At 69.4% G+C, this 57,671-nt stretch carries 51 protein-coding genes and 1 pseudogene (2 of these 52 running past the window's edge); 19 read left to right on the top strand and 33 right to left on the bottom strand.

What is annotated here, in order from left to right; translation table 11 throughout:
- The 5 genes from FKR81_RS20620 to FKR81_RS20600 form a co-directional block, all read right to left on the bottom strand.
- Window positions 1-515: the beginning of a branched-chain amino acid ABC transporter ATP-binding protein/permease gene (locus FKR81_RS20620; RefSeq protein WP_146353733.1), read on the bottom strand. It extends 1,225 nt beyond the left edge of the window; the window shows 515 of its 1,740 coding nt (coding positions 1-515); its start codon is at window positions 513-515; the stop codon falls past the left edge of the window.
- A gap of 2 nt (window positions 516-517) precedes the next feature.
- Window positions 518-1,417 carry a branched-chain amino acid ABC transporter permease gene (locus tag FKR81_RS20615; protein ID WP_146353732.1) on the bottom strand — a complete coding sequence of 300 codons (900 nt, stop codon included), beginning with the start codon at window positions 1,415-1,417 and terminating at the stop codon, window positions 518-520.
- Window positions 1,414-2,601 (bottom strand): branched-chain amino acid ABC transporter substrate-binding protein, encoded by a 1,188-nt coding sequence (locus tag FKR81_RS20610; RefSeq protein ID WP_186763074.1) that lies wholly within the window; start codon window positions 2,599-2,601, stop codon window positions 1,414-1,416. Before FKR81_RS20610 ends, FKR81_RS20615 begins: the two co-directional genes overlap by 4 nt.
- A 153-nt stretch (window positions 2,602-2,754) precedes the next feature.
- A complete protein-coding gene (locus FKR81_RS20605) occupies window positions 2,755-4,308 on the bottom strand; it encodes an amidase (RefSeq protein ID WP_146353730.1) in 1,554 nt (517 codons plus the stop codon).
- A 20-nt stretch (window positions 4,309-4,328) separates the two neighbouring features.
- Window positions 4,329-5,540, bottom strand: a complete 1,212-nt coding sequence (locus FKR81_RS20600; protein WP_146353729.1) for a M14 family zinc carboxypeptidase — start codon at window positions 5,538-5,540, stop codon at window positions 4,329-4,331.
- Window positions 5,541-5,631: 91 nt separating this feature from the next.
- Here FKR81_RS20600 and FKR81_RS20595 point away from each other — a divergent pair, with 91 nt between their 5' ends.
- The gene (locus tag FKR81_RS20595) at window positions 5,632-6,969 is read left to right on the top strand and encodes a ferredoxin reductase family protein (protein ID WP_146353728.1); all 1,338 of its coding nucleotides are present in this window, start codon (window positions 5,632-5,634) and stop codon (window positions 6,967-6,969) included.
- 8 nt (window positions 6,970-6,977) lie between these two features.
- On the opposite strand, the gene FKR81_RS20590 is transcribed toward FKR81_RS20595, so the two are convergent.
- Window positions 6,978-7,559, bottom strand: coding sequence for an ABC transporter permease (locus FKR81_RS20590; RefSeq protein ID WP_146353727.1), 582 nt, complete (start codon window positions 7,557-7,559; stop codon window positions 6,978-6,980).
- Window positions 7,560-7,609: 50 nt separating this feature from the next.
- Window positions 7,610-8,644, bottom strand: coding sequence for a medium chain dehydrogenase/reductase family protein (locus FKR81_RS20585; RefSeq protein ID WP_146353726.1), 1,035 nt, complete (start codon window positions 8,642-8,644; stop codon window positions 7,610-7,612).
- 104 nt (window positions 8,645-8,748) lie between these two features.
- Between FKR81_RS20585 and FKR81_RS20580 the strand changes: the two genes are divergently transcribed.
- On the top strand, window positions 8,749-9,375 hold the full coding sequence (locus FKR81_RS20580; protein WP_222598341.1) for a TetR/AcrR family transcriptional regulator: 627 nt from the start codon (window positions 8,749-8,751) through the stop codon (window positions 9,373-9,375).
- A gap of 86 nt (window positions 9,376-9,461) precedes the next feature.
- Here FKR81_RS20580 and FKR81_RS20575 read toward each other — a convergent pair whose 3' ends face one another.
- Window positions 9,462-9,794: a DUF3592 domain-containing protein gene (locus FKR81_RS20575; protein WP_146353724.1), complete on the bottom strand. Its 333-nt coding sequence runs from the start codon at window positions 9,792-9,794 to the stop codon at window positions 9,462-9,464.
- 94 nt (window positions 9,795-9,888) lie between these two features.
- Between FKR81_RS20575 and FKR81_RS20570 the strand changes: the two genes are divergently transcribed.
- Window positions 9,889-11,196, top strand: coding sequence for a tetratricopeptide repeat protein (locus tag FKR81_RS20570; RefSeq protein ID WP_146353723.1), 1,308 nt, complete (start codon window positions 9,889-9,891; stop codon window positions 11,194-11,196).
- Here the strand turns inward: FKR81_RS20570 and FKR81_RS20565 are convergent.
- A complete protein-coding gene (locus FKR81_RS20565) occupies window positions 11,124-14,726 on the bottom strand; it encodes an nSTAND1 domain-containing NTPase (RefSeq protein WP_146353722.1) in 3,603 nt (1,200 codons plus the stop codon). The two genes, FKR81_RS20570 and FKR81_RS20565, sit on opposite strands and share 73 nt — an antisense overlap.
- 194 nt (window positions 14,727-14,920) lie before the next feature.
- Between FKR81_RS20565 and FKR81_RS20560 the strand changes: the two genes are divergently transcribed.
- Window positions 14,921-15,337 (top strand): hypothetical protein, encoded by a 417-nt coding sequence (locus FKR81_RS20560; RefSeq protein WP_146353721.1) that lies wholly within the window; start codon window positions 14,921-14,923, stop codon window positions 15,335-15,337.
- Window positions 15,338-15,417: 80 nt separating this feature from the next.
- Here the strand turns inward: FKR81_RS20560 and FKR81_RS20555 are convergent, their stop codons facing one another.
- The 6 genes from FKR81_RS20555 to FKR81_RS20530 form a co-directional block, all read right to left on the bottom strand.
- Window positions 15,418-15,903: a peptidase inhibitor family I36 protein gene (locus FKR81_RS20555; RefSeq protein ID WP_222598340.1), complete on the bottom strand. Its 486-nt coding sequence runs from the start codon at window positions 15,901-15,903 to the stop codon at window positions 15,418-15,420.
- A complete protein-coding gene (locus tag FKR81_RS20550; protein ID WP_146353720.1) occupies window positions 15,885-16,352 on the bottom strand; it encodes a peptidoglycan-binding protein in 468 nt (155 codons plus the stop codon). The genes FKR81_RS20555 and FKR81_RS20550 overlap by 19 nt, the downstream gene beginning before the upstream one ends.
- A gap of 52 nt (window positions 16,353-16,404) precedes the next feature.
- On the bottom strand, window positions 16,405-17,697 hold the full coding sequence (locus tag FKR81_RS20545; RefSeq protein WP_146353719.1) for a hypothetical protein: 1,293 nt from the start codon (window positions 17,695-17,697) through the stop codon (window positions 16,405-16,407).
- Window positions 17,698-18,156: 459 nt separating this feature from the next.
- On the bottom strand, window positions 18,157-18,612 hold the full coding sequence (locus FKR81_RS20540; RefSeq protein ID WP_146353718.1) for a winged helix-turn-helix transcriptional regulator: 456 nt from the start codon (window positions 18,610-18,612) through the stop codon (window positions 18,157-18,159).
- Window positions 18,609-19,550 carry an LLM class F420-dependent oxidoreductase gene (locus FKR81_RS20535; protein WP_146353717.1) on the bottom strand — a complete coding sequence of 314 codons (942 nt, stop codon included), beginning with the start codon at window positions 19,548-19,550 and terminating at the stop codon, window positions 18,609-18,611. The genes FKR81_RS20540 and FKR81_RS20535 overlap by 4 nt, the downstream gene beginning before the upstream one ends.
- The gene (locus tag FKR81_RS20530) at window positions 19,547-20,656 is read right to left on the bottom strand and encodes an acyl-CoA dehydrogenase family protein (protein ID WP_146353716.1); all 1,110 of its coding nucleotides are present in this window, start codon (window positions 20,654-20,656) and stop codon (window positions 19,547-19,549) included. The genes FKR81_RS20535 and FKR81_RS20530 overlap by 4 nt, the downstream gene beginning before the upstream one ends.
- A 245-nt stretch (window positions 20,657-20,901) precedes the next feature.
- Between FKR81_RS20530 and FKR81_RS20525 the strand changes: the two genes are divergently transcribed.
- The gene (locus tag FKR81_RS20525) at window positions 20,902-21,798 is read left to right on the top strand and encodes a dienelactone hydrolase family protein (RefSeq protein WP_146353715.1); all 897 of its coding nucleotides are present in this window, start codon (window positions 20,902-20,904) and stop codon (window positions 21,796-21,798) included.
- A gap of 39 nt (window positions 21,799-21,837) precedes the next feature.
- On the opposite strand, the gene FKR81_RS20520 is transcribed toward FKR81_RS20525, so the two are convergent.
- Window positions 21,838-22,029: a hypothetical protein gene (locus FKR81_RS20520; protein WP_146353714.1), complete on the bottom strand. Its 192-nt coding sequence runs from the start codon at window positions 22,027-22,029 to the stop codon at window positions 21,838-21,840.
- A 92-nt stretch (window positions 22,030-22,121) separates the two neighbouring features.
- Here FKR81_RS20520 and FKR81_RS20515 point away from each other — a divergent pair, with 92 nt between their 5' ends.
- Both FKR81_RS20515 and FKR81_RS20510 read left to right on the top strand, forming a co-directional pair.
- A complete protein-coding gene (locus FKR81_RS20515; protein ID WP_186763073.1) occupies window positions 22,122-22,373 on the top strand; it encodes a hypothetical protein in 252 nt (83 codons plus the stop codon).
- Between the two features lie 171 nt (window positions 22,374-22,544).
- Window positions 22,545-23,504, top strand: coding sequence for a lysylphosphatidylglycerol synthase transmembrane domain-containing protein (locus tag FKR81_RS20510; RefSeq protein ID WP_186763072.1), 960 nt, complete (start codon window positions 22,545-22,547; stop codon window positions 23,502-23,504).
- A gap of 19 nt (window positions 23,505-23,523) precedes the next feature.
- Here FKR81_RS20510 and FKR81_RS20505 read toward each other — a convergent pair whose 3' ends face one another.
- The 14 genes and pseudogenes from FKR81_RS20505 to FKR81_RS46240 form a co-directional block, all read right to left on the bottom strand.
- Entirely contained in the window at window positions 23,524-24,651 is a 1,128-nt protein-coding gene (locus FKR81_RS20505) for an acyl-CoA dehydrogenase family protein (protein WP_146353711.1), read from the bottom strand.
- Window positions 24,648-25,652: a methyltransferase gene (locus FKR81_RS20500; RefSeq protein ID WP_146353710.1), complete on the bottom strand. Its 1,005-nt coding sequence runs from the start codon at window positions 25,650-25,652 to the stop codon at window positions 24,648-24,650. The genes FKR81_RS20505 and FKR81_RS20500 overlap by 4 nt, the downstream gene beginning before the upstream one ends.
- 14 nt (window positions 25,653-25,666) lie before the next feature.
- Window positions 25,667-26,668, bottom strand: a complete 1,002-nt coding sequence (locus FKR81_RS20495) for a methyltransferase (RefSeq protein ID WP_146353709.1) — start codon at window positions 26,666-26,668, stop codon at window positions 25,667-25,669.
- A gap of 2 nt (window positions 26,669-26,670) precedes the next feature.
- Window positions 26,671-27,159 (bottom strand): PhzA/PhzB family protein, encoded by a 489-nt coding sequence (locus FKR81_RS20490; RefSeq protein WP_146353708.1) that lies wholly within the window; start codon window positions 27,157-27,159, stop codon window positions 26,671-26,673.
- A complete protein-coding gene (gene phzG / locus FKR81_RS20485) occupies window positions 27,156-27,806 on the bottom strand; it encodes a phenazine biosynthesis FMN-dependent oxidase PhzG (RefSeq protein ID WP_146353707.1) in 651 nt (216 codons plus the stop codon). The genes FKR81_RS20490 and phzG overlap by 4 nt, the downstream gene beginning before the upstream one ends.
- Complete coding sequence (locus FKR81_RS20480) at window positions 27,799-28,650, bottom strand: PhzF family phenazine biosynthesis protein (protein WP_146353706.1); 852 nt, start codon at window positions 28,648-28,650, stop codon at window positions 27,799-27,801. The genes phzG and FKR81_RS20480 overlap by 8 nt, the downstream gene beginning before the upstream one ends.
- 11 nt (window positions 28,651-28,661) lie before the next feature.
- Entirely contained in the window at window positions 28,662-30,539 is a 1,878-nt protein-coding gene (locus tag FKR81_RS20475; protein WP_146353705.1) for an anthranilate synthase family protein, read from the bottom strand.
- Window positions 30,536-31,159 (bottom strand): isochorismatase family protein, encoded by a 624-nt coding sequence (locus FKR81_RS20470; RefSeq protein ID WP_146353704.1) that lies wholly within the window; start codon window positions 31,157-31,159, stop codon window positions 30,536-30,538. The genes FKR81_RS20475 and FKR81_RS20470 overlap by 4 nt, the downstream gene beginning before the upstream one ends.
- A gap of 43 nt (window positions 31,160-31,202) precedes the next feature.
- The gene (locus tag FKR81_RS20465) at window positions 31,203-31,661 is read right to left on the bottom strand and encodes a PhzA/PhzB family protein (protein WP_328593152.1); all 459 of its coding nucleotides are present in this window, start codon (window positions 31,659-31,661) and stop codon (window positions 31,203-31,205) included.
- A 19-nt stretch (window positions 31,662-31,680) separates the two neighbouring features.
- Window positions 31,681-32,817, bottom strand: coding sequence for a DegT/DnrJ/EryC1/StrS family aminotransferase (locus tag FKR81_RS20460; protein ID WP_146353702.1), 1,137 nt, complete (start codon window positions 32,815-32,817; stop codon window positions 31,681-31,683).
- 2 nt (window positions 32,818-32,819) lie between these two features.
- A complete protein-coding gene (locus FKR81_RS20455) occupies window positions 32,820-33,947 on the bottom strand; it encodes a nucleotide disphospho-sugar-binding domain-containing protein (protein ID WP_146353701.1) in 1,128 nt (375 codons plus the stop codon).
- A gap of 16 nt (window positions 33,948-33,963) precedes the next feature.
- The gene (locus tag FKR81_RS20450) at window positions 33,964-35,073 is read right to left on the bottom strand and encodes a DegT/DnrJ/EryC1/StrS family aminotransferase (RefSeq protein WP_146353700.1); all 1,110 of its coding nucleotides are present in this window, start codon (window positions 35,071-35,073) and stop codon (window positions 33,964-33,966) included.
- A 7-nt stretch (window positions 35,074-35,080) separates the two neighbouring features.
- A complete protein-coding gene (locus FKR81_RS20445) occupies window positions 35,081-36,370 on the bottom strand; it encodes an NDP-hexose 2,3-dehydratase family protein (protein ID WP_146353699.1) in 1,290 nt (429 codons plus the stop codon).
- 473 nt (window positions 36,371-36,843) lie between these two features.
- A pseudogene (locus FKR81_RS46240) lies at window positions 36,844-37,011 on the bottom strand (helix-turn-helix domain-containing protein); the annotation flags it as partial.
- On the opposite strand from FKR81_RS46240, the gene FKR81_RS45050 reads away from it, so the two are divergent.
- The 4 genes from FKR81_RS45050 (at window position 36,985) to FKR81_RS20425 (ending at window position 41,981) form a co-directional block, all read left to right on the top strand.
- Window positions 36,985-37,164: a hypothetical protein gene (locus FKR81_RS45050; RefSeq protein WP_235921658.1), complete on the top strand. Its 180-nt coding sequence runs from the start codon at window positions 36,985-36,987 to the stop codon at window positions 37,162-37,164. The pseudogene FKR81_RS46240 and the gene FKR81_RS45050 sit on opposite strands and share 27 nt — an antisense overlap.
- A 33-nt stretch (window positions 37,165-37,197) precedes the next feature.
- Complete coding sequence (locus FKR81_RS20435; protein ID WP_235921657.1) at window positions 37,198-37,608, top strand: helix-turn-helix transcriptional regulator; 411 nt, start codon at window positions 37,198-37,200, stop codon at window positions 37,606-37,608.
- Window positions 37,609-37,753: 145 nt separating this feature from the next.
- A complete protein-coding gene (locus tag FKR81_RS20430) occupies window positions 37,754-38,431 on the top strand; it encodes a family 16 glycoside hydrolase (RefSeq protein ID WP_222598339.1) in 678 nt (225 codons plus the stop codon).
- A 175-nt stretch (window positions 38,432-38,606) separates the two neighbouring features.
- Complete coding sequence (locus FKR81_RS20425) at window positions 38,607-41,981, top strand: diguanylate cyclase (protein ID WP_186763071.1); 3,375 nt, start codon at window positions 38,607-38,609, stop codon at window positions 41,979-41,981.
- 90 nt (window positions 41,982-42,071) lie between these two features.
- Here the strand turns inward: FKR81_RS20425 and FKR81_RS20420 are convergent, their stop codons facing one another.
- Window positions 42,072-44,432 carry an RICIN domain-containing protein gene (locus FKR81_RS20420; protein WP_146353697.1) on the bottom strand — a complete coding sequence of 787 codons (2,361 nt, stop codon included), beginning with the start codon at window positions 44,430-44,432 and terminating at the stop codon, window positions 42,072-42,074.
- Window positions 44,433-44,661: 229 nt separating this feature from the next.
- Here FKR81_RS20420 and FKR81_RS20415 point away from each other — a divergent pair, with 229 nt between their 5' ends.
- From FKR81_RS20415 to FKR81_RS20400, 4 genes are all read left to right on the top strand, one after another.
- Window positions 44,662-46,887, top strand: coding sequence for a GH92 family glycosyl hydrolase (locus FKR81_RS20415; RefSeq protein ID WP_186763070.1), 2,226 nt, complete (start codon window positions 44,662-44,664; stop codon window positions 46,885-46,887).
- Between the two features lie 593 nt (window positions 46,888-47,480).
- Window positions 47,481-48,095, top strand: coding sequence for an LmbU family transcriptional regulator (locus FKR81_RS20410; RefSeq protein WP_268891574.1), 615 nt, complete (start codon window positions 47,481-47,483; stop codon window positions 48,093-48,095).
- Window positions 48,096-48,575: 480 nt separating this feature from the next.
- Window positions 48,576-49,094 carry a hypothetical protein gene (locus FKR81_RS20405; RefSeq protein WP_146353694.1) on the top strand — a complete coding sequence of 173 codons (519 nt, stop codon included), beginning with the start codon at window positions 48,576-48,578 and terminating at the stop codon, window positions 49,092-49,094.
- A complete protein-coding gene (locus tag FKR81_RS20400) occupies window positions 49,091-49,273 on the top strand; it encodes a MerR family transcriptional regulator (RefSeq protein WP_146353693.1) in 183 nt (60 codons plus the stop codon). Before FKR81_RS20405 ends, FKR81_RS20400 begins: the two co-directional genes overlap by 4 nt.
- Before the next feature lie 47 nt (window positions 49,274-49,320).
- Here the strand turns inward: FKR81_RS20400 and FKR81_RS20395 are convergent, their stop codons facing one another.
- Together FKR81_RS20395 and FKR81_RS20390 are read right to left on the bottom strand one after the other, a co-directional pair.
- Window positions 49,321-50,175, bottom strand: a complete 855-nt coding sequence (locus tag FKR81_RS20395) for an ABC transporter permease (protein ID WP_146353692.1) — start codon at window positions 50,173-50,175, stop codon at window positions 49,321-49,323.
- A 30-nt stretch (window positions 50,176-50,205) separates the two neighbouring features.
- Complete coding sequence (locus FKR81_RS20390; RefSeq protein ID WP_222598338.1) at window positions 50,206-51,207, bottom strand: ATP-binding cassette domain-containing protein; 1,002 nt, start codon at window positions 51,205-51,207, stop codon at window positions 50,206-50,208.
- A 107-nt stretch (window positions 51,208-51,314) separates the two neighbouring features.
- Between FKR81_RS20390 and FKR81_RS20385 the strand changes: the two genes are divergently transcribed.
- The 4 genes from FKR81_RS20385 to FKR81_RS20370 form a co-directional block, all read left to right on the top strand.
- On the top strand, window positions 51,315-54,431 hold the full coding sequence (locus FKR81_RS20385) for an ATP-binding protein (RefSeq protein WP_186763069.1): 3,117 nt from the start codon (window positions 51,315-51,317) through the stop codon (window positions 54,429-54,431).
- 166 nt (window positions 54,432-54,597) lie between these two features.
- On the top strand, window positions 54,598-55,845 hold the full coding sequence (locus tag FKR81_RS20380; RefSeq protein WP_146353691.1) for a class I SAM-dependent methyltransferase: 1,248 nt from the start codon (window positions 54,598-54,600) through the stop codon (window positions 55,843-55,845).
- 17 nt (window positions 55,846-55,862) lie between these two features.
- Window positions 55,863-57,044: an acyltransferase family protein gene (locus FKR81_RS20375; protein ID WP_146353690.1), complete on the top strand. Its 1,182-nt coding sequence runs from the start codon at window positions 55,863-55,865 to the stop codon at window positions 57,042-57,044.
- Window positions 57,045-57,077: 33 nt separating this feature from the next.
- On the top strand, window positions 57,078-57,671 hold the beginning of the coding sequence (locus FKR81_RS20370) for an FAD-dependent monooxygenase (protein WP_146353689.1). 858 nt of this gene lie beyond the right edge of the window; 594 of the gene's 1,452 nt are visible here — the first part of the coding sequence; its start codon is at window positions 57,078-57,080; the stop codon falls past the right edge of the window.

The following is a 57,671-nucleotide window of genomic DNA, read 5'->3' as shown; positions in this document are numbered from 1 at the left end:
GCCAGCACCACCACGAAGAAGACGAGCACGAGGTAGAAGAAGTCCTGCGGGGTGACGATCTCGTTGCCGCCGATGCTCACCGGCGGGATCCCGGTCAGCCCGTTGGGACCGCCGGTCACCTCGAGGTTGATCACGGTGATCCGGATGATCTCGCCGAATCCGAGCGTGACGATGGCCAGGTAGTCGCTGCGCAGCCGGAGCGTCGGATAGCCGATCACGACTCCCGCGACGGCGGCGGCCGCGATGGCGGCGGGCAACGTGAGCCAGAAATCCCATTGGAGTTTCAGGATGAGCAGGCCGGAGACGTAGGCGCCGATCGCGTAGAACGCGGCGAAACCCAGGTCGAGCAACCCGGCGTAGCCGACGACGACGTTGATGCCCAGACCGAGGATCGCGTAGATCAGGGTGCTGGCCGCGACCGTCAGTGCGTAGTCGTCGAGGAACAGTCCCGTCGCGGCGGTGATCAGGATCATCAGCAGCCAGCCGCCGTAGCGCGTGGAGAGGTCGCGCAGCATGCTCAAGCCCTTTCCACGACACGCTCGCCGAAGAGCCCGGACGGCCGGAACGCGAGTACCGCGATCAGCACCCCGAAGATGATCACGTCCGTCCACCGGGAGGAGATGTAGCCCGCGGCGAAGGACTGGATCAGTCCGATGAGGACACCCGCGGCCATCGTCCCCGGCAGGTTCCCGATCCCGCCGAGCACCGCGGCGGTGAAGGCGCGCAGGCCGATCAGGAAGCCCATTCCGAAGCTGATCTGGGTGTAGTAGAGGCCGTACATCACGCCCGCGGCACCCGCGAGCACGGATCCGATCAGAAACGTCATCAGGATCAGCCGCTCGACGTTGATGCCCTGCAACCGCGCCGCGTCCCGGTCCATCGCCAGCGCGCGCATGGCCGTTCCGGTGACCGTTCGCGTGACGAACAGCCACAGCACGGCCATCAGCACCACCGAGAACACGACCAGCACGAGCTGCGCGTAGCTGACTCGCACCGAGCCCGCCATGATCTGGCCGCCGTCCAAAGCGTCTGGATAGGACTTGAACCGCGCGCCGGTGAGCAGCTTGACGCCTTCCGAGAGCGCGAGCGACACGCCGATCGCCGCGATGAACAGCGACAGCTGCCGTGCCTTCAGCAACGGCGTGTACACCACCCGCGCGATGCCTGCGCCGACGACACCGGTGGCAAGGCTTCCGACGACGACGGCCGCCAGCACGGCGGGAATCGCCATGCCGCCGGTGACGCCGATCGTCGTCAGCACCGTGAACCCCGCGAAGGCGCCGATCATGAAGATGTCGCCGTGCGCGAAGTTGATCAGCCGGACGACGCCGTAGACCATCGAGTAGCCCAGCGCGATGAGCGACAGGAACGCACCGATGGTCAGCCCGTTGACGAGATACTGGAAGAAATCGCTCATGCCGGCTTGACGTCGACCCACTGGGTGCCGGCGTCGTCGAGTTTCTTGTAGCCGGTGAACTCGCCGTTCTTCACCGTGACCGTGATGTAGAGCAGCCCCTCCCGGTCGCCCTTCTGATCAAAGCTGATCTTGCCCGTCACGCCGGCGAAGTCCTTGATCGCGTGCAGCGCCTTCGTCACTTCCGCGCCGTCGGTGGACTTCGCGTCGCCGATCGCCTTCGCCAGCACCTTGACGGCGTCGTACTCGTACACCGAGAACGGGCCGGGATCGGCGCCGGTCTTCGACTTGTAGCTCGTCACGAAAGAGCTGGCGGTCGGCAGATCCTTGGGGAGCGGTGCGGTCGTGGCGATGTAGCCGTCGGCGGCCGTGCCCGCCGTCTTGAGGACCGTGGCGTCGGTCGTCGCGTCACCGCCCACGAGCGGGAACTTCAGTCCCAGTTGCGCACGCTGCTTGAGCAGCAGGCCCGCCTCCGCGAAGTAGCCGGTGTAGTACGCGACATCCGGTGTGGTGGACGCGATCTTGGTGAGCACCGGGGTGTAGTCGGACTGGCCGGGCTGCAGCGCGTCGAGGTAGACGACCTCAGCGGCACCGGCCTGCTTGATGGAGTTGGCGGCGGCTTCGGCGAGCCCCTTCGCGTAGGTGGTGTTGTCGTGCAGGACCGCGACTCGCTTGGCCTTGAGCTGGTCGGTCATGAACTTCGCCGCGAACAGCCCCTGCTTGTCGTCGCGGCCGCACGTCCGGAAGACCTTGCCGTCGCCCGTGTCGGTGAGCACCGGGTTCGTGGACGCGTCCAGGACGAACGGCACGGAACGGCGACCGTAGATCGGGAGCGCCGGTACGGCGGCGCCGGAGCAGTAGCCGCCCGCGATGGCGACCGCACCGCTGTTGAGCAGCTTCTGGGCGGCCTGCGCACCTTGCTGGGCGCTGCACGCGTCGTCCGCCTCGATGATCTCGATCTTGCGGCCGTTGACGCCACCGGCGGCGTTGACCTCGTCGGCGGCCACCCGCGCGGCGGCGAGGATGTCCTGACCGGCTGACGCGGAGTCGCCGGTCAGCGGGACGGGGACCCCGATCTTGATGGCACCCGATTCGCCGGAACCACCGCTGTCAGACCCGCACGCCGCGAGCGGTGTGATGAGCAGACCGATGCAGATCGCAGCCAGCGCACGGGAAACATGACGCATGAGGGCATCTCCAGTCACTCGTAAAGCGCTGTACCCAGTCCCAGTCGCAAAAGAGTGCTGGATCAGCCAGGCCGGCGGCAAGCGCCGAACGTCTGGAGGAGCCGGTTCCCAATTGTGTGAGGGCCGCTCAGCATCGGCCCTCATGGCGTCTCCTCAGCCGATCGTGGGGATGAAGTCCGGGGCCCGGCGTGCCGGGTTGGCCCGCTCGAACGCGGCGCCGATCGCCAGCACCGTGGCGTCCGACCACCGGCCTGCGAAGAACGACACGCCGATGGGCAGTGGCCCGGCGAACCCGGCGGGCACGGTCACGTTCGGGTACCCGGACACCGCGGCCGGGCCGGACGAGCCGAGCACGAAGGCGTCGCCGTTGACGTAGTCGGTCTTCCACGCCGGGCTGTTGGTGGGCGCCACGATGGCGTCCAGCCGGAACCGCGCCATCGTCTCGTCGATCGACCGGCGGGCCAGCGTGGTCGCGGTTTCCCGCTGCCGCCGGTAGGTCGGGTCGGTCGTGTCCGGCGCCTTGGCGGACTCCTCGAAGATCTCCTGGCCGAACTTGGACAGCTCCACCGGGTCGTTGCGGTTGAACTCGATCAACTCGTCCAGCGTGTCCGGCCCTCCCGGCCGGTTGGCCAGGTAGGCGTGCAGGTCCCGCTTGAACTCCACGATCAGCGCGGGGAACTCGTTGCGGCCGATCTCGTCCTGGAACGGCAGATCCACGTCCACCACGGTGGCGCCGCGCGCCCGCAACACCCGCACCGACGCCTCGACCACCCGGTCAACGCCGGCATCCACTCCGGACATCCGCCACACGCCGATCCGCTTGCCGCGCAACGCATCCGGCCGCAGCAATGCGGCGTAGTCACGCGGCTGGCCCGCCGGGATCGCCCCGGTCGCGGGGTCGGCCCGGTCGCCGCCCTGCAGCACCGACAGGGTGATCGCGGAGTCGACCACGTGGCGCGTCATCGGCCCGGCGGTGTCCTGCTCCGCCGAGATCGGCACCACGCCGGTGCGGCTGACCAGCCCCAATGTCGGCTTGTGCCCGACGATCCCGGTGGCCCCGGACGGGCACACGATCGACCCGTCGGTCTCCGTGCCGATCGCCACCTGCGCCAGCGTCGCCGCGATCGCCGACCCCGATCCTGACGAGGATCCGCACGGATTGCGGTCCAGCACGTGCGGGTTGCTGGTCTGCCCGCCGACCCCGGACCACCCCGACGTCGACCGGAACGACCGGAAGTTGGCCCACTCGGACAGGTTCGCCTTGCCCAGGATCACCGCGCCGCCCCGGTACAACTTCTGGACCAGGTGCGCGTCGGCCGCCGGCCGGGACCGCAACGCCCGCGACCCCGCCGTCGTGTCCATCGCCCTGGTGTCGATGTTGTCCTTCAGCAGCACCGGAATCCCGTCCAGCCGACTCAGCGTCCGCCCGGTCCGCCGCCGCTGATCGCTCGCCGCCGCCTCCGCGGACGCCCGCGGGTTCAGCGTGATCACCGAGTCGATCTTCCGGTCCACCGTCGCGATCCGGCGCAGGTACGCCGCGGTGAGCCGCGCCGCGGTCAGCCTCCCCTGATCCATTCGCTGTTGCAGTTCGGGAATCGTCGCTCGGTCGAGATCGAATCCGAGACGCTCCTGGCTCGGCACCGCACTCGCCGGAACCCCCACCAGAACCGTCGCCACCACCGTCAGCATCACGGTGAACAGCCGCATGACGCCTCACTCCTCCAAGGTCAGGCCACGAGCCTGGGGTCGAAGGCCTCGGCGCCCGCGGTGCCGGGGATCGTGTCGAACTTCTCCGGGTCGATCCGGTCGACCGCGCCGGTGCTCACGTCGTTGATCATTCGGTTCAACCCGGCCACCACCGCGCGAGTGAACCGCTCCCGGTGTTGCTGGCCAAGGGTTTGCGTCTGGCCGCGGACCTCGAACAGGACGGTCCCGGTGCCGTTCAGCGCGAACGAGCACCTGGCCTGGCCGGGCAGGTCGCGGTCCGCGGCGTGCGGGTACCGGGTGCCGATGTAGCCGGCTTCGGTCATGCCGTTGAAGGCGCTGATCGCCAGCTGCCGTGACTCGTCCTTGGTGTACGCGTCGCGGTACTTGGCGTACTTCTGGCCCGGCTCGAAGAACCTGTCCGGCAGCGGCGGGTAGTCCACTGCCACGTCGAGGAACCTGTTGCTGCCTTCCTGACGGACGCAGGCGCCCTGGTGGTGCAGGTCGACGTAGACGTCGGGGACCTTGCCGCGCTCGGCCTTCAGACCGAGGTAGACCGCGCGCAAGGCCTGGGCCTCCGGCGTGATGTACCAGCCGGGCTGGTCGGGTGAGCCGGGCACGTCGGCGGCCTGCGGCACGTAGCCCAGCTCCGGGTGGAAGTCCCGGTTGACGTCGAAGCCCGGCTTGGTGCGGTAGTCGTCGCCCTGCTGCTGGCCGTTGATGTAGTTCCACGCCGGTGGTCGACCGGCCAGCTGCGGGAAGGCCTGCTGCACCTCGGCCCACGACTGGTCGTTGCCACGCCGGTCCAGCTCCGCGCCGTCCGGGTTCAGCTTCGGGACCGCCACGAACGTGATGGTCCGTCGCAACCGCTTGGCGTGCGCGGACTCCGAGGTGCCCAGGTAGTCCAGGATCCTGAGCAGCGCGTCTGTGCCGGTCTTCTCGTTGCCGTGGATCTCGCTGCTGACCAGCACGACCTTCGGCCCTGTGCCCACCGAGGCGCGGAAGATCGTCCGGCCGCGGTTGGACCGGCCGGCCGCCGCGACCTGGACCCGTCCCAAGCTGGCCCTGGCCAGGCGGGCGAGCTCGACCTGCAGCTCCCGGTAGTCGGTGAACTCGTGGATCGGCAGGTCCTGCGGCTCTTCACTGCAGACAACGGCCTGTTCGGCGGCTTGCGCGACCGGACTGACCAGGGCCGCGGCCAGTACCGCTGACATCACACCGATGAGTTTTCGCATCAGCACCCCTCAGATGGTTGGTCAAATCCAACGTAGTCAGCGCCCAAGACGTACGGTTAGCCCGATTGGCCCGCTCGCTGAGAGGTGACCGATGGTGGCGACGCATTCACGCGGTCAGCGAAGCGGCATGGCGCCGGTCGTGCAGGCGCGGTGGGCGTTGTGGGGGTTCGTCGTCGTCAACGCGGCGATCGTCGAGGTCCTGTGGTTCACCGCCGGCACCGGTAAGAACGAGATCCTGACCGTCGCCAAGTTCTTCGGCCTGCACGCCGCGCTGATCATGATGTTCCAGTTGCTGCTGGTGGCCCGGTTGCCGTGGCTGGACCGGCGGATCGGCATGGATCGGCTGACGGTGTGGCACCGGTGGGTGGGTTTCGGTCTGCTGTGGACAGTGCTGACGCACGCCACGATCGTGGTGCTCGGCTACGCGTCGTTGGACAGGGCGCCGGTGGCGAAGACGTTCTTCGCGCTGGCCGGTGTGCCGGCCTCGCTGCTGGGGATGCTCGCGGCCACCATCATCGTGGTGATCGGGGTCGTCTCCCTGCGGTACTCCCGGCGACGGCTGCGGTACGAGACGTGGCACGGCCTGCACCTGCTGCTGTACGTGGCGCTGGGCCTGGCGTTCGTGCACCAGTTGCGCGAGACGACGACGTTCAAGTCCTCCGCCTTCGCGACGGTGTACTGGTGGGCGCTGTGGCTCTTCGCCTTCGGTTCCCTGGTCGTCGGGCGGATCGCGGTGCCGTTGTGGCGCAACTCCCGCCACCGGTTCCGGGTCGAAGCGGTGGTGCCGGAGTCGCCTGACGTGGTGTCGGTGCACGTCACCGGTCGCCACCTCGAGCGGCTGCCCGCCGCGGCCGGGCAGTTCTTCGTCTGGCGGTTCCCCGATCACCACCACTGGTGGCTGGCGAACCCGTTCTCGTTGTCCGCGGCGCCCAACGGGCGGACGTTGCGGCTGACCGCCAAGGCGGTCGGCACGACCAGCGCCGGTCTGCGGCACCTGCCCGTCGGGACCCGCGTGTTCCTGGAAGGCCCGTACGGAGCGTTCACGTCACTGCATCGAACTCGGCCGGGCGTGGTGCTGATCGCCGGCGGCGTGGGTGTGACGCCCGTCCGCGCCCTGCTGGAGGAGCGCACGCCGGGCGACTTCGTCGTGCTCTACCGGGTGCGCCAGGAGAGCGAGGCGGTGCTGCTCGCCGAACTGCGGCAGCTGATCGCGGCCCGCGGCGGACGGCTGCACCTGCTCACCGGCCGGACCGGGGACGGAGCGCGGCCGTTCGAGCCGGAAGCCCTGCGTCACCTGGTCCCCGACATCGCGGAACGCGACGTGTACGTCTGCGGCCCGCCCGCGATGACCTCGGCCGTGCTGAGCGGCCTCCGCCGGCTGAAGGTGCCCAACCGGCAGGTGCACGCGGAGAAGTTCAGCCTGGCCTGACGATCGCCTCACCCGGTGAGCGACGTCAGGCGACGCCGCTCCAGGACCGCGGCCACCAGGTAGGCGCCACCACCCAGCACGGCCAGCACGGCGAAGAAACCCGGCGCGGGGACGAACAGCGACGCCGCCGCGACGAGCGCCAGCCAGGTGCCCAGGTGGTAGTGCAGGGTGTTGCGGCGGACGGCTCCCTCGGCGAGGTAGATGAGGCCGACCACGATGGTCGAGCCCGCCGGCCACAGCACCCCCTGGAGTTCGGGCGCGTCGGACACGGTGCTCAGGCCGGTGATCGCGAGCGCCAGCGCGGCGAAGCCCGTGACCCAGGCGGTGCCGACCAGCTTCTCGGCGCGCCGCCGGGACTCGGTGGCGCCGCGCTGGGCACGCAGGGATGCGGCGACGGCGAGGATCGTGCCGGCGACGAGGCCCGCGGCGAGCAACCCGATCGGGAGCCACGTCGGTAAGGCGACCACCGGGGCGAGTGCGGCGGCGCCGTGACCGAGTACGTAGGCGAACGCGAAGCCGACGTACGCGGCGCGGTTGTCGACCTCGTCGGCCGGAACGGCGATGGCGGGGCGGATGGCGGTGGCGTGCACGGCGAGACCTCCAGGAAGTCAAGTGATGTGGGCGAGGCGGTTGCGCGTCCTCACGGCTCCGGAACGATGACGACCTTGCCCAGGACGGTGCGCGACTCGGCCAGCGCCAGCGCGGCGGCGGCCTCGGACAGCGGGATGCGCGCGGCGATCTGCGGCGTGAGCACGCCGTCGCCGACCAGGCGGAGCACCTGGGTGAGGTCCTCGCTCAACCGGGCGCGGAACGCGGAGGGGCGGAAGCGCTTGCCCGCCCAGAAGTTGTAGAACCCGGCGCGCCTGCCGTTGGGCAGGAGGTTCCACAGCAGCAGCTGTCCGAACAGCTTCAGCACCGGCAGCATCGCGTTGCCTGGCTCGTCCTTCGTCGCGGCGGAGCCGTAGTTGACCAGCGCGCCACCGCGGCGCAGCAGCCGCCACGACTCCTGCAGACCGGCACCGCCCACGTGGTCGAACACGGCGTCGACGCCGTCGGGCGCGAGCTCGCGGATCCGGTCGTACACGTGCGGGTCGCGGTAGTCGACCGGGATCGCGCCGAGCTCTCGCACCGCGTCGTGGTGACGGGCCGAGGCCGTGCCGATCACCTTGATCCCCGCGTGCTTCGCGAGCTGCACCAGCGTCGAGCCCACGCCGCCGTTGGCGCCCAGCACGACGATCGTGCCGCCGGGCTTCACCTCGGCGGTGCGGTGCAGCATCTGCCACGCCGTGACGCCGTTGACCACGACCGTCTCCGCGGCGTCGGACTCGACGCCGTCCGGCACCGGCACCAGGTCGGCCGCGTCGACGATCAGGTGGCTGGCCCACCCGCCGACCTTGGTGACCGCGGCGAACCGGTGGAGGTGCAGAGCGGGGTCCACGCCGGGGCCGGTCGCGATCACCGTGCCGACGACGTCGTAGCCGGGCACGAACGGGAACGGCGGCTGGTCGAAGTACTTGCCAAGGCGCATCTGCTGCTCGGCGAAGGAGACGCCGGTGGCGTCCATGCGCAGGACGACTTGGCCCTCACCGGGCGCGGGCAGGTCGCGGACCTGCACCTGGAGACCGTCGGGGTCGACGATGCCGGGCAGCACGATCTCGGTGACGGTGGTGTTCATCGGGAAGCTCCTCGGTCGTTGTGCTGACACTCGTAAGGTAACGACCGTAAGTCTAAGAACGCAAGCCCTAACACCCATAAACTTTCAGGTGTATGGTTACGGGTGTGACAGAGACCCCGGTACGCAGGCGAAACCGTCGTGGTGAAGGCGGCAAGCTGCGCGACGAGATCATCGCCGCGGCGGTGGCGCTGCTGGACGAGGGCGGCGACGAACGCGCGGTCACGCTGCGCTCGGTCGCGCGCAAGGCGGGGATCGCGGCACCGTCGATCTACCCGCACTTCGCGGACCAGCCGTCGATCATGCTGGCCGTGGTGCGGCAGGAGATGGACCGGCTCGCGGCGGCGTTGCGCGAGGCCGCCGAGAACGCGGGCCCGGACGCCCGGCAGCGGCTGTTCGCGGTGTGCCACGCCTACCTGGACCTAGCCCAGGCGCACCCGCAGCGCTACCGGATCATGTTCGGCGGCCTGTGGACGCCGTCGGCGGACGACACCTCGATCACCGACACCGACCTGGACTCACTGGGCGCGGAGGCGCTCACGCTCCTCGCCGACGTGCTCGGCGGGTGCGTGGCGGCCGGGATCGCGCACGGCAGTGACGACCTCTACGGCGACGCGGTCGCGTTGTGGCTCGGCCTGCACGGCCTGGCTCACCAGCGTGCCGTCGTGCGCAAGATGCCGGGACCGTCCGATGTGGCGGAACGCCTGATCACCGCGCTGGCCCACTTGAAGTAGCCGTCACTCGGGTCGTGGCCTCGGCGCCCACGCGATGAGGTTCGCGAAGATTCCGCCGAGGATCACGAAGCCCAGCATGCCGCCCGTCACCCAGTGCGCCTGGTCGTTGTCGCCAGTGCGGCGCTGACGACCCGGCCGTTCCGCAGGTCGTAGCGGACCGTCACGCGCTCACCGGGGTGCCGGGCCGGTCCGTTCTCCGACAGGGTCGTGACCTGCTTCGTGCCGTCCGGGAGCGGGTACTCGACCTTGACCGAGACGCTCTTCCCCGACTTCAGCCGCTCCTGCACGGTTCCCTCGCTACTGGCCCAGGACTTCTGCTCGGTTGACGACCGGATCACGAACACCAGCCCCGTGATCGCGCCCACCAGCACGATCCCGGCCACGATCCGACCTGTCCCCGACTTCAGCGACTTCGCCACCACGCCTCCTTCGCACACGACATCGCCGCACCCCTCCCGAGTGTGACGCGAACTCGCGGGCAACCTTCCGGGGGCGTGCGAGCATCAGGTCATCGTGAGACTGGGGGAACACGCCGAGTACGTCGAGTTCGTGCGGTCGCGGATGCCGTGGCTGCGCAAGCTCGCGTACTTGCTCTGCCAGGACTGGCACCGAGCTGACGACGTCGTGCAGACGGCGATCACGCAGCTCTTCGTGCACTGGTCCAAGGCGCGTACTGCGGACGACGTCGACGCCTACGCACGCACGGTGCTGACACGCGCGTTCCTCGGGGAACGCCGTTCGGCGTGGGCGCGCAAGGTCTGGCTGGGCGACACGTTCGACCGGCCGGCGCGGGCGGAGGACTCCACGACCGCGGTCGCGGTGCGGCAGGCGTTGCGCGCGGTGCCGCCGAGACAACGGGCCGTGCTCGTGCTGCGCTTCTGCTGCGATCTGTCCATTGAGGACACAGCGGTGGCGTTGGAGTCGGCGCGCCGCGCAGGCGATCGCCCCGGCCAGGCGTTGCTGCTGTCCGGGCTCGGTTGGCTGCGCGCCGAGCAGGACCGGCTCGACGAGGCCATCGACTACTACCGCCAGGCGCTGGAGTGCGACGAGAACCCGGTCACCCGGTTGCTGTTGGCCAGCGTGCTCGGGGAACGGGGCGACCTCGCGGCCGCTTTGTCTACTGTGGACGAAGTGCTGCCCGTGCTGACCGACCCGCGTGCGGTGGCCCGCGCCGAGCACGGTCGCGCCATGACGTTGTTGGAGCTGGGCGACTTCCCCGCTGCCCGCGCGGGCAGCGAGCAGGCACTCGCCGCGTATCAGGAGCTCGGTGACGGCCACGGTGTCGGGCTGGTGCGCCGGTCGATCGGCATCGTCTTCCGCGCGGAGGGTCGCCTCGACGACGCGGCGCGGGAGGGCGAGGAGGCCCTGCGGTGCCTGCGCGCCGCGGGCGACCGGTTGATGACCGTCTACGCCGTGCAGTCGCTCGCGAAGGTCCGGATCAGGCAGGGCCGCGGCGAGGAGGTGCGGCCCGAGCTGCTGACGGCGTTGGACACGTGTCACGACATGCAGGACGGCTTCGGCGAGGCGCTCGTCCGCCGGACACTCGGTGAGCTGGAGCTGGCGTCCGGCCGGTTCACCGAGGCGATCGGCCACCTGCGGCAGGCGCTCGACTGGTGGGAGTCGCTGAACCTGACGCTGTGGCGGGCGAGGACGCTGCGGGATCTGGCCGTCGCGCTCGCCGCTCAAGGCGCGTCAGCAGAAGCCGAGGCCACGCATCAGGAGGCGCACCGCTGCCAACCGAACGACGCTCACCGTGCGGACGAACAGGAGCCGGGTCGCGGCTTCGCGGGGAACCTGTGCGCGAGGTTCTCGCACACGTGATGGCTCGCCGTGTCCGGATCGGTGATCCACCGCGTCACGGTGTGGTCTCCGCCGACGCTGTAGAGGTGCTGATCGGCGGTGCTCCAGGTGATGTCGCTGACCCCGCCGGCCGAACCGGTGAGAGCGGCCCACGTCTGCCGCTGGGACAGGTCCCAGATGCGGATGGTCTGATCGAGGCTCGCTGTGGCGAGGAACCTGTTGCCGGGGTGGAACGCCAGTGAGTTCACGGGACCGGTGTGGCCGGACAGGACGGCCACCCCGGTGGTGCTCCAGAGCGCAGTCGTGCCGTCCGCCCTGCCGACGGCGATCAGGTTCAGTTCGAGGTTGAGCGCAGCCGAGATCAGGCCTGGCTCGTCGTGCACCACGCGGCGTGCTGTCCAGTTGCTGGTGTTCCAGAGCGTGAGCACACCGTCCTGGGTGGCGGTGAGGAGCACGGTGCCGTCGCGGCTGAACGCGACGCTCTGCACCTGGGCCTCGTGAGGCAGTGTGGCGACGGTGGTTCCCCGTTCGGTGTCCCAGATCCGGGTGGTCCGGTCGAGGCCCCCGGTCACCGCGGTCCGACCTTCCGGGTGGAACGCCGCGGTGAGCAGCCGGTCGGTGTGACCGGTCAGCGTGTGGATCAACCGCCCGGACGTGGTGTCCCAGATCCGGGCGGTCTGGTCGCGGTAGGCGACGAGCAGCCGTTGACCGTCCGGGCTGTACTCGATCGCGGCGGCGCCGCGGTCGACAGCGAGCGCGGGAGGAGTGCTGATCGCGACGGTGCGGGCAGCGGCGGTTGCCGGATCCCACACCACGACGGTGTCGTCCTTGCTCGCCGAGGCGACCGCGCGGCCGTCCGGTGCGACGGCGACGGCGTTGACCTCGTCGACGTGACCGGCCATCGGCATGTGCTCGCGGTCCCAGAGCAGCACCGTGCGATCCCTGCTGCCGCTGGCGATGGTGCGACCGTCCGGGCTGAAGGCCACCGCGTAGAGGGCGCTCGTGTGTCCGGTCAGGGTGATGAGACGTTGCCCGCGCCGAACGTCCCAGACCATCGCGGTGCCGTCGTATCCGGCGGACACCAGCGTTGCGTCGTCAGGACTGAAAGCCAGTGCGCGCACGGAGTTGCTGTGATCCCGCATCACTCGCCGGCGTTCGCCCGTCCCGGTGTCCCAGATCGTGACAGCGCGGTCCTCGCCCGCGACCGCGGCTGTGCGACCGTCGTGACTGCAGGCCACCGTGTACACCGCCTGCGCGCTCGCCCGCAGAGTGTGGCTTCGAACGCGGTTCCCGAGGTCCCACACCACCGCGGTGCCGTCGTCGCCGGCCGAGACCACCTGGCTGTTGGAGCAGAACGCGACTTCGCTGAACTCGCCACCGTGACCGGCCAGCTCGCCGAGACCGGCTCCGTCCGCGACTCGCCACAGCATGATCCGGTGATCCTGGCCCACTGCTGCCACGAGAGTGCCGTCCGGGCTGACCGCGACGCTGTCGACCAGTCCGGACATGCCGTGCAGGCGCCGGATCTCGGCGTGCTGCTGGAGGTCCCACACGATCACGGTGCCGTTGAGACTGCCGGAGACCAGCCAACGGCCGTCCGGCCCGTAGGCAAGGGAGCGCACTGCCGCGTCATGACCGGTCAGCACCTGTCGGCGTGCGCGGTCCGCGACGTCCCACAGCACGATGCGCCCGTCCTGGCCCGCGGTCGCCAGCTGACGACCGTCCGGACTGAACACCACGTCCTTGACCATGCCGCTGTGATCGAGTCGTCCCGTGTACGCGATCCGGCTGGCCGCGCTGAGCAACGCGCCCCGCGCTTCCACGGTCGGTGCGGCCTGGTACGCCTCGAGACCGAGCCGCAGCTCCTCCGCCACGTCGGTGCTCGCCAGCACCGACGACTGGATCGCGAACTGCCGGGACACCGCCTGCTGGCGTTCGCCCAAGGCACTGCGCCATTGCCAGGTGGCCACCGCTCCGGCGACGACGGACAACACCAGCAAGCCGGCCAGCGCCGCGGTGAGCACACGACGCTGACGGGCGCGGCGACCGACCGCGGTCCGTTCGGCGAAGGCGGCGCTCACGCTCTCGTCGAGAAACTCGCGTTCGCCGCGGTTCAACCCGGCGAGGTGGCTCTCCTCCTCGGCCCACTCCTGCACGATCGCCAGGCGGGTACCCCGGTAGAGCGCGCCGGCGTCGCGATCCAGCGAATGCCACATCGCGGCCGCCTCGATCAGTTGCCGGTGGGTGCGCAACGCCTCGCGGTCGGCGGTGAGCCACGTCCGCAGCCGCGGCCACGCGCTGATGAGCGCTTCGTGGGCGACTTCCACCGTGTCGTCGTCGAGCACCACCAGACGAGCCGCGGCCAGCGTCTCGAGGACCTTGTCCACCGCTGGGAAGTCCAGTTCGCCGCGATGGACCCGCCGTCGCGTGTCCTGTCCGCCCTCAGCCAGAGCCACCAGTCGTGTCAGCGTCTGGCGGACTGTCTGCTGCTGATCGTGGTCGAGTCCCGTGTACACCGCCTCCGCGGTCTGAGCGATCGCGTGCGCCACGCCGCCGGTGGCCTCGTAGCCCGCGACCGTCAACACGTCGCCGCGACGTTGCCGCCAGGTCTCGAGCAACGCGTGCGACACGAGCGGCAACGCACCGGACTGACCGCCCGCATCAGCCAGGATCTTGGTCACCAGCGCTCGTTCGACGGTGAGCCCGGCCTGATGCGCCGGTTTGGTGATGGCCTCACGCAGTTCGTCGTCGTTCAGCGGCGGTACCGGCACACTCGCCTCGGCGAGCAACGTCGCGAGATCGGGGAGTTCGGTGCAGCGAGCGTAGAAGTCCGCTCGTACCCCGATCACCACCCGGTTGTCCGCGCCGGGTCTCGCGGCGAGTTCGGCGAGCCCGGCGACGAACTCACCGCGCACAATGGGATCGGCGCACAGCGTGAACAGCTCCTCGAACTGGTCGACGATCAGCAGCACGTTCCGGTCCGCTGGAACGGTCTCGAGCGCGCTGTGCAGTGCCACGACCGGATCCGCGCCCGGTGTGACGATCACCGGCGAACGGCCGGTTTCGTCCACCTGGGTCGCCATCGCCGGCACCAGGCCGGCGCGCAGCAGTGACGACTTCCCGCTGCCCGACACACCGAACGCCGCGACGAACGACTGCTCGCGGAGCATCCGCGTCAGCTGCTCGACCAGCCGCCGTCGGCCGAAGAACAGGTCGGCGTCGCCGACGTCGTAGGACGCCAAGCCGCGATACGGCGCTCTCGCCTCCGAGTCGGTCACGCGGGCAGCCATCAGCCGAGCGGTCTGCTGCCATCGCGGTTCCCACACCACGACGTCGCCGCCGCACGCGCGCACGAAGGCCAGCGTCACGGCCAGACTCGGCAGCCTCCGGCCCCCGGCCGCATCCGCCAACGTGCTCATGGAATACCCAGAACGCTCCGCCAGCAGTCGATATCCCGGACCGCCGGCGGCACGCCGCATCTCACGCAACTGCGCCGCGAACAACGCCACCGGGCCGGAATCAGGATCGACCTCACGCTCTGGACGCGGCATCGAACACCCCTCGAACCCGGCAGTTGTTTGAGCCGAGTTCCTCGACCCGAACCCTGTCCCAACGTCCGCACCGCGTCAAGCGACATTGTTCGACGTGTCGTCCCCTGGTGAACAACTGTCACAGGTGGTCCGCTCAACACGAACACGGCGACATTTCGTTGTGCGATAAATCTACTGACAGTTGGGGAGGAATCTTGTCGGAAGCAACTCATGTGATCCGCGTGGCGACCACCAGTCGGCCGCGCGCGATCATCGCTTCGGCAATGCTCGTGGTGGTGGCGAGCGGGTTGCTGGGCACGCCGCGCGCACATGCGGGGGAGCCCGTCGGCACGGCCGGCATCACGCCGCAGCGCGGCTGCATCGTCGGCATCTGCGGCCACGTCGTCAACCTGTTGGACTCCCAATCGGTACTCGTGCAGCTGGACTCGGAGTACCGGTGGGTTCGGCCGAGAAGCGGCAGCGGAGGAGGGGATGTCGACAAGGTGTTCGTTCCCAAGGGATGTTCATTCGCGGTGCTCCGCGACTTCGTTCCAGTGACATGGGGTTACGGCGGGCATCGCATACACACCGGTGAGTTCGTGGTTGTTCACGGAGCGAGCTGTTTGGGCTAGCGCCGTCCCCTGGGGGCCTGCGGCCGGAACGCCTGACGGGACAGTTCCGGCCGCGACCCGTCAACCACGATCACCCCCCGCTATCCGCAGCGGCCGATCTCCCATCGGTGCGACCGGAGCTTGTAAGTGCCCGCCAGATTGCCTCCGTGCTCCGGCCTCGTGCAGCCCGCCCGGTCTTGCTGGTTCGCCTTCTTGTAGTAGACGACGCCTTGGCTCGCGTTGCTGCTCTTGGGCTTCAGGTTCATCACTGATTTCACGTTCCACACCGTGGCCCACGAGCAGGTCGCATCCCCCTGGGTCCAGTCGGGGTCACTGACATCCCACATGCACCGGCTCCCCATCCCGAACGGCTCAGGCCAGAAGCAGACGTGGTGGTATTCGCACTCCCACTGCTCCAGCTGGGCGCCCGTGCGGTCGTCCCAGGCCACCACGTTCCCAGCGGGAGCCGGTGTCGGGCCGGCCTGAGCGACCGGCGTGACCCACGCGAATGCCACTATCACACCCAAGACGAGCGCGAGTTTTCTCAGCATTTCCTCTCCCAGAGCTTTCAGAACCGGCGGGAGCATCGGCCCGTGTGTGCGCCGCCGTTGTTGTGGTCGTATTGCTGGAACTGGAGGTAAAGGCTCGTGCGGGGCCCGTACACGCCGTCCACGGCGAGGCGGGCTTCCGGATGGACGCGATTGATCGTCTTCTGGGCGTTCTCGACGGCAGTCTTGGTCGCACCTCCGAAGTCGCGGTCACGACGAATGTTCTGCTTGTAACAGACGAAGAGGCTCTCCTGGAGCGCCAGCACGGCCAGGCTGTTGTTCCCGACGCCCAGCACGCAGTTGAAGTTCCTCGTTTCCGGGCCGGCGCTCGGCACGTGGTGGTAGAGCCCCGGAATTCCGTCCGGCCACGCGTCTGACGAGGTGAAGCTGGTGCAGCTCGCCGCAGCGCTCGCCGGCGCCACTGGAAACGCGATTCCGGTCGCGAGAAGCAGTGAGGCGAGCAGTGATCGTGTCAGCGTCGATGTCACGTGATCCTCCGTGCAATGGCGAATCCGCATCTCAATGCGGTCGTCTCGAACGTCAGTGAATGGCGATGCCGACCCGGCTGATCCTGCCGGGGGCTCCGGTGTCGCCCCACCTGGTCCACTGGCCGTTGGTCCGGCGGATCGAGTGCCAGAGCGGGCCGGATGTCGTGGCGGCGAGGACTTGGAGCTCACCGGTGGTGGATCCGGACGCGGCGACGTCGACGAGCGTCCCGGTGTTGCCGTCGTTCACGGCGTTGATGTTCCTGAGCGGTTCCCAGCTTCCGTTGGCGTGGCGAACGGTGTGGCGGATGTCGTTCAGGCCGTAGTCGGCCACGAGGTGCATGGTTCCGTCGATGCTCGTCGCCGCCAGTGACCTGGGCGCTCCGGGGTTGGTGTGGGTAGCCGCCTCGACGTCACCCCAGCTGGTCCACCAGCCGTCGGTCCTGCGCAGGGTGTGCAGCAGACGTCCGTCGGCGAGCGAGATCGAGAGCTGGAACTCGCCGTTGGCGAAGCCGGCGGCGGCCACGTCGACCACTCCGCTGACCTGCCCGGCGAACACCTCGAGGTTGTGCAGCGGTGTCCAGGAACCGTTCGGCGAGCGCACGGTGTGGAGTACGTGCTCACCGGCGACCAAGGCGACGACGTGCAGCGACCCCTGGACGTCCGCCGCGGTGACCCGGCTGATGTAGCCGACCTCGCCGGCGAAGTCCTCCACGTTGCCGAACGGAGTCCACGATCCGTCGACTCGCCGGATCGCGTGCCACAGCTCGGTGTCCGCACCGGCGACCAACGCGTGCTGCTCGCCGCGCACCATGGCCGATGCGACGTCAACCGGGGTGAAACCGGCGCCGGTCCGGCGTTTCACGTCGTCGAAGCCCTGCCACGCCCCGGTGCCGAACCTCGTGTTGTGGAACAGCCCACCCGAGGTGGTGGAGGCGAGCACCTGCGCGCCACCGTCGGGGTACCACTCGGCAGGTTTGGGAACGGCCCGGAACCAGCTCGTCTCGCGGCGCGCACCCGGCCAGGAGAACGCGAAGTGCACGTGGTTCGTGTGCGGATCGTTTCCGCCGTACGGGACCCACGTCTTCTCCTGGTCGGGAACGTTGCTCCACAACGTGATCGACTTCCGGTTCCAGATGATGTTCCCGATGCCCAGTCTGCGGGCCATCGCGTGCCGGTTCCCGTCACCGTCGGCCGCCAGCAGCCAGTTGAGCACCTGCTCGACCTTCGTGGCGTCGCCGGGCTTCGCGGCGTCCATCTCCCAGTCCCATGCGCGCCCCTCGCCGTGTTCGTGGCCGGTGCACGCGTGGATGCCGAGGTTGCCCCCGCCCATCCGACTCATGATCATGGCACGGAACTCCACGGCACCCGGTTGCTCGACGAACGGTCGGCATTGGGGCCGGACGTAACTCGAATAGGCATCCACCGATGGGACAGCCGCTCGAGCGGGAGCTGACGCGGCGAGGGCGCCACCCAGCAAGCTCCCGATCGTCAGGACCGCCGTGAACCACCGCCTGGTGCCCGAGCCGCTCGCCCGAGCCGCGGGATTCAACCCTCGTCGTGCTAGCACAAGGCTTCCTCGCTTCCACGTCGTCACGCGGGACTGCCGCAGTCGGTGAGACGAAGCGGCATTGCGAGAGCAGGCGACCACTCGGGACCGTTGTTCGAAACCGGTGACCTCGATGAACAACCAGCGCGGACGCGCTGACCACGGCCGCGGCGGAGGAGAATTCCCTCGGTGGGCGCGGTTGTTCAGGCAGGTACGGGGTTCGAACAACCGCGACGTGCAGCGGAACCTGACGACGCGCTACTGGGCCTGGCCCGGACGAGCGGTCACGTTCTGCGCGTTGATCTCCTCACCGCACTGGCGGCAGGCGACGTAGGCGTCGGCGTCCTTCCCGCAGGTGGTGTGTTCGAGCACGACCGCCGGGCCGTCGGGATCCGGCACGTACTCATCACCCCACTGCATCAGGATCACGATCGCGGGGAAGAGCTCCTTGCCCGCCTGCGTGAGCCGGTAGTCGAAGCGGTCCGGCTCGGCCGCGTACGGCACGCGGTCGAGCAGCCCGGCCTCGACCAGCGACTTCAGTCGCGCCGACAGGGTGGGCCGCGGGATGGTGAGGTTGCGGACGAACTGGCCGTACCGCCGCACCCCGAAGAACGCCTCGCGCAGGATGAGCAGCGTCCACCGTTCGCCCACCAGGTCCAGCGCCCTGCCGACGGACTCGCCGCGGAATCGGCGGTCGAGGGCGTCGGATGTCATGAGGACCGTCCTTGGACCAGTGGGGCGAGGGTCGTGAGCAGGGTACGGGCGGCCGGGTCGTCGGCGGTCGCCGGCACGAGGCCGACGTGGCTCGCGCCCGCCTCGAAGTACTCCTCCACGCGGCGAGCGATGGCGGTGGCCGAGCCGACGGCGCCGACGGCTTCGAGCAGGTCGACCGGGATGTCGTGCGCCAGTTCGGATCTCGGCGTTCCGGCGCGTGCCCGAGCGACGAGGTCGCCGTGGCCGAGTGCGCTGAACATCTCGCCGTAGCCGGGTGGAGCGAGGTAGACGGCGAGTTGCTCGCGCAGCTGCCGGATCGTCGCGGGCCCCGGATCGAGCGCGGTGGGCAGCCAGACGGCGATCGGCGGTGGCACGCGGGTCAGTTCGGCGAGCTCGGCGCGGACACGGGTGACGTGGCCGGCGCCGACCAGGTTCAGCACCACCTCGTCCGCCTCGTCCGCGGCCACGCGCGTCATCGCCGGTCCGAACGCGGCGACCGAGATCGGCGTGCCGGGTAGCGGTGCCTGCATGCGGAACCCCGCCATGCGGTTGCCGTTCAACACCGCTCGCGTGTCGCGGACGGTCTGCCGCACCCGGCGGACCGGTTCCCACGGCCGCCCGTGCCAGTCCCGCACGATCCTCGGGCTCGACGCACCCAGTGCCAGACTGGCTCGCCGTCCGGTCGTCGTGACCACTGTGGACAGTCCCAGCGCCAGTGCCACCGGGCTGCGCACCCCGGCCGCGAGCGGGCCGATCTTCAACGAGATGTGGGACGTGCGCAGGCCGACGGCGGTCGCCAGGGCGAACGCGTCGAACGTCGCCATCTCCCCGATCCACAGCGTGCCGAAGCCCGCGAGGTCCGCGTTCACGGCGATGTCGAGCGCCTCCGCCGGTGGCCGGTCCAGCCAGAACGGCGTCACCACGCCGACCGACGTCACAGCTGCTCCGTCCGGGCCAGCACGCCGAGCAGCACCCGGCCGGTCAGCTCGAACGAGGCCGCGTTGACCTGGAAGTGGGCCGACGCGGTGTGGGCGTCGCGGAAACGGCGCTGCAGCACGGAGTCGTCGTAGATCGCACCTCCACCGGCGAGGTCGTAGAGGTTCGCGACGACCTGCTTCGCGGTGCGGGTCGCGTGCGTCGCGGCCAGCCGCAAGGCCGCCCGCTGAGGCACCGGGACCGGCTCGGTTCCCCGCGCTGCCTGCCAGGCGTCCTCGACGGCCTCGTAGTAGAACGCCCGCGCGGCTCGCAGTGTCGCGTGCGCCTCGGCCACCGCGGCCTGGGTCGACGACCGTTCCGCGAGCGTGCGGCTCGACCCGAGAGGGCTGCGTTCGGCCGCGAGAGCGATGAAGTCGTCCAGCGCACCGAAGGCGTTGCCCATCGCCGCCGCGGCGACCGACAACGCGAAGAACCCGAACACCGGAAAGCGGTACAGGGCGGTCGTGTCGTCCGGCGGACCGTCCAACACGGACAGCACGCGGTGATCGGGAACGAACACGTCACGGGCGACCGAGTCGTGACTGCCGGTGCCTCTCAGCCCGGTCGTGTGCCAGGTGTCGAGCACCTCCAGGTCGTCCTTGGGCAGCGCGGCCACCCGAAGCACGCCGGTGTCCAGCACGAATCCGGCGAACAACCAGTCGGCGTGCTGGATGCCGGAGCAGAACGACCACTGCCCGGACAGCACGACACCACCGTGCACGGTCTTGCCACGCCCCTTGGGTGCCCACACACCGGACGCCACCGACCTGCCGTCCCCGAACACCTCTCGCGCTCCTGCTTCCGGCAGGTAGGCGCCGAGCAGACCGCTCGTGGCCGCGATCGACACGCACCACCCAGCCGAGGCATCACCACGGGCGATGGTCTCGGCGACGGCCAAGGTCTCGCCCGGCGGACGTTCGATACCACCGAGGGACCGCGGGACACCGAGCGCGAACAGGCGCTGCTCCCGGATCACCTCGACCAGTTCGGGAGCGAGTGCCCTGGCCTGCTCCGTCTTGGGCGCGACCGCTCGGGCCAGATCGGCGACGGACTGCGCGACAGAGAGCACGGTTCCCTCCGGTTCACTTTTCTTACTGGTTCAGTTTCGTTACCGTATCCTCCGCGGTCGACGAACGGCAAGGGTGACTCTCCGTCCGACCCAGCAGAGTCCTTTGTGGACATTCCTGGCGGCCGGCGGGTGCGGACAGCGAACAAACAGCCGGTGCCTGGCGGTGAGGTCTATGCTCGTCCGCGCCACCGCGGGCTGCCGGCCACCGGCCGGTGCCACTCTCGCAGAGTCTGTTGGGAGTAGCCATGACGGAGATTCAGCGGTATCTCGCAGAAGAAGTCGCGGAAGACCTTGCCGACGGCATCATCAACCGACGGGAAGCGCTACGCCGCCTCGGCTTGCTCGGTGTGACCGGTGCGGCAGCGAGTGGGCTGCTGACCGCGTTCGCATCGGGTAGTGCGGCGGCAGTCGAACCGGAGAGCGGCAAACGTTCCTCGTCCGAAACGAGCTGGGCTCCCGTCCCTCGTGAGTCGATCACGTTCGCTGGACCCCGCGTGCCGCTGATGGCCGCTTGGGCTGCCGCTGAGAAGCCCCGTGGTGGCGTGCTGGTCATCCACGAGAACCGCGGGCTGAACGAGCACATCCGCACGGTCGCCGGGCGGTTCGCCGCCAGCGGGTACTCCGCACTCGCGCTCGACCTGTTGTCCGAGGAGGGCGGCACCGGGGCGTTCCCCGGTGAAGCCGAGGTGGCGGCCGCGCTCTCACGGATCCCGCCGGAACGTTTCGTCGCGGACATGAAAGCCGGCCTCTCCGAGCTCAAGCGGCGCGTGCGCGGCAAGAAGCTGTGCGCGGTCGGCTACTGCTTCGGCGGCAACATGGTGTGGCGCCTGCTCGCCTCGAACGAGCCGCGCCTGGCCGCGGGCGCCGCGTACTACGGGCCGTTCCCGGAAGGCGGGAACTTCCAAGGCTCCCGAGCCGCCGTGCTCGGGGTGTACGGCGGGCTCGACACCCGAGTCAACGCGACCCGGCCGGCGGCCAAGGCGGCCTTGGAAGCCGCGAGGCTGAAGTACGAACTCCTCACCTTCACCGAGGCCGATCACGCCTTCTTCAACGACACCGGCGCCCGGTTCAACCCGCACGGCGCGACGGAGGCCTGGCGCCGAACCCTGAACTGGTTCGACGCCGCCGACCGCCACCACTGAGCCCCCGTCAGACGTAGCCGGGAGCGGGTTTGACGCCCATCAGGACCGCTCCCGCGCCGTGGACGACGGCCCAGCCGCGGTCGCGGCGGCGCCGTGGTCAGTGCGTCCGAGGGCCACCGTTCGCCGGACTTCTGCCAGCGCTTGAGCATCCGGCCCTGCCGCGACGAACGCGACCGTGATCGCGACTCCGTCGACCAGGGCGACGGTCCACACCAGGTGGTCTCGCGTCACCTGCCGAAGGGCTCGCGTCGGGCCGGCCACGAGGAGGCCGACCCCGTACAGGCAGGCCGCCGTGAAGATTGCGACGTGCGGTCGTCACGGCCGTGTGTTTCACGCTGGGGGCGGCTGTCGTCGCGTCGCCGGGCGTGGCGGCCGCTCAGCCGTCGAACGGCGCCAGACCGGACGTGGTGAACTCCGCGAGCGACGCGAGACCTCGTCAGTCCGTTCCGAAAGACGACGAAGGCCGCACAGTGGTCTACGTCGAAGGCTGCCAGGAGACCCGCCGTCCCGACTTCAGCGACGTCACCTCGGTATCGGAGTTTCTGCAGTGGCGAGCCAACAACACGCCCGTCTGACCTCGTATGACGCGTCGGGCCAGCTGGACGGCGGAATGCGTGAGCGACTCGGGACCCCGGTTGTCGTGTCGGCCGGGTGGTGGGTCTACCGTCGACCAAAACGGAACGGCTGCGTCTAGTAACTGCCGGGAGAAGTGGATGAGACGTTGGTGGCGGCCAATCCTCACTGCGGTGGCACTCGTGGCGGCGGGTGCGCTGGTGTACCGGTCACTGCCGAAGATGTCCGACCTGGTGCCGGTCGTCCGGACGGCCGACGTCGGCTGGCTGCTGCTGGCACTCGTAGCCGAACTGGTCTCGATGAGGATGTTCGCCCGCCAGCAGTGGTGGCTCCTGCGGGGTTTCGGCGTGTCCCTGACGATCTGGCGGTCCATCGCCGTCACGTACGGGCGTTCGGCCATCGCCATCAGCATGCCCGCCGGGTCGGCCGTCTCGGCGGGCTTCGCCTACAAGGCGTTCCGCAAGGCGGGTGCGAGCACAGAGGTCGCGGCGACTGTGCTCCTGCTGTCCGGGGTGTTGTCGACGGCGGGTCTGGCGTTGTTGTACCTGTTCGGATTCCTCACCCTGTTGGCGGCGCACCCGCAGGACACCTGGCGGGCGCACCCGGCCGGCTCGGTGATCGCGGGGGCGCTCGTGATCACCCTCCTGGTGTTCGCGGTGTGGGAGGCGACCCGTCGCTGCGAGCCCGACTCGCACGGCGTTCCGGGACACGGGGACGACTGGACGTCGAGCGGTTGGCGGGCGAGCGCTCGGCACGCGGTGACGGCGATGGTGACCTTGCGGACGCGCTATCGGCGCGGCGCTCTCGCCTTCGCGATCGTCAACTGGCTGGCCGACCTCTGCTGCCTGGCCGCTGTCGCGCAGGCGTTCCACCTGCCGCTGACGTTCGTCGAGGTGGGCACGGCGTACGTGGTCGTCCAACTGGTGCGCCAGGTGCCGCTGACGCCCGGCGGGATGGGCGTGATCGAGGCGAGTCTGCTCGCCGCGCTGATCGCGGCGGGCGCGAGTGAGGCGCCCGCCGCGGCCGTCGTCCTCGGCTACCGGCTGTTCTCCTGCTGGCTGATCATCCCGGCGGGGCTGTTCGCCCTCGCCCTGCTCCGAGCCGGCGCTGCTCGGCACGCGCCGAGCGGTTGAGGCGATTGGGCTGCCTCCGTCAGACGTAGCCGGGAGCGGGTTTGACGCCCATCAGGACCGCTCCCGCACCGTCGTAGACGCCCTCGGTCAGCAAGGCGTGGTGCGGGACGACCGACGCGTCCCGCAGGTGGCGCTGCAGCGGGTGGCCGGAGCTGATCGCCGAGATGTCGGCGAGGCTGTAGGCGGTGCGCACGACGTCGAAGCTGACCGCGGCCGCGTGTGCGGCGGCCAGCCGGATCGAGCTGGCCTGCTCGACCGACGCCGGCGTGCCGGAGGTGACCGTCGCGTACACCTCGTCGGTCACCTCGTAGAAGAAGGCGCGGGCCGAGCGCAGCGCGGCTTCGGCTTTGCCGACGGCGATCCGCGCGTAGGGACGGTCGGCGAGCTGGGCTGCTCCGGTCAGGCCGGTGCGGCCCGCGCCGACCTGGGTGAGGTGGTCGAGCGCGGCTCGGGCGATGCCGAGGTTGACCGCCGCCAACGCTTGCGCGGCGTAGGGCACGGCGGGGTAGCGGTGCAGGGGCTCGTCGACGTTCGCGCGGCCGCCGCGGAGGAAGGTCCACTCGTCGGGCACGACGACGCCGTTGATCCTCAGGTCGTGACTGCCGGTGCCCTCCATGCCGACGACGTCCCAGTTCTCGACGATCTCGACGTCTTCGGCGGGCAGCACCGCCATGCGCGCCTTGTCGTCTTCGGTCCTGATGCCGACGGCGAGGATGTCGGCGCTCGTGCAGCCGCTGGCGAACCGCCACTGCCCGCTCACCTTGAAGCCTCCTGGCTCGCGTTCGGCCGGTTGCATGGGGAAGAGACCGCCTGCGAACACGACGTCCGGGCCGGTCGAGTACAGCTTGGCCTGGGTTTCCAGTGGCAGGGCGGCCAGGTAGATCTTGGCGACCTCGATGCTGGCCATCCAGCCCGCGGAGCCGTCCACCTCGGCGATCCGCTCGACCATGCGCAGGTACTGGCGCGGCGGGAGCGCGTCGCCACCGAACATCTTCGGTGTGGCGGCGCGGTAGACGCCGGCCGCGCGGAACTTCTCCATCACGTCGCGCGGGATGTCGCGCAGCGCGGTGAACTCGGCGCGGCGCTCGGCCACCACGGCGAGCAGGTCCTCGAGGGCTGGGCTCGTAGGTTCGACGGTGCGGGTCATGCGGGAGTCCCCTCGATGATGGTTGCGTTGGGTGACACGGGAATGACGCGGCTGACCGTGAAGCCGGCCTCGACGAGCAGCGACTCGTACTCGGGCAGGGTGCGTTCCTTGCCGCCCAGCAGGTTCAGGATCAGGACGTCGATGGTCTTGCCGGGGTGGGGGTCGTTGCCCGGCGGGATGACGCCGTTGACGACCAGGACCCGTCCGTTGTCGGGCATGGTCTTGCGGCACGTGGAGAGCAGTCGCAGGCAGTCGGCGTCGGACCAGCTCGCGAAGACGTGCTTGAAGACGTAGACGTCGCCGCCTTCGGGGACCGACTCGAAGAAGTCGCCGCTCTCCACGCGCCAGCGCCCGGCCAGGTCCGGTTCGTCCAGTACGTGGTCGTCGACGACGCTGGGCAGGTCGAACAGGACGCCGGTGACGTGCGGGTGCTGCAGCAGGATGCTGCGCAGCAGGCCGCCCCGGCCGCCGCCGACGTCGACGACCACCGCGTGGTCCGGGAAGTCGTAGGCGGCGGTGACGTCGTTGCTGACCAGGTTGGAGAAGGCCGCCATGCCGGCGTTGTAGGCGGGGCCGGTCACAGGGTCGTTCGCGAGGTGCTCGTAGAACGGCGCGTCGAAGATGTCGTCGAAAACGGCCCGCCCGGAGACAACGGTGTCGTACATGCGGGCGGCGGGCTCGAGGAAGATTCCGTCACCGAGGCTGAGGACGAAGTCCCGCAACGACTTCGGTGAGTCCGCGCGCAGTGGCTCGGCCAGCGGTGTCAGGTGGAAGCGGGACTCGTCGTCCTCGCGGAACACGCCGCGGGTGGCGAGGAAACGCAGCACGCGGTGCAGGTTCGGACCGTGTGCGCCGGTGGCGGCGGCGAGCTCGGCGGCGGTGCGGGGACCGTCGTGGAGGTGGTCCGCGACACCGAGCCGGGCAGCGGTGTTCAAGGCTGACGAGTACAGGTAGCTGAGCGCGTACTCGACCAGCAGGCCGGGTCTCACTTCTGTGGTCACGGTCTTCCTTCCGGTCAGTCGGTCGGGATGAGCACGAGCGCGGAGTTCTCCATGGGCAGCGCGACCGACTCCTTGATCGCGAACCCGGACCGCGCGGCGAGATCGGTGTAGGTGCGGTACTCCCGTTGCGTGCCTCCGTTGAGCACGAAGAGCTGCAGATCCCACAGCGGGGCGAGCAGACCCGGCTGGTCGTCGTGCACGACCCGCTCGATGATCAGCAGACGGGCGTGTGGTGGCATCGCCCGCCGGACGTTGCGCAGCAGCCGCACGCAGTCGTCGTCGGACCAGTCACCCAGCACCCGTGACAAGAGGTAGGTGTCGGCCTCGGGCAGCGCGGCGGTGAACATGTCGGCGGCGACCAGGTCGACCCGGTCCGTCCCGACCGTCGCGGTGAAGTGCTCGCGGGCGATCGGGATGGTGTGTTCCAGGTCGAGGTAGGTGCCGCGGGTGCGGGGCGCGGCGCGGAGCACGGTGGACAGCAGCAGCCCGCTGCCGCCGCCGATGTCGGCCACGTGGGTGCTGTGCCCGAAGTCGATCACGTCGGGCACGGCGTCGAAGAAGAAGCTGTTGGCGCGCAGGCTGCGCTGGAAGCGGCCCGCGGCGTCGGCGTCCTCCCCGAGGTAGTCGATCAGCGTGCGGCCGAACGCCAGCTCGAACCCCGGTACGCCGGTGCGGAACGACTCCGCGGCGTGGCCCCAGGCGGTGTAGAACTCGTCGGCGTAGAGCAGGGCCGTGTCGCGCAACGATCCTGGCCGGTCCTGGAACTGCTCGCCCACCGCGGTGACGGTGTATCCGCCGGTGTCGTCGCCATCGAACAGACCGAGCAACGCCAGCACGCGCAGCAGCCTGTGCAACGCCGCGGCGTCGACGCCGGTCGGCGAGGCCAATGCCGCGCTGGTGCGATGTCCGGCCGCGACGAGGTCAGGCAGCCGCAGCGATGCCGCGACGTGCACGACCTGGGAGCGCCACGCCGCGGTGACCAGGTCGATCGCGGCACGGGAAGCTTCGTGGTCCATGGTCACTCCTCTCCTGAGGGAATGAAGTCGCGCTTGATGTGCGGGGTCTCGATGCCGAGTGACCGCATGTGCTCGATCGGGTTCGCGTACTCCCTGCTCGCCGCGATGAGCCCGTCGACGAGGGTGAACCCGTGCACGAAGTGGTTGCGGTAGTGGCCTTCGGGGTAGTCCGGGAACCGGATGGTGCCCTCGCCGTCGCACTCGACCCAGATGGTGCCGGGGTCGTGCGTCTCGTAGAGAACCACGTCGTGCCATTCCCAGTCCGGGAGCACCTGCAGCGACAGTTCGTTGTGCCGCTTGAGCTTCTCCCGGCCGCGGACCGTGATCGGTCTGCCGATGTCGGTGTTGACCAGCGACGCCGTGCCGTCCTCGGTGTAGAGCAGGTAGCGGCTGAGCCTCGCCTCGGGACCGGTGCGGAAGTACTGCTCGACCGCGTGCCGGTTGCGGGCCCGCAGGTCCGCGTCGGTAGTGTTTCCGAAAAGGACTGTCATGGTTGCAACCTCGTGGTGTGCCAGCCGGTGTCGTCCCGGTCGTAGCCCAGTCGTTCGTAGTGCAGTCGTTCGTGCAGCCGGTCCGAGCCGTTGGCCCAGAACTCGATCTCCGCAGGCTCGAGCACGTAGCCGGCGTAGTTGTCCGGACGTGGCAACGGTTCGGCGCCGAGCAGATGAGCCTTCGCGCGCAGGGCGGCGACGTCGGTCAGCGGGTGGCTCTGCCGTGACGCGGTGGTCATGGCGTGGGTGAACGGTGGCCGGGCCGCCCACATCGCGTCGGCCTCGTCGTCCGGCAACAGCCGCACCGGTCCGGCGACGACGACCTGCTGGCTGGTCTCACGCCAGTACAGGACCCCGGACGCCCACGGGTTCACCGCGAGTTCGCGGCCCTTGCGGCTGTCCCGGTGCGTGGCGAACACCAGGCCGGACGGCGTGATCCGGCTCAGCACGACGACTCGGGACGACGTGCGCCCGTGTTCGTCCGCCGTGGCCAGCGCCAACGCCCTCGGCTCGCGCACCCCGTTCTGCTCGGCGGCCGACAGCCACGACGTCAACAGCTCGAACGGGTCACCGGGAGGATCGGCGTACTCCGGGAAGGCGGCCACGATCGTCCCGGTGAGCGACTCGGACCTGGTTCTCTCAGACATGGAACGTGCCCTCCGCCACGACGACGCCGTGCCCGCCGACCTCGACCGACTCGACGTGATCGCCGTCGAGTTCGATCCGGGCGCGCATCAGGGAGTGCCGCCCGATCTCCACGCCCTGGGCGATGTCCACCCACTGACCGTGCGGCGCCTGGGCGTGCCGTGCGGCGTGGATGGCGATCGGGCCCGCGGCCGAGCCGGTGGCAGCGTCCTCGACCACCCCGTAGGCGGGCGAGAACATCCGGTTGCGCCACCGCGTTCCCGAACCCGCGATGCAGTTGACCGCCATGTCCTCGAACCCGGCGAGCGCACGGTGGTCCGGATCCACTTTGGACAGCGACGCGATGCTGTCCAGTCCGACCAGGACGTGCCGGGGGCCGTTGTGGTAGATCTCCACCGGGAACGGCGGTTCCGGCACGCCGAGCGCGTCGAGCAGCTCGCCGGTCCGGTCGAACGGCCGCCAGGTGGGCACGGGCTGGCGCATCGTGGCGTGCCCGGTGCGCCTGCCCTTGGCGTTACTGCCACCGACCTCCACCTCGAACGGGACGACGCCCATCGCGGTCTCCAGTCGCAGCCGCGCGCCGTGGCCGCGGCAGCCGAGCACGATCGCGGTGCCGAGCAGCGGGTGCCCGGCGAACGGCAGCTCGTTGACCGGGGTGAAGATCCGGATGTGCGCGTCGCCGCCCTGCTCGGGCCGCAGCACGAAGGTGGTCTCGGACAGGTTCGTCTCGCGCGCGATGCGCTGCATCTGCTCCGGCGTGAGGTCGTCTGCGTCGAAGAACACCGCGACCGGGTTGCCGTGCAGGGGTTTGTCGGCGAACGCGTCCGCCACCGCGTAGTGGTGCACCACAGTTCTCCTCAGGCGACTTCGATGGCGGCGGGACGACCCAGCAGCCTCAGCAGCGTGGCGCCGACGAGCTGAGGGCCGTCGGCGGTCAGCACGGACTCGGGGTGGAACTGCATGGAGGCGAAGCGGTTGCCGCGCAAGGCGTGCACCTCGTTCGTCTCCGGGTCGCGAGCGACCTCGACCCGCCCCACACCGTCCACGGTGAACTCGTCGTGGGTGCTCAACGCGGCGAAGGTGTTGTAGAACCCGGCCTGTGCCGGCGAGCCGAACAGGTCGATCTTGGCCTGCACGCCCTGGTTCGGCTGTTCACGGCGGTGCAGGTCGAGCCCGAACAGCAGGCTGAGGACCTGGTGGCTCAGGCACACCGCGAGGAACGGGCGTGACTCGGCGAGCAGGCGCGTGATCCGGCGGTGCAGGAAGCCGATCCTCGGGTGGGCCAGGTCGCGCGGGTCGCCGGGGCCTGGCCCCATCACCACGAGGTCGTAGCCGGAGTCGTCCGGATCCTCGTCGTGACCGCGGACGGTCACCCGCAGGCCGAGCGCGGTCAGCTGGTGTCCGATCATGGCGGTGAAGCTGTCCTCGGCGTCGATCACCAGCACCTCGCGGCCGGTCAGCCCGGCGTGCGGGTCGGCCCGCGCGGTGAAGTCGGAGAGCCAGAAGTCCGCGATGGTGTCGTTGCGGCGGGCCAGCGCGGCCCGGACGGACGGATGGGTGCCGAGTGTCGTGCGTTCCGATTCGAGCGCCGCGACCAGCGCCGCCGCCTTGGCCGAAGTCTCGGCGGCCTCCGACTCGGGGTTCGAGTGCCGCACGATGGTGGCGCCGACGTCGATGCGGACCCGGCCGGTGCGGTCGATGTCCGCGGTGCGGATGAGGATCGCCGAGTCCAGCGTCTGCTCGCCGCGGGCATCCCAGCCGATCAACGCGGCGGCGCCGCTGTAGTAGCCGCGGCCGCCGGGCTCGTAGTCGCGGATGGCGCGGCACGCGTTCTCCAGCGGGCTGCCGGTGACGGTCGGCGCGAACATCGTCTCGCGCAGGATCTCCCGCACGTCACGGGTGCTGCGGCCCTCGATGAAGTACTCGGTGTGCGCGACCCTGGCCATCTCCTTGAGCCGGGGGCCGATCACGCGGCCGCCGCTCTCGCAGATGCGGGCCATCATCTTCAGTTCCTCGTCGAGGACCATGTAGAGCTCGTCGGTCTCCTTCTGATCCTCGAGGAACTCCAGCACTCCCTGCGGGGTCGGGCCGGTCGGCGGGTAGCGGTAAGTGCCGCTGATCGGGTTCATCACGACGGTGCCGTCGTTCAGGCTGACGTGCCGTTCCGGTGAGGCGCCGACGAGCGTCCGTTCGCCGGTGTGCACCAGGAACGTCCAGTAGGCACCCTTCTCCGTGGTCAGCAGCCTGCGGAAGAACGCGGGCGCGCTGAGGGGGCCGTAGTTGCCGATGTCGGCGGTGAAGGACCGCTTCAGCACGAAGTTCGCGCCTTCACCGGCGCCGATGTTCTTCTCGATCACCCTGCGGACGGTGCTCGCGTAGGTGTCGTCGTCGAGGTCGAACCGGCCACCGATGACCGGTGTCGGCACGTCCGGGATGTGGGCGAGCAACTCGGTGAGCGGTAGCCGCTGGCTGGCCGTGACCGTGAGCGCGACGAGCGGGGTGCCGTCGTCGTGGCAGGCGAACCCGCGTTCGGTGAGCTGCCGGTAGGGGACGAGGGCGAGCACCTCGTCGCAGTCGCCGGCCGGGAGGGGCAGGTCGTCGAGCGTCTCGTGCTCGGACACCGGACCGGTCAGCACGTCGAGCACTCCGTGGCCGGTCGCGTCTGGCCGGTGCAGCAGCGCGAACGGGCCGGCGCGGCCGGTGAACACGTCGTCCAACAGGAATGGTGCTGTCATGTGAGTAGCCCCTTTGCCGTTGTGACCACCGCGCAGCGAGCGGCCGCGTAGTCGAGTGCCATTCGGTGGTGGTCCTCGGTGAAGTCGGCTGTCGCGTCAGCGACGAAGAACGGCTGGATGTCGTTGCTGTACGCGTCGAGCGCGGTGGCCAGCACCCCGACGTGCGCGTAGACCCCGCACAGCACGAGCTGGTCGCGCCCGGCCGCGCGACACCGCTCGAGCAGGTCGGTCCGGGCGAACGCGCTGTAACGCCACTTCGTGAGAACCCAGTCCCCGTCGGCGGGCGCGAGTTGCGGCACGATCTCCTGGTTCTGCCCGTTCGCCCGCATGCCGGGACCCCAGATGTCCTTGAGCAGTCCGCGTTGCTCGTCGGTCATGCTGCCGGGCTGCGCGGTGTAGGCCACCTGCACCCCGCGCTTCGCGCACTGGTCGCGCAACGCGGCCGCCGCCGCGACCAGCTCCTCCCGCATGGGCTCGGGGAACGGGGAGAGGAAGTACAGCTGCATGTCGTGCACCAGCAGCACGGCGCGTTCCGGGTCGAAGGTCCACTGCGGAATCGACTCGGGCAGATCCGCGCTGGAAGGTAAGGCGTAGCCGACGATCGGCGGGATACCGGGCATCTGAGGTCTCCTGTGATCGGTGGGTCAGGTGACCCGGTGCGGTCTAGGTGGGAATGCCTTCGCGGCGGATCTCGGGCACCGGAATGCTGAGCGCGCGCAACTGCTGGAACGGGTTCATGAACTCGCGCTGGCGCACGATCAGGCCGTCGGACAGTTCGAACGAGTGCAGGAAGTGGTTCTCGTAGAACCCTTCCGGATATCCGGGGAAGAGGATTTTCCCGCGGCCGTCGCACTCCACCCAGAAGCGGTTCGGGTCCTGGGTCTCGAAGACCTCGACGTCGTACCACTCCCAGTCCGGGAAGCACTCCAGCGACCACTTGGCGTGCTCGGCGAGGCGGTCACGTCCGGTGGTCTCGATGGGGTCCAGCTTGTCGCTGGTCCACAGACCGGCCCGGCCGTGCTCCACGAACAGCTCGTGCCTGCGCAGCCGGTCCTGTCCCTTGGTTCGCATGTACTTCTCGACCGTGGCGCGGTTGCGGCCGCGCAGTTCCGCCTCGGACACAGTTCCTCCCAAGCACGTCTCAGATGAGGTTCGCCAACACGTCTCGCAGCGCGGCCACCACGGTGTCCACATCGGACTCCGTCAGCGACTGGTGGATCGGCAGGTTGAGCGTGCACTCGGCGGCGCGCTCGGCCTTGGGCAGCGACACGTCCGCGCCGTAGGCTCCGACCCGGTGCAGCGGCGTGTACCGGTAGGTCGTGTAGATGCCGCGCGCGTACAGCTCCTTGGCCACCTGGTCGCGGATGCCCTCGGGGAGCTGCACCCAGTAGAAGTAGTACGAGTTCTCGTGCCCCGCCGGCAGCGGCGGGGGCACCACGACGCCCGGCACGCCGGCCAGCAGGGCGTCGTAGCGTTCGGTGATCGACCGCCGGTGCGCCACGAACGACGGCAGCTTGGTCAGCTGCACGTGACCGACGGCCGCGTGCACGTCGTTCATGATGGTGCGCCTGCCGAACGAGCTGACCTCGATGTCCCACCACCGGTTCGCGTGCCGCTCGGCCTGCGAGGAGTTGCTCTCCTGCTCGAGGCCGAAGAACGCGATCTTGCGGGCGCGTTCGATCAGCTTCGGGTCGCGGGCGTAGATCATGCCGCCGTCCACGGCCACGACCATCTTCGCGTAGTCGAAGCTCCACGCGCCGATGTCGCCGAACGTGCCGACCGCCTGACCGTCCACACGGGACGCGACGGAGTTGGCGCTGTCCTCGATGAGGAAGATGCCGCGCTCCCGGCAGAACTCGGCGATCTGCTCGACCTCACCGGGGTAGCCGCCGAAGTGCAGCACCATCACGGCCTTGGTCGCCGGGGTGATCGCCGCCTGGACGTCGGCGAGCGTCGGGTTCTGCGTGCGGGGGTCCACGTCGCAGAACACCGGGCGCGCGCCGTGCGCCGCGATGGCGTTGGCCTGCGCGACGAAGCTCGTCGTGGGCAGCACGACGTCGTCGCCCGCGCCTATCTCGAGCAGCTTCATGGACAGGAACAGCGCCTCGGTGCAGGTGTTGAGGGTGGCGACGTTCTCCGGCCGGACTCCGATGTGCTCGGCGAAGGCGGCCTCGAACGCGTCCACCCGCGCACCCTTGCCGATCCAGTTGCTCTCGAAGACTTCCTTGACGGCGGCGAGTTCCTCGACGCCCAGCGAAGGCTGGGAAACATTGATCATGATCAGCCCACCAGCTCTTCGAGCCGCGGCACGAGATCCGCCGGAGAGGGCATGGCGGCGATCTCCGCCTTGACCTCGTCCGCCGCCGCGCGCATCGACGAGTCGAACAGCACCGTGCGGATCATCTCGGCGTCGATCTCGTCGGGCGTGGCCACCTCCACGCCGAGGCCGCGCTTCATGATCTGTTCGGAGACCTGCCACGCGTCCGCGCTCAGCGGCATCGTGAGGTGCGTGATGCCGGTGACGAGCCCGGTCATGGAGGTGCCGCCGCCGACGTGGTGGATCATCGAGCTGCAGGTCTGCAGCAACGAGTGGAGCGGCACCCAGCCCGCTGCGCGCACGTTGCCCGGCAGCTCGCCGAACCCCGAGATGTCGGCGTCCCCGGTGGCCAGCACGAACTCGGCGTCCACCTGGCTCGCCGCCTCGACCACCTTGCGGAACGCGCTCAGGTCCATGAACCCGGGGGTCGTCGTGCCGAGCGTGATCGCGACCCGCGGCCGGGCGGGCGGCTCCAGCAGCCAGTCGGGCAGGACGCTCGAGCCGCTGTACGGCACGAGGCGCATCGACCAGCCGTCGAACTCGCGGTGCCGCATGCTCGGCGGCCGGGTGTCGAGGAACGCGGACTTCTCCGGCGGGCCGACGACATCGTGCCGGTCGTACACCTCATCGAGGTGCTGGCGCATCTCGTCGCGGATCTCCCGGTAGCCGCAGACGCTGAGCACCTGCTCGACGGCGGGCACGCCGTACATGCTCGCGATCAGCGGACCCGCGGGCTGCAGCTCGTCGTGCAGGACGAGGTCGGGCCGCCAGCCCTGCGTCACCGCGACCGTGCGGTCGATGGTGACCTCGCCGAGCCGAGCGAGCAGCTCGCCGCCCATCACGATTTCTTTCGCGTACTCGTCGCGGCTGATCTGGAACCCGAGCCCGTACTTGGCAAGGACCGTCTGGATGATCTCCATGGGGTTCGCTGTCGGAGCGGGGTCGAAGGCCGGCAGCCCCGCCTTCGCCACGAGCTCCGGCTGGGGAGTGGCCCAGAGGATCTCGTGCCCGGCGGCGCGCAGCGCGTGTGCGATGGAGACCAGCGGGAAGATGTGTCCCACCAGTCCCACTGTGGTGACCAGTACTCGCATCGTCAGAACCCTTCTTTCAGAGTGACTGCAACACTTCGCGGATCGCGCCGATGACCTTGTCCTGCAGGCCTTCCGACAGTGAGGCGTACATGGGCAGGGAGAAGATGTGGTCGGCCATCCGCTCGGTGACGGGCAGGGAGCCGGGCTCGTAGCCGAGGTGCGCGAAGCCGGTCATCGTGTGGACCGGCCACCGGTAGCTGACGTTCAGCTCGACGTCGTAGGCCTTCAGCCGTTCCAGGATCTCGTCGCGCTTCGGGTGGCGGACGACGTACAGGTAGTAGACGTGGTCGTTGCCCGGCGCGATCTTCGGCAGCACCAGCTCGGTGTCGCCGAGGCCTTCGGAGTACCGCTGGGCGACCTTCCGGCGTGCGGCGAGGTAGCCGTCGAACCGCATGAGCTTGGTGCGCAGGATTTCGGCGTGGACCTCGTCGAGCCTGCTGTTGTGGCCGGGCGTCTGGACGACGTAGTACTGCTTCTCCATGCCGTAGTAGCGCAGCCGGCGCAGGTTCGCGGCGACTTGGTCGTCGTTGGTGATCGTGGCGCCGCCGTCGCCGTACGCGCCGAGAACCTTGGTGGGGTAGAAGGAGAACGCGGCCGCGTCGCCGATCGTGCCCGCCGGCACGCCGTCGCGCCGCGCGCCGTGGGCCTGCGCGCAGTCCTCGAGGATCGTGAGGCCGTGCTGGTCGGCGATGCGCCGCAACGGTTCCAGGTCGACGCACTGGCCGTACAGGTGCACGGGCAGCAGGCACTTGGTCTGCTCGGTGACTTTCGCCGCCACCTGGCTGGTGTCCATCAGGTACGTGTCCGGGTCGATGTCGACGAACACCGGGGTGGCGCCGACCTGGTCGATCGCGATCACCGTCGGAGCGGCCGTGTTCGAGACCGTGATCACCTCGTCGCCGGGACCGACTCCGAGCGCTCTGAGAGCGAGCACGAGCGCGTTGGTCCCGTTGTCACAGCTGACGCAGTGCGCGACCCCGTGGTAGTCCGCGTACTCCCGCTCGAAACTTCGCACGCTCTCACCCATGACGAGCGTGCCGGAACGGAACACCCGGTCGACCGCGGCGAGGATGTCACCGCGCTCGTTCTCGTACTCGGTCAGGTAGTCCCACACGCGAGTGGTCATCAGCGCCTCATCTCTCGGACGGCTGGAAGATGAGGCACGCCAACACGTTGCGCGCCTCTACGTTGACGTGGTTGCTGTACCGGGCGAGCTCCGCGAGCTGCGGGAGGGTCATCCAGGTGAAGTCGTGGCCGACGTCGTCGGGGAGCTGGTCGCCCGTGTCGACGACCACGTAGCGGTTCTCCGCGTGGTAGAACCGGCCGCCCTCCTCCGAGTGCACGGTGTCGAAGAGCAACCGCTCCTTCGGCGCGGTCAGCACGTGGTCGAGGAACGCGGGCTGCGGCTCGGTGTCCGCGTGGTTGCCGGGCGCGCACTGGACCGTCGGCCCGATCTCGACGACGTCGAGCGTGCCCGCCTGGGTGAGCGCGCGCATGAGCACCTGGAGCTGCCCGTCGACCCGCCGGACCAGCAACGCCACGAGCCCGCGGTGCTTGGGCGCGAGCAACGGCTGCGACCAGCCGGCCACCTCGCGGTTGCCGGCCACGACGTCGACGCCGATCACCGAGAAGTACTTGTCGTCCTCGTGGCGGATGCCGTCGGGCGACCAGATCCACTTCTTGACGGCGTTGAGCGGAATGCGCCTGCGGTCGAGCCGGTAGCGGGACTTGGCCTCGGTGAACCAGCTCAGCAGGCTGGCGGTGTCGTTGTGCGTGCCGGCGCTCGTTCCGGGCAGCGGGTAACCCGCCAGCACGGTCCGCGAGTCCATGTTGACCAGGTTGTCGACGGCGAACAGCTCGGAGAGCTGCTCACGGCTCAGCCAGCAGAAACCGTCGAGCGCGTCGACGTCCTCGTCGATCTCGATGATCATGTTGCGGTTCCGCTTGTGCAGGAACCACGCGCCCTGTTCGGACTGCAACACGTCGGACAGAATCCGCCCTCGTCGCGGTGCCAGGAAATGTTCCAGATAGGGCACGGACTTGCCCTGGTGAACGCGAGAGTAGTTGCTCTTCGTGGCTTGCACCGTGGGGGAGAGTTGGATCACGTTGACATTCCCCGGCTCCGCCTTGGCCTGCATGAGGAAGTAGGGAACGCCGCGCACCCGCTTCACCAGGATTCCCAGAATTCCCGATTCCGGCTGGTCGATGATGGGTTGTGACCATTCCTCGACAAATCCGTGGTCGGTGCTGACCTCGAGTCCTTCCACCGAGAAGAACCGGCCGCTCCGGTGGCGGATGACGCCCGTGTCCTGGTCAGCTGACCAGCCTGTGAGCTGGTCGAGCGGGGCAGGCGTGACATGAAAAGGATGTGCCTGTTGCTGCTGGTTCCACCAATCATGGAACTCGTCGATGCGTTGGAACACCAGGCCTCCTGGGGAATGACGGGGTTCGAAGGCTGTCACGCAGTTCACGGGCAATCTAGACGTTGGGTTCATCTTGATTGGAGAGATCGTTCCCATCGTCTCAATTGGGGTGATAAGGCTTTACTTCGGTAGTGAATCCATTTGCGACGGGTCTCGAATGCTAGGGGTGGCTTGAATTTTTAGGGGATGCTCTTGCGGCAATCAACTGGTATAGGAGCCCTGCGGGACGTGTCGTTCCGGGGTGGGATCGACCTCGATCTGCAACGCCTGCCTGCCGTCGTTCCTCGGGCGCAGGGCGGAGACCGTCGAGTGGCGGGACGTGACGCTGGCCGAACTGGCGGATGCCCTTCCACCGCTAGGGGGGCGACGTTCTGCTCAATCCGGGAGCGCCGACGTCCGCGTCTGCTCGCCGCCGCTGTGTGAACGGCGGCCAGCGGGTGACGTCAGAGGGCTGAGAGGGCCTGCCCGCCCATCGGTTCGAGCGCCCGCCGAAGCGAGGAGACGTACGTGTAGACGGCGCTCGCCAGCACCGCCTCACCCCACACGGCGTCGATGAGCTCGGCACGCGAGACGACCTCGTCGGCGCATGCCGTCGAGCACCTGCGAGGTTCACCGTGGAGCGAGTCCGCGTCACCGTCCAGGCGTCTGATCCGATCAGCGCCGAAGGTCTCACCAGCTACCTCCGATCGAGATGTGAGATCGAGGTGCTGCCTGCCGGGCGACGGGCTGAAGCCGACGTGGCGGTGATGGAGATGGAACGACCCGCGGTCGGAACGCTGTCCGTCCTGCGCTGAGCTGCGGCCGAGCACGGCACACCGGTTGTATTGGTGGTCAACGAATTCGCTGACTGCGACCTGCGGACCGTGGTGGAGTGCCGGGTGGGCGCGGTGCTCCTGCGGGCCGCGGCCACCGGCGAACGACTGCTGCACAGCGTCGAAGCCGCGGCGACCGGTGGCGGAGTCCTGCCGCCGCAACTGCTGGGCGACTTGCTCAAGCACGTCGAGATGATGCGGCGCGACGTGCTGGCGCCCGGCGGGGTGAACGCCACCGGGCTCACCCCGCGCGAGGTGAGGGTGCTGCAGATGATCGCCGACGGCCTGGACGCGGGCGAGATCGCGCGAGCCGTGTGCTGCTCCGAGCGAACCGTCAAGAACCTGATCTCCGCGATGACCACGCGACTCAACCTGCGCAACCGGTCCCACTCGGTGGCGTACGCGATGCGCGCCGGAATGCTCTGATGCGCAGCCGAGTAGGCCTGGTGGCTGTACTCATGTTGCGCCTGGCGGCGGTACTTCTGCGACTTCTGGCCGTCAGGCGCCTTGCGGGATAACGAAAGGACGCTTCTTCACGAACTAGGAGCAGGCGCGTCGTGGGGGAGTGTGCGTGGTCAAGATCGTGATACTCGCTGCGCTGCTGCTGGCGACGCTGTCGTCGAGCGGCAAGGGACGGATCGGCACGATGCTCGACGTCTTCGGCGGATACCCAGCGGCTGACTGGGCGGAGGGGGCGACGCACGGCCAGTGGAACGTCGTCTTCAACGGCTACGGCACCCAGCGGACGAACGAAGACGGGCTGCTGCAGGAGCCGATGCGGTCCACCCGGCCGGACGAGACGCACGCATCCCTCACCGTGTCGCGGCGGGTCTTCGGCGACGTCGACCTGCGCGTGCGGGCCATCACGTTGGATCAGTTACGAACTGGCTCCGCGCCCAACGACTGGGAACGCGACTGGTTGTTGTGGGGCTACACCGACATGGCGCACGCGTATTACCTCACCTGCAAGACGAACGGATGGGAACTGGGCAAGCTCGACCCGGCCTATCCCGGCGGTCAGCGCTTCCTGGCGACCGGCACCGGTGATCGCTGCGCCATCGGGAAATGGCATACCTATCAGGTGCGGCAGGACGGATCGGCCATCAGCGCCTACGTCGACGGCGCGCTGCTCACGACCTTCGTCGACCGCGAACGTCCTTACCTGCAAGGCAAGATCGGCCTCTACAACGAGGACGCTCGGGTCTGCTTCGCCACGGTCGACATCGCCGATGATCGCGACAATCGCTGACGGCGGCTGACACTTGATTCCCGTTGGGACTGTAGTGTCCATTGCTCGCTTCGGTTACGGTACGTGCCGAACACGATGTCGTCCCACGTCGGCTGGCATCAGCAACTAGCATCGGAGAACGGTCGTCTAACTCTAACGGAGCGCCGTGACCAACCCTCCCAGTATCGACCGCGGTGTGCTTCGCACGCTGCTCACCGACGCGGTTACTGGTGCGCTTGCGCGTGGGGGTCTGGACGGCTGCCTGGACGGGGCGATCGTCCGGGCACGGCGTACCGGTGGCTGCTGCTCGGTGTTCGTGTTCGACGTCGATCACTTCAAGACCGTCAACGACGCGTACGGCCACGCCCGCGGCGACACGGTGCTGCGGTTGATCGTCGAGCGCGCGAGGACGGTGGCCCGCGACACCGACGTGCTGGTGCGCTACGGCGGTGACGAGTTCGTGCTGGTGCTGCCGGAGACTTCCGCGGTGGAGGCGGCGCAGGTCGCGCAACGGCTGGTGGACGCCATCGGCGCCGAGCCGTTCCCCGGAGATCCGCCGTTGTCGGTGTCGATCAGCCTGGGACTGGCGACCTATCCGGATGACGCGGCCGACCGCCACGAGCTGATCGAGCTCGCTGACCGCCGCAACTACCTGGCCAAGCGCCGGGGCAGGGGACGCGCGGTCGGTGACGACCTGCAGGCGGGCGGGCGCCGGAGTTCGGACCGGTTGCTCGAGCGGGACGCGGCGTTCGCGGTCGCCCGTGACTTCCTCGTCCGGCTGGACGCTCGCGGGCGCGGTGCGCTGCGGGTGGCCGGCGAGCGGGGGGCCGGGCACACCCGGTTCCTGGCCGAGGTGGGCAAGCTGGCGGGCATGCGCGGGTTCGCGGTGCTGCACGTGGGCACCGATGCGGCCGAACGCGGTGTGGATCAGGCCGAGCGGGTGCTGGTGATCGCCGACACCGATGCCGACCTCGCCGAGGTGGGCCGACGGGTGCGGAGGCTGGCGGGCCGGAGTGGCCCGCGCGTGGTGGGCCTGGTGCAGGCGGTGCACGATCCGGTCGGGCCCGCCCCGCCGGTGCCGCTGCTGGACACCGTGGTGCTGGCGCCGCTGTCCGAGTCGGCGCTGCACGTCTGGCTGCGGTCGACGCTGCACGGCGAACCCACGCGGGAGCTGGTGCAGTGGCTGGCCCGGCGCAGCGGCGGGTTCATCGCCCAGGCCGAACGCGCACTGACGCAACTCGCCGACCTCGGGCACCTGGAGCAGGGCGGCAACGGCGACTGGGGCGTGTCGCCGGTGGCCGTGGCCCGCGCCGACAACGCCCGGCGGCGACTGCCCGCGGCGGTGAGCAGCCTGGTCGGCCGGGCGCGCGACACCGCGCGGGTCGCCGATCTGCTGGCCGATCGAAGGCTGGTCACGCTGACCGGCGCCGGTGGCATCGGCAAGACCCGGCTGGCACTGGCCGTCGCGGGTGCCGTGGCCGACGAGTTCGCCGACGGGGCCGTGTTCCTGTCCCTCGCCGAGGCCACGACGACCGAGCTGGTGGTCTCCGCGGCGGCCGCGGTGCTGGAGGTGCCGGAGGGCGCGGACGAGCCGCTGGCCGACACGGTGATCCGGGCGCTGAGCGGGCTCGAGCTGCTGCTGGTGCTGGACAACTTCGAACACGTGCTGAGCGCGGGCTCGTTCGTCGCCGCGCTGCTGGCCGCCGCGCCCGGTGTGCGGGTGCTGATCACCAGCAGGCAACGGCTGCGGCTCACCGGCGAACAGGTCTACCCGGTCCCGCCGCTGCTGGTGCCCGACCTGGACCGGCTGCCGACCCGGCCGGAGGAGACGGCCGCGGCGCTGGACGCCTCGCCCGCGCTGGCGCTGTTCGTGTCGCGAGCCACCGAAGCCGTCTACGGACTGACCTTCAGCCCGGACGACCTGCGCGCCGCCGCCGAGGTGTGCTGCCGGCTGGACGGCCTCCCGCTCGCCATCGAGCTCACCGCGGCGAACTGCGACGTTCTCTCGCCGACCCGGATCCTGGCCCAGTTGAACGAACGGTCGGAGCTGCCCGCGACCGGGCCCCAGGACCTGCCTGCCCGGCAGCAGACGCTGCGGGCCACCATCGACTGGAGCTTCGCCCTGCTCGACGCGGGCGACCAGGAGCTGCTGACCCGCCTGGCCGTCTTCGCCGGAGGCTGCCCGGCCGACGCCATCGCCGCCGTCTGCGTGCCCTCCGGCGCGACGGCGGGCGAGTCCATCAGCAGGCTCACCGATCGGCTGGCCGGGCTGGTCGACCGGAACCTCCTCGGCGCGCGGAACACCGCGGACGGCGTCCGGTACACCATGCTGGAGACCATCCGGGCCTACGCGGGCGAACGGCTGGCCACGGCAGCCGACGAGGGGCTCGCCCAGCGCCACGCCGCCTACTTCGCCGCGTTCGCCGAACGCGCCGACAAGGGACTGGCCGGTCCCGAAGGTGCGTCGTGGTACGCACGGGTCAGCCGCGAGTACCTGAACCTGCGGGCGGCGCACATCTGGGCGATGGCCGAACGGGACACGCTCACCGCCGCCCGGATCGTTCTCGGTGTCACCCGGTACTGGCAGAAGGGCTGGCACATCCGCGAGGGCCGGGAATGGCACCGCCGCCTGCTCGCGGAGGCGGTGGACCGGCCGCTGCCTGACGGTGTCCGAGGCTGGCTGATGGAGTCCGCGGCGTTCCTCGCCATCAAGCAGGACGACCAGGCGGCCGCCTTGTCCCTGGGCGAGAAGAGCTTGCAGCTCGGCCGCGAACTCGGCGACCTCGACCTCGTGGCGAAGGCGCTCAACGTCGTCGGTCTGGTCGCCAGGCAGAGCGGAGACATCGACCGGGCCCGCGCCTGCTTCGGTGAGTGCGTCGAGATCCAGGAGTCACGCGGGAAGCGCGACACCATCCTGGCCGCGGCGAGCGGCAACCTGTCCATGATCGCCCTCTTCGAGGGTGACCTGCACACCGCCCGCAAGCTCCTGCTGCGCGACATCGAGCTGGACCGCCTGCTCGGCAACCTCCGCTCGCTCCTGCTGACCCTGGTCGGTCTCGGTGACGTCTGCGTGGACCTCGGCGATGCCGCGGCCGCCCGCCCGCTGCTCACCGAAGCCGTCGAGATCGGCAGGCAGATCGGTGACATCGGCGGCGAGGCGTACGCACTCCACATCCTCGGCAGGCTCACCCGGCTGGACGGCGATCCGGTCGAGGCGTACCGCCTGTACACCACCGCGATCCGCCAGCACCACGGGTTCGGCGACCGGTTCGCGGTCCTCTACACGCTCAGCTCCCTGACCGATCTCCTCAGCACGGTGGAACCCGCGCTGGCCGCCCGCATGCTCGGTGCCGTCGAGGTGATCCGCGCACAGGACAGCACGCCGATGACCAAGCACCAGGCGGCCGTCCGGGACAGGACGCTGCTCCGCATCCGCGCCGTGCTCACCGACGCCGAGGTGGAGGCAGCGATCGCGGCCGGGCGCGTCATGGATCTCGACGCACTCGTGGCAACCGCACTCGAAGTGGATCCGGCCAGCTGCGCCCAGCGTCGCGGACCACGTACCGCATGACGCGAACTCCTTGCTGGGCAAGACAGTTCTGCTGCCATCGTCCCGCTGTGCGGTGACGGCACCCGCATCAGGGTGCCGTCACCGAGCGGATCAGTCGTTCGCGGGCACGAGCGTCCACTGCTGGTTTCTGCCGCCGGTCGCGTTGCCCTGGACCACCGGCGCACCGTCCGTTGTGGACGAACCGGACACCTCGGCCGGCAGGCCGCTGTGGGAGTTGGTCAGCGTCGAGTAGCCACCCGCGGAGCTGATCGTCCACTGCTGGTTGGCGCCGCCGTTCGGCGTCCACTGGATCAGCTGGGTTCCCGGTGTGGTCGAGAAACCGGGTACGTCGAGCGCCTTGCCGCTGCCGACGTTGATCAGCGCGGTGCCGTCCTGGCGCCACCGCTGTGCCGCCGAGCCGTTGTCGGACGACTGGACGATCTCCTCCCCGCTGGTGGACAACAGCTTGCCGCTGTTGCGGTTCACGATCTTGTACGCCGTCGCGGCCGATCCTCCGGTCAGCGCGAGGTCGTCGAACTGGACGTTGCGCCACTCGCCGACCTGCAGGCCGCCCGGCCCCGAGCGGTAGGCGCCGTCGGTCGCGCTGCCGAGCACCTGGTCGTCGACGCGAGCCGTGATGGTGCTGCCCTGGAAGCTCGCGGACACGGTGTGCCAGCTGTTGGTGCCGAGCGCGGCGCGGGTGCCGCTCGCCAGCACGGTCATCGCGCCGGACGTCGACCCGCGGGCGATCGACCACGCGCCGTTGCTGGCGACCTTGACGTGGTAGGCGTTGATCCTGCCGACCTCCCAGTAGTCGCGGTCGCCGAAGCGGCCCAGCAGCGACACCGACGCGGCCTGCTCGAACATCACGTCCGAGCTGATCGTGTAGTCGCCGAGGCTGTTGTCCCCGATCAGGGCGTAGGGCGTGGCGGAGTTGTCCTGCCACGGAATCACCTTCACCGGCGCCATCTGCCGCACGCACTTGCCGCCGCGGCCGCCACCGCAGCCGACGACCTCGAACGAGCCGTGCTGGTCCGCCAGGTACCTCGCCGGGCGGGCCAGGTCGTAGGACTCGAAGTCATCCTTGTGCGGCAACGGGAATCCGCCGCCGCCGGGGGAGGCGGCGGTGCCCTTGCCCTGACCGGTCAGCGTGCTGACGGAGTAGATGTGGCCCGGCTGCAGGGTGAGCGCTGACCCAGGGCTGACGTCGGCCTTCCGGACGAACCAGTCAGCCGGGTTGGTCGAGCGGAGGTTCGTGGCGTACACCCGCATCGGGCCGGTGGGCAGGCCGCCGCGGACGTTGAACGTGACGGTCTGGGGCTGGCTGGCGCGGGTCGTCTCGATGACGGTCGAGTGCGCGGAGTGGTTCGCGGCCTGCAGGCTGATGTAGCTGCCGTTGGCCCGGTTGCCGTCGAGCAGGCCGGAAGCGGAGTCGACGAACTTCCAGCCCAGCCTGGTGAACTGGGTGAAGTGCGCCATCGTCCACGCCTGTTTGCCGATCTCGAACTTGCCCGACCACGGCTGCGGCGCCTCCGCGAGTCCCGTGGTCACCCAGGGCAGACCCGGTGGCAGCGCGGCGATCAGCGGCCAGTTGATGTAGGCCGTCATCTTGGCGTCGACGTAGCCGAGGATGATCTGGCGGGCCATCCGGTCGGCGCCGAGGTGGAAGTCCTGCGAGCCGTTCTCGGCCGCCCACAACGGTTTCCCGATGTTCTGCGCGGTCGACGTCGAATGGCACGAGTAGGCGGTCGCGCCACCGCCGTTGGCGCCGTCGCACGGGTAGTGCGTGCCGAGCACGTCGACCGCGTCGTGGAACGCGCTGTCGTTCACCATGTCGTCGGCGACGCCCCAGCCGGTGGAGTCCGCGCCGACCACGAGCGTGGGCAGGTCGTTGTCCCGCAATGCCTTCTTGAGCGCGACGAACCAGCCCCTGTCCCAGCCGTTCTCGTTCCAGCCACCGATGTAGTCGATGGTCAGGCCGTGGTGATCACGCGCGCCCTTGAGCCACTTGACGATGTAGTCGACCATGTCCTGCGACCAGAACTCGCCGTTCCCGATCCAGCCGGGAGCGCCCCACGCCAGCCCCGCGAGCTTGATCGACGGGTTGCGCGCCTTGGCCTGCTCCATCAGCCACCACTCGTAGCCGCGCTGGTAGTTCTCGTCGTTGCGGGTGTGCATGTGGCTCGGCTCGGAGCCGTCGGTGGAGTTCATGTCTCCGCCGATCTCCACCTTGAACAGCTGGACCCCGGCGCCGTAGCCCGGTTTGAACAGGTAGTCGAGTATCTGTCCGCGCTGGGGTTCCGGGTAGTCGAGCAGCAGCTTGCTGTTGCCGCCGCCACCGCTGACCGCGCCCACGCCGTCATAGGTGCGGCCGCCCTGCGTGCCGTCCACGGTGATCGTCGTCGCCGCCTGCGCCGGGGTGACCACCACCGACCCCAGCAGCAGAATGAGAATCACGAGCAATCGGTTCATCCGTTGCACCTCGCTCGACAACGTTGTCGGCGACGGCGGCACGGGCGAGTCTAGGTTCTCGATCCTTCGCCGCCGCGCAAAGCTGTCCGGGGTGGACAAGATCGCACCCCGATCGGCCGTCACCCGGATGGCCTCGTTCCGAAATTCCGGACGTTGCGGATCCGGAGGCCGCCTCCTAGAACTGTCATCGTTGTCATGCCGCCGCGGATGCATCTCGAGAGGAGTGTCAATGCGATCTCCGAGGTATCACCGCCTGGCACGGCTCGGCATCGCCGGGTGCGCCGTGGCGCTGGTCGCCGCCGCATCACCTGTCGGGCAGGCCTTCGCCGGCCCGGTCCGCACCGAGGCGGCGGCGCTCGTCGCCGACCCCGCCGCGACCGTGAACACCATCGTCCAGACCGGTGCCGGCAACAACTTCCCCGGCGCGCAGGCACCGTTCGGCTCGATCCAGTGGAGCCCCAACACCAAGCGCCGCGGGGCGGGCGGCAACTACCGGCACAACGACGACCAGCTCCGCGGCTACGGGCTGACCGCACTCGCGGGGCCCGGCTGCGGTGCGATGGGCGACGACCCGATCCTGCCGATGATCGGCGGCGCGCCGGCCGACATCAACGCCACGATGACAACGTTGGACCACAGCAGCGAGATCGCCACCGCCGGGTACTACTCGGCGAAGAGCAGCAACGGCCAGATCCGCACCGAGCTGACCACGACCCAGCGCAGCGGGATCGCGCGGATCACCTACCCGGCGACCACGCAGGCGGCCGTCCTGGTGAAGCTGCGCGACAGCCAGCAGCAGCGGGAGGCCGACGGCAGTTCGGCCAGGATCGTCGGCAACAACGAGATCATCGGCAACACGACGAGCGGCCACTTCTGCGGTGACAAGGCGACCTACGTCGTGCACTTCAACATGGTCTTCGACCGCCCGTTCACGTCCGCGAAGATCCTCGGCGACGCCGCGAAGCCGGGCGGGATCTTCCTGACGTTCGACACGACCGCCGCCCCCGTGCTGCAGGCCAAGGTCGGCCTGTCGTTCGTCAGCGACGCGGGAGCGAGGCTGAACCGGCAGACCGAGAATCCCGGCTGGGACTTCGACAAGGTCCGCACGGCCACGCGCGACAAGTGGAACCAGTACCTGCGGCGGATCGAGATCGCCGGTGGGACGGCGGCGGAGCAGACGGTCTTCTACTCCAACCTGTACCACCAGCTCAACCACCCGAACGTGGTCAGCGACGTCAACGGCCAATACATCGGGTACGACAACGCGGTGCACACCGTTGCGCCCGGACAACGGGCGCACTACCAGAACTTCTCCGGCTGGGACACCTACCACAACCAGGCGTCACTGGCGGCGTTGATCGCACCTGCCGAGACCGGGGACATGGCCACGTCGCTCAAGCAGGCCTACGACCAGGCCGGGGCGATTCCGCAGTGGGGCTTCATGAACTCGTTCAACGGCGTGATGATCGGCGACTCGGCGCCCGCCATCGTGGCCGAGTTCCGCGCGTTCGGTGCGCGCAGCATCGACGACAAGGCGTTGCTCGCCGACCTGGTCAAGCAAGCTCGCACCGACAACCGGGTGCGCCGCAACACCACCGGGTACGACCGGCTCGGCTACACCGTCAACGACCCGTCGCTGACCATCGAGTGGACCCAGCAGGACTTCGCACTGTCGCGCCTCGCGTATGCCTTGGGCGACAAGGTGAACGGCGACTTCCTCGCCAAGCGGGCGTTGAACTGGAAGAACATCTTCGACCCGCAGACCGGGCTGCTCTCGCCCCGCAACGCCGACGGCACGTTCACGCACGTGCAGCCGGGCGACCAGAAGCCCTACGTCGAGGGTTCCGCGGCGCAGTACCGCTTCCAGGTGCCGACCGACCAGCCCGCGCTGGCGAAGCTGCTCGGCGGCAACGATGCCACCAACCGCCTGCTCGACGACCTGTTTCTCAGCTTCAACAACGAGAAGCCGACGAGGGCGTTCCTCACCAACGAGTTCTCGCAGGGCCAGCAGTGGTTCTACAACTGGACGGGCAGGCCGTCGAGCACGCAGTCGACGGTGCACCGCTGGCTGACCACCACCTATGGCAACAACTGCTGCACGTACCCGAACAACGACGACCTCGGCACGATGAGCGCGCAGTACGTGTGGGCCACGATGGGCATCTACCCGCAGCACCTCGGCACGGCCGACGTGGTTCTCAACTCGCCGACGTTCACCAAGGTCGTCATCCACCTCACCAGCGGCAGGACGCTCACGATCAACGCGCCGCAGGCGTCGAACAGCAACTACTACATCCAGTCGCTGAAGGTGAACGGCGTGGCATCGACGAAGACGTGGCTGCCCGGAGCCATGTTCACCAACGGTGGCACGGTCGACTTCACCCTCGGCGCGAGCCCCACGTCGTGGGGATCCGGTCCAGGTGACGCACCGCCGTCCTACGACGGCGTCCGCTAGAGCGACCAAGCGCGGCGCGAACGCCTCCGGGCGTTCCGCCGCGGCGGCGACCCGCGCAACGGCGCCGCTGTTGCGGCGCCCAATTGGTGGGATGATCGGTGCGGGACCGGGACGTTTGTACCAGTTGGTGGGCGTCCAACAGGGTTGACGAACATGGCGCAACCATCTTTCGGAACGTCTGTCTCGTCTATAGTGTGACCGCATGGGGTGTTCATGCTATTCGCGAAGTGTCCGGGGGTACCGGCCTGATCAGGGCGGCCCGCGCTGGGGGTCAGCGATCCAGGACTTCGTTCGCAGTGGCGATTCCGACAAGGCCTGACTTCTCGAGGCCTGCCGATTGTCTGACTGGGAGCTGATGTCCGGGGTGTAGCCGCGTGGTTACGCGCGGTATCAACGATTGGCCGCACGACCAATTTGCGGGCGAGGGCGGGAGACCCTTGTCCGGACTTGAACTGGTCGGCCGTTGTCCTCGGTTCACGACTTTGGCGATCCCAGGGATCTTTGGCATGCCGGATTGACGGGCCACTAGTTCCTGGAGGGCTGTCCGCTTGCGACGGGATGAGGAGAACCAGCGCAACAAAGAGCAGGACTCGGTGGGGAATCGTGGAGTCACTCACGCGCCGGGCAGAACTGGTCCACCGGCGCACAGCCGGGTTCGGTCCACTCGGGTCGGGCTGCAGTTTCCCAAGCGCGCGCTCGCGTTCGACCATTGGCAACGGGTGGGCGCGCATCTCGTCCAGGTGGCCGACTCCACGGCGTGGTGCCTGGGGGATTGGCTCGCCTACGGCGAAGCGCAGTACGCCGACCGGTACCGGCGGGCGTTGGACCTCGTCGGCCTGAACTACCAGACGTTGCGCAACTACGCGTGGATCGCTCGACGGTTTCCGATGTCTCGACGTCGAGACACGCTGACCTTCAACCACCACATGGAAGTCGCCCGGCTGACTGCCGACGAGCAGGACCGATGGCTCGACCTGGCGGTCGAGCAGGGCTGGTCGGTGCATCAGTTGCGGCGGCAGCTCAAGCAGAGCAGGCAGCCGGAGCAGGAGTTCCCCGACGCGCCCGTCCTGCCGAAGATCAGTGCCGATCGGGACCGCATCGACCGGTGGCGGGCGGCCGCCGAGCGGTCGAGCGCGTCGCTGGAGAACTGGGTCGTCGCCAGCCTGGACCAGGTGGCGGACCAGGTGCTGGATGAGGGTGAAACCTGAGCTGTGGAACTTTTGCAGAAGTGCGGATCGTTCACGGGGTGACCGCTTCCGGCCAATCGGCCGGCGCTTTGGCGGGGCAGATCTAGAATGAATCTTTGACTACCGCTGAATGTCTATAATTGATGTGACCTGGGACACATTGCAGTGCTTGCAAGATGCCGCTGTGGTGTCTCTGGTAGAACTGAAGAAATCGCCGCAAATTTCATGGGGGCAACGCACGTTGTGAGCTGACTGAGCTGGTCTTGGTTTGCTGATTCGCTGCGGCTGACAGCCGTACGCAGATAACTCTTCCTGGCTTTCGAGGCGCACCCGTACCGGACCGCTGATCACTGCTGATCGAGGTCGGTCGGTGTGGGCTGCCCTCGTGCCGATCCACATTGATATCCATCAAGCCACATCAAAGAGCTGGTCCGACTTTGGGGCGCGCAACCTTGGGCGTGGGGCGCTCACTATTTCTCGGCGCGCGAGATTGGAGCACCGATGAGCACGAAAGATGACCTGGCCGCATTACCTGGCCTGTACGACGCGTGCGAAGTGGTTCTTGGCGGCGGAGGGGGACGCCGTCTGCTTGATGAAAGGGTCCGAGGTGGGCAGTCGCGAGGGCTGAACCTGCACGAGGGCGCGCTCCGGGTCCGGTCGCGGATGCTGGCGGTGCTGGCGTCGTGGTCCGGAATGGTGACGAGCGAGCGGGGGGTGTCCGCGCCTCGCCGGCGGGAAGTACCGGTGCTGGTGGCGTTCTTGTCGGCGCACGCCGACTGGCTGGCCGGGCATCCGGCGGCCGCCGACTTCGCCGAGGAGATCGGGGGGATCGCCGCCGACGCCCGCCGGGTATCCTCAGCGGACAGCGGCGTGCGGCAGGACCTCGGCAAGTGCTCGCGGCCCGCGTGCGGCCGCCCGGTGTGGGCCACGCTGCGCGGCGGCGGCCCGGTCAGCGCGCGCTGCGAGGCGGGGCACGACTGGCCGACGCACCAGTGGCTGCTGCTGGTCGGCGCGGCATGAGCGAACGCCGCCGCACCGTCCCGACCGAGCTGGCCGCACTGGCGCTGGGGGTGGAGAAGGCGACCATCCGCAAGTGGGCCAGCCAGGGCAAGCTCACCCGCTACGGCACACCCGGCAGAGCGGAGTACGACCTCGACGAGTTGATGGCCATCGCGCGCAGGCGCAGCCCTCCCGAATGAGGCACGGACCGCCGGTGGCGGCCCGGACGGGCCGCCACCACGTCCGGTCAGTTCATCGTCCGGTACTTGCGCATCGTGAGCGGGCCGAAGAGGAGCAGCAGAGCGGCCGCCTCGGCCAGCACCAGTCCGAGCTGGCCGGTGGTGACACCGGCTCCGCTCGTCAGGCCGCGGACCACCGTCACGACGTGGCTGATCGGGTTGACGCTGACGAACGCCTCGAGCCAGCCGGGCATCGTGGCGGGGTTGACGTAGACGTTGCTCGCGAACGTCAACGGCATCAGCACCATCATGCTGACCGCGGTCACGGCCTTCTCGCTGCGCATCACCAAGCCCACCAGGGTCCACAACCAGGACAGGCAGAACGCGAACACGATGAGCACGAGCACCGCGAGCACCACGCCGACGACGCCGCCCTCCGCCCGGTAGCCGAGGATCAGGCCGAAGGTCAGCATCATGATCGACGCCATCGTGTAGCGGAAGGCGTCGGCGAGCAGCGGGCCGATGATGGCCGACGGCCGCCACATCGGCAGCGAGCGGAACCTGTCGAACACGCCCTTCTCGGCGTCGCTGGACAGGCCCATCCCCACGTACATGGTGATCATGAGCACCGTGTTCACCAGCACGCCCGGCAGGAAGAACTGAAGGTACGCGCCGGTGTCGCCGTCGGAGAGCGCGCCGCCGAACAGAAACGTGAACATCAGCAGCATGATCAGCGGGAACAGCGTGACGTCGATGATCTGCGCGGGGCTGTGCTTGACGCGCAGCATCGCCCGGTAGAGATGGCTCATCGACGCGGAGAACCCGCCGGCCCGCCCAGGTCGCTCACCCGCGTCCAGCGCCGCGAGCATGTCGTAGTCGATCGGCTCCTCGCGGGTGGCCGACGCCGGGACGTCTGTGGTCATGCGACCGTGTCCTTTCTTCGAGCTGTGGGGTCAGGCCGCTGCTTCGTCGTCCGGCGCGCTCTCGGCCGGGTGGCCGGTCAGCGCCAGGAAGACCTCGTCGAGACTGGGCTGGCCGAGTGCGAACTCGGCGGGCGTCATGCCCGCTCGCATCAGCTCGCCGAGCGCGTGGACGCTGCGCTCGCTGTCGTCGACCCTGGCGGTGAGCGCGCAGGGATCGGACTCCAGCTGCACCTCGACGTCGAGCGCCTCGGTCAGCACGCGCACCGCGTCGAACCGCTGGGCCGGGTCCTGCACCCGGATCCGCAGGGTCCCGGAGCCGACCGACGCCTTCAGCGCGCCGGGGGTGCCCTCGGCGATGACCCGGCCGTGGTCGATGACCGCGATCCGGTCGGCGAGCTGGTCGGCCTCGTCCAGGTACTGCGTCGTGAGCACGACCGTGGTGCCCCTGGCGACCAGGGTGCGGACGATGTTCCACACCTGGTTGCGGCTGCGCGGGTCGAGCCCGGTCGTCGGCTCGTCGAGGAACATCACGCTGGGGGTCACCACGATGCCCGCCGCGATGTCGAGCCGCCGTCGCATGCCGCCCGAGTAGTGCTTGGCCTGACGGTCGCCGGCGTCGGTGAGGCCGAGCGCCTTCAGCAGCTGTCCGGCGCGCAGCTTGGCGTCGGTGTGCCGGTACCCCAGCAGGCGGCCGAGCAGGATCAGGTTCTCCCGGCCGGTCAGCTCCTCGTCGACCGAGGTGAACTGGCCGGTGAGGCTGATCTTGCCGCGCACCGCGTCGGCGTCGGCGCTCACGTCGTGCCCGAGCACCCGCGCGCTGCCGGAGTCCGGTGGCAGGAGCGTCGCCAGGATGCGCAGCGCGGTCGTCTTGCCCGCCCCGTTCGGGCCGAGCACGCCGTAGACCCCGCCCGCGGGAACCGTGAGGTCGAGCCCGTCCAGTGCCCGCGTCTCCCCGAACGTCTTGACCAGTCCGCGGGCCTCGATGGCCAGCTGGCGGCCGTCGCCCGGCCGCTTTCCCGCGTCAGTGCGCACACAAGCTCCCTCGGTAGCCTTGAGTTCCACCTGTGGGGGCGCCACAACGGCTGTGGCGGCCGGAACATTCGAAATGGCGGCAACACCGGTGTGAGGGGAGGCCCGCGGTGACGACGCTGCTCGGCCGGGCCCGGCAGGCGGCGCTGCTCGACACCGCGGTGACCCGCACGCTCGACAGCCACGGGGGACTGGTCTTCGTGACGGGTGAGGCGGGCATCGGCAAGACGGTGCTGGTGGCCGAGGCCGCCGCGACCGCCGAACGACGCGGCGCGCTCGTCGCCACCGGCACGTGCTGGGACCGGGAGGACGCGCCGAGCTACTGGCCGTGGATGCAGATCCTGCGCGGCCTGCGCCGGACGATGACACCCGAGGCGTGGGCCGACGCCGCCGGCGGCGAGATCGCCGCGCTGCTGGGGGAAACCGGCGGTCCGGCGGCGAGCGGTGACGGTTTCGGGCTGCACGACGCGGTGACCACGCTGCTGGTCACCGCGGCACGCGGGCGCCCGCTGGTCGTCGTGCTCGACGACCTGCACTGGGCCGACCCGCCGTCGGTCCGGCTGCTGGAGTTCGTCACCCGCCACGCCTGGTTCGAGCAGCTGCTGGTGATCGGTGTCTACCGGGACGTGGAGGTCGAGAGCTGCGGGCATCCGCTCGGCCCGCTGCTGCTTCCCCTGCTGCCCAAGGCGTCGTCGGTGACGCTGACCGAGCTCGGGCCCGACGACGTCCGCGCGCTGCTCGCGCGCACCGCGGGCCGCGAACCGTCGCGCGGGCTGGTCGCCGAGGTCCATCGCAGGACCGGTGGCAATCCCTTCTTCGTCGAGCAGACCGCTCGGCTGTGGCACAGCACCAACTCGGTCGACGTGGTCGCGCCGGGCGTGCGCGACGCCGTTGAACGCCGGCTGGGTCTGCTGCCCGCGCCGGTGGTGGAACTCCTCGCGGCCGCGGCTGTTCTCGGCCCCGAGTTCGACCGCGAGGTGCTCGCCGAGATGACCGGCAGGCCGGGCCGCGAGGTGAACTCGTTGCTGGCCGAGGCGGTGTCTGCGCGTCTGGTCGTCCCCCGCGCCGAGCAGGGCAGGCTGGCGTTCGTGCACGACCTCGTGCGCGAAACCCTGTACGAGAACCTCGCCGAGGCCGACGCCCGCCGCTGGCACGCGGCCGCGGTCGGCGCCTTCGAGGCACTGCCCGCCTGCGCGGCCCGTGCCGCTCCCGGTGAGACCGCCCACCACGCGTACCTCGGTGTGCCCGAGGTGGCCGCGTCCACCGCCGTCGCCCTGCTGAGGGCGGCCGCCGATGACGCGTGGGGCCGCATGGCGTCCGGCGAGGCGAGCGTCCACCTCACCAGAGCGCTGCGTCTCGTGCCGCCCGACGACGCCCACGAGTGGGCGGCCGTGGCGCTGGACCTCGGCTCGTCGCAGCACCACATGGGTGACGAGGCCGCCGCACTGCGCACGTTCCACGACGTGGCGGCCGCGGCTCGGTCCGCGGGCGACCCGGTGCTGCTGGTGCGCGCCGCGTTGCGGCTGCGGGCGTCGGTCTGGCTCGTCCACCCACCCGAGGCGGTGCGGCTGACCACCGACCTGATCAACGAGGCGCACGCCGCCCTCTTCGACTCCGGCGGACACGGCGGCTCGGACGTCGAGCGGGAACGGGAGCTGACCGCGCGGGCCGTCGAGATCGCCCGCGAGGCGGGCGACGACGTGGCGCTCATGGAAGGACTCATGGCCCGCCACGACACGATCTGGTCGCCCGGTACCGCCGTCGAGCGGCTGGCGATCGCCGAGGAGCTCGGGGCGGCGGCGCAGCGGAAGTCCGACCACTCGGTCATGCAGCTGGCGGCGTTGCTGCGGGCGGTGACGTCGCTGGAGCTGGGGGATCCGGCCGGGATGGCCGAGCTGGAGGATCGAGCGACCGCGGATCCGTCGTCGACCGCGCTGTGGACGCGGACGGCCTTCGCGACCCTGACCGGCCGTTTCGACGAGGCGGGCGCCTGCATCGAGCAGGCCGACGAGATCGAACGGGACAACCGCGCGGACGTAGCCGCGAACGGCGACCTCGCGACGTTGCGGATCCAGCAGCGGTGGACGCTGGAGCTGGCGCGGGGCCGGTTCGACGCCGCCGACGCGCTGGTCCGGTCCGCCGCGGGCCGGGACCACCCGTGTCCCGAGCTGTTGCTGGCCGTGACCGCGGTCGAACGGGGCGACATCGCCGCGGCTTCACGGCTCGCCGCCAGGGGTGGCGGCGCGAGCGAACCGGTGTCCCGCTGGTACGAACCGCTGTGGCTGCGCCTGCGCGCTCAGCTGGCCGCCGCGGGCGGTGATCCGTCTGCGCGTGGCCGGGTGCGCGCCGAACTGGCGCCGATCGCCGGGCAGTGGCTGACGATGTTCGGAGCGTCGATCGACGGTCCTGTCGTGTTCTGGACGGCGCTCCTCGACGCTGCCGACGGGAACTGGGACGCCGCTGCCGAAGGGTTCACCGCCGCGCGGTCCGCGGCCGACCGGCTGGGTGCCCGCCCGTGGTCGGTGCGCGCCCGCTGCCACCTCGCCGAGGTGCTGAACGCTCGGGCCGGGCCCGGTGACGCCGAACGCGCCGCCGCGCTCACCGAAGCGGCGGCGCGCGACGCCCACGACCTCGGAGTCGCCCATCTCCTGCGGGCCGAGCCCGAGGTGGCCGAGTCGCCGGGCGACACCTTCCGGTTCGACGGGCAGGTGTGGTGGCTCACCTACGAAGGCGTGACCGTGCACGTGCCGGACGCCAAGGGGTTGCGCGACCTGCACGTGCTGCTCGGTCGTCCGGGGAAGGACGTGCCCGCCGCCGACCTGCTGTTCGCGGCCGGCGATGAGCCGGCCCGCGGCGCGCGACGGCTCGGGTCCGACCCGGTGCTGGACGAGCGCGCCAAGTCCGCCTACCGCAAGCGACTGACCCAGCTCGACGAGCGGATCGACGCCGCACTCGCACAGGGCGCCGACGCACGCGCCGCCGAGCTCGACCGGGAACGGGAGGCGTTGCTGACCGAGATCCGCAGGGCCACCGGCTTGCTCGGCCGGTCACGCCGGCTGGGCGACGCGACTGAGCGGACGCGCAAGGCTGTGACCGAGCGGATCCGCAACAGTCTGCGCAGGCTCGACGACCGGCACCCGGCGCTGGCCGAGCATCTGCGGCAGTGCGTGTCGACGGGTTCGACGTGCCGGTACGACCCGCCTGGGCCGGTCCGCTGGGCGCGCTGATCGGCGGTCACGTCAGGGCTTTGTGAACTTATCTTCCGGTCTCCGTGAAACCAGCCGGACCGGTGTTAGCTTCGCTTTCAGGTGATTGCCCCCGGTTCGCGCGAAATGGTGCGGCGGTGCGGCACGCCCAACTCACTCAGCCTGAATGTGCGACGTTGGGGGATGAATGCTGAAGTACGAGACCATAAATGCCTGCCGCATTTGTGGTAATCGGGAACTGCTGACGATCCTCGACCTGGGTGAGCAGGCGCTCACCGGTGTCTTTCCCCTGACCCGCGACGAGCCGGACCTGGTGGCTCCGCTCGAGCTCGTCAAGTGCGCGCCGGGCGGGTGCGGGCTGGTCCAGCTCCGGCACGACGCCGACATGACGCTCATGTACGGCGAGCGGTACGGCTACCGGTCGAGCATCCGGCCCTTCATGGTCAACCACCTGAAGACCAAGGTCGCGGAGGTGACCGCGCTCGTCGACGTCGGGCCCGGCGACCTCGTGCTGGACATCGGCAGCAACGACTCCACGCTGCTGCACCAGTACCCGCGGGACGGGCGGCAGCTGGTCGGGTGCGACCCGTCCGCGGAGAAGTTCCGCGACCGCTACCCGGCGGGCGCCGAGCTGATCGTCGACTTCTTCTCCGCCAAGGCTTTCCAGGACCGGGTCGGCGACCGCAAGGCGAAGGTCGTCACGTCGATCGCGATGTTCTACGACCTGCCCGACCCGATCGCGTTCATGAAGGACGTCCGGGCGGTGCTGGCCGACGACGGCGTCTGGATGGTGGAGCACAGCTACCTGCCGAGCATGCTCGACACCAACTGCTACGACAACATCTGCCACGAGCACCTGGAGTTCTACGGGCTCCAGCAGATCGAGTACATGGCGGAGCGGGCCGGGCTCAAGGTGGTGCAGGCCAAGGTCGTCGACGTCTACGGCGGCAGCCTGAACACGGTGCTGGCCAAGGACACCAGCACCCGCCAGGTCGACGAGGCCGGGCTGGCGGCGCTCCGGGCGAAGGAGACCGAGGCCAAGCTCGACACGATGGTCCCGTTCGACGCGTTCGGGCAGCGCATCACGGCGCACCGCGACGAGCTGCGCGAGTTCCTCGACGCCTCCAAGGCCGCGGGCAAGCTGACCCTCGGCTACGGCGCGTCGACCAAGGGCAACGTGGTCCTGCAGTACTGCGGCATCACGGAGGACGACCTGCCCGTGATCGGTGAGGTCAACGCCGAGAAGCACGGGTGCTTCACGGCGGGCACCAAGATCCCGATCGTGTCGGAAGAAGAGGCCAAGGCGCGCAAGCCCGACCAGTTGCTCGTCCTGCCGTGGATCTACCGCGACGGTTTCATCGAGCGTGAGCAGGAATACCTCGCCGGTGGCGGCAAGCTGGTTTTCGCGCTACCTGAATTCGAAATCTACGGATAGTCCTCGACCAAGGGGAAGTGGGTAAGAAAGTGGCCACCGGCCAGCTGGAGAGAGCGGGCTCCGCGGCGAGCATGCCGGCGCAGCTGGATTCATTGACCGGCCTGCGCTGGATCGCGGCGTTCATGGTCTTCCTGTCGCACGTGTTCCTGCTGCCGACCGCGCTGCCCCAGGGGCCGGTGGGCGATTCGATCAGGACCGTCACGAGCCTCGGCGGCTACGTCGGGGTCTCGGTCTTCTTCGTGCTCAGCGGGTTCGTGCTGACCTGGTCGGCCCGTGCGAGCGACACCGCGCCGAAGTTCTGGCGACGGCGGTTCTTCAAGATCTACCCCAACCACTTCGTGGCGTTCCTGATCGCGACGGCGTTCATGGTGTGGCTGGGCCAGAACTTCGGCTTCCTGCCGGTCGGCGAGCAGCTGCCCGGCCTGGTGCCGCAGCTGCTGCTGGTGCACGCCTGGATACCCGATCTGAACCTCGCCTTCTCGTTCAACCTGGTGAGCTGGTCGCTGTCCGTCGAGGCGCTGTTCTACCTCTGCTTCCCGTTGCTGCTGAAGGGAATCAGCCGGATCCGCCCCGAGCGGCTCTGGTACTGGGTGGCCGCGATGGCGGCACTGGTCTTCTGCGTCCCGCAGCTGGCGCGGCTCCTCCCGGCCGGTGAAGCCGCCTACGAGGGCCTCGGCAGCTGGGAGTACTGGTTCATCTACGTGCTGCCGCTCAGCAGGCTCGCGGAGTTCGTGCTCGGCATCCTGATGGCCCGGATCGTGCTCACCGGGCGGTGGATCCGGGTGCCGGCCTGGGCGGCGGGGCTCGTGTTCCTCGGCGGGTACGCGGTGGCGCTGAACGTGCCCAAGAACTACGCGATCGTGGCGGCCACGGTCATCCCGATCGCGCTGCTGATCCCGGCGGTCGCGATGGCGGACGTCCGATCGGGACGGTCGTGGCTGGCCACGCCGTTCATGGTCTGGCTCGGCCAGATCTCCTACGCGTTCTACCTCGTGCACTTCTTCGGGATCGTCACGGTGGTCTACCTGCTCGGCTGGGAGTACCAGCCGACCTACCTGACCGCGGCCGGATTCGTGCTCGGCGTCCTCGCGCTGGGGATCCTGCTGTCCGCGGCGCTCCACACGTTCGTCGAACGCCCGATGCAGCGCAGGTTCGGCACCAGCAAGAAGGCTCGCGTGGCGGAGGCCGAACCCGCGTAGTCGCCAGTTTCCGACGCAGGACAGGGGGAAGTTGTGGAGAGCGACGTCATCGTCGTCGGTGCGGGCCCGACCGGTCTGATGCTGGCCGGCGAGCTGCGCACGGCGGGAGTCAGCGTCCTCGTCGTCGAGCGCCTCGCCGAGCCCACCGGGCAGTCCCGGGGTCTCGGCTTCACCACCAGAGCGACCGAGGTGTTCGACCAGCGCGGCCTGCTGCCGAGGTTCGGCGACGTCGAGATGAGCCCGATGGGGCACTTCGGCGGACTGCCGCTGGACTTCAGCGTGCTGCCGGGGGCGGACTTCGGCGCGCGCGGCATCCAGCAGTCGCGGGTCGAGCAGGTGCTCGGCGACTGGGCGGCCGAGCTGGGCGCGAAGTTCCTGCGCGGCCACGAGATCGTGGCGCTGGCCGGCCACGACGACCACGTGGAGATCACCGTCGAGGGGCCGGAAGGCCGCAGCACGCTGCGGTCGGCGTGGCTGGTCGGGTGCGACGGCGGCCAGAGCACCGTCCGCAAGCTCGGCGGGTTCTCCTTCGAGGGCACCGCTTCCACCCGCGAGATGTACCTCGCCGACGTGCGCGGTTGCGACCTGCCGCCGCGCTTCACCGGCATGCGGGTGCCCGGCGGCATG

The sequence above is a fragment of the Lentzea tibetensis genome (assembly GCF_007845675.1).
GTDB lineage: Bacteria > Actinomycetota > Actinomycetes > Mycobacteriales > Pseudonocardiaceae > Lentzea > Lentzea tibetensis.
Note: the sequence above shows the minus strand (reverse complement) of the source record. Positions and strands in the feature narration are given on the sequence as shown.

What these genes read in the sequence shown, in the direction of transcription:
- FKR81_RS20615 (WP_146353732.1), bottom strand. Translation starts at nt 1,417, where the DNA reads ATGAGCGATTTCTTCCAGTATCTCGTCAACGGGCTGACCATCGGTGCG.
- FKR81_RS20610 (WP_186763074.1), bottom strand. Translation starts at nt 2,601, where the DNA reads ATGCGTCATGTTTCCCGTGCGCTGGCTGCGATCTGCATCGGTCTGCTC.
- FKR81_RS20605 (WP_146353730.1), bottom strand. Translation starts at nt 4,308, where the DNA reads ATGCGGCTGTTCACCGTGATGCTGACGGTGGTGGCGACGGTTCTGGTG.
- FKR81_RS20600 (WP_146353729.1), bottom strand. Translation starts at nt 5,540, where the DNA reads ATGCGAAAACTCATCGGTGTGATGTCAGCGGTACTGGCCGCGGCCCTG.
- FKR81_RS20595 (WP_146353728.1), top strand. Translation starts at nt 5,632, where the DNA reads ATGGTGGCGACGCATTCACGCGGTCAGCGAAGCGGCATGGCGCCGGTC.
- FKR81_RS20585 (WP_146353726.1), bottom strand. Translation starts at nt 8,644, where the DNA reads ATGAACACCACCGTCACCGAGATCGTGCTGCCCGGCATCGTCGACCCC.
- FKR81_RS20565 (WP_146353722.1), bottom strand. Translation starts at nt 14,726, where the DNA reads ATGCCGCGTCCAGAGCGTGAGGTCGATCCTGATTCCGGCCCGGTGGCG.
- FKR81_RS20555 (WP_222598340.1), bottom strand. Translation starts at nt 15,903, where the DNA reads ATGCTCCCGCCGGTTCTGAAAGCTCTGGGAGAGGAAATGCTGAGAAAA.
- FKR81_RS20545 (WP_146353719.1), bottom strand. Translation starts at nt 17,697, where the DNA reads ATGATCATGAGTCGGATGGGCGGGGGCAACCTCGGCATCCACGCGTGC.
- FKR81_RS20540 (WP_146353718.1), bottom strand. Translation starts at nt 18,612, where the DNA reads ATGACATCCGACGCCCTCGACCGCCGATTCCGCGGCGAGTCCGTCGGC.
- FKR81_RS20525 (WP_146353715.1), top strand. Translation starts at nt 20,902, where the DNA reads ATGACGGAGATTCAGCGGTATCTCGCAGAAGAAGTCGCGGAAGACCTT.
- FKR81_RS20505 (WP_146353711.1), bottom strand. Translation starts at nt 24,651, where the DNA reads ATGACCCGCACCGTCGAACCTACGAGCCCAGCCCTCGAGGACCTGCTC.
- FKR81_RS20495 (WP_146353709.1), bottom strand. Translation starts at nt 26,668, where the DNA reads ATGGACCACGAAGCTTCCCGTGCCGCGATCGACCTGGTCACCGCGGCG.
- FKR81_RS20490 (WP_146353708.1), bottom strand. Translation starts at nt 27,159, where the DNA reads ATGACAGTCCTTTTCGGAAACACTACCGACGCGGACCTGCGGGCCCGC.
- phzG (WP_146353707.1), bottom strand. Translation starts at nt 27,806, where the DNA reads ATGTCTGAGAGAACCAGGTCCGAGTCGCTCACCGGGACGATCGTGGCC.
- FKR81_RS20475 (WP_146353705.1), bottom strand. Translation starts at nt 30,539, where the DNA reads ATGACAGCACCATTCCTGTTGGACGACGTGTTCACCGGCCGCGCCGGC.
- FKR81_RS20470 (WP_146353704.1), bottom strand. Translation starts at nt 31,159, where the DNA reads ATGCCCGGTATCCCGCCGATCGTCGGCTACGCCTTACCTTCCAGCGCG.
- FKR81_RS20460 (WP_146353702.1), bottom strand. Translation starts at nt 32,817, where the DNA reads ATGATCAATGTTTCCCAGCCTTCGCTGGGCGTCGAGGAACTCGCCGCC.
- FKR81_RS20455 (WP_146353701.1), bottom strand. Translation starts at nt 33,947, where the DNA reads ATGCGAGTACTGGTCACCACAGTGGGACTGGTGGGACACATCTTCCCG.
- FKR81_RS20450 (WP_146353700.1), bottom strand. Translation starts at nt 35,073, where the DNA reads ATGACCACTCGCGTGTGGGACTACCTGACCGAGTACGAGAACGAGCGC.
- FKR81_RS20420 (WP_146353697.1), bottom strand. Translation starts at nt 44,432, where the DNA reads ATGAACCGATTGCTCGTGATTCTCATTCTGCTGCTGGGGTCGGTGGTG.
- FKR81_RS20415 (WP_186763070.1), top strand. Translation starts at nt 44,662, where the DNA reads ATGCGATCTCCGAGGTATCACCGCCTGGCACGGCTCGGCATCGCCGGG.
- FKR81_RS20405 (WP_146353694.1), top strand. Translation starts at nt 48,576, where the DNA reads ATGAGCACGAAAGATGACCTGGCCGCATTACCTGGCCTGTACGACGCG.
- FKR81_RS20400 (WP_146353693.1), top strand. Translation starts at nt 49,091, where the DNA reads ATGAGCGAACGCCGCCGCACCGTCCCGACCGAGCTGGCCGCACTGGCG.
- FKR81_RS20395 (WP_146353692.1), bottom strand. Translation starts at nt 50,175, where the DNA reads ATGACCACAGACGTCCCGGCGTCGGCCACCCGCGAGGAGCCGATCGAC.
- FKR81_RS20380 (WP_146353691.1), top strand. Translation starts at nt 54,598, where the DNA reads ATGCTGAAGTACGAGACCATAAATGCCTGCCGCATTTGTGGTAATCGG.